Origin of the sequence: Dysgonomonas sp. Shenzhen-Wh21 (assembly GCF_043392705.1) — a bacterium.
Taxonomy (GTDB): domain Bacteria; phylum Bacteroidota; class Bacteroidia; order Bacteroidales; family Dysgonomonadaceae; genus Dysgonomonas.
Genome location: NZ_JAIXHZ010000157.1, coordinates 1 through 57671, shown reverse-complemented (window position 1 = coordinate 57671; position 57671 = coordinate 1). Strand labels below are relative to the sequence as shown.

The window sequence follows — 57671 nt, the reverse complement described above, 5'->3', positions numbered from 1 at the left end:
ATGCCGTATATATACGACAGCTGGATAATGGGTCCTACCCGTGCCGACTTTGTATTGTATAAATATCTATGTTATGTGACATCATCCGTGCCCTTTATGCCCGACTTCTGCGATGATACATTTCATATTAAGATTATAAACTATAATCTTACTTCGCAGTTTTTCAGGCACATGACCACTTCATTTTGGTTTGCTCTAATATTGACATTCCCATACCTTGCATTTGAAGTGTGGCGTTTTGTAAGCCCTGCTCTCTATTCTAATGAGAAGAAGAGTATCAGATGGGTATTTCTGTTCGGAACAGGTATGTTCTTTATCGGATGTGCTGTAGGATATTTTCTTGTATTCCCTATGACATTCCGATTCTTATCGACATACCAATTAAGTGAGATGATCGAGAATACAATTTCGCTCGATTCGTATATGGATAATTTCCTTACGTTAATATTCATCATGGGAATTGTATTCGAACTTCCTTTGGTATCGTGGCTTTTATCTCAATTGGGCTTTTTAAATAGATCTTTCTTTAAGAAATTTAGAAGACATGCCATTGTTGGACTATTGGTATTATCAGCCATAATCACTCCATCAGGAGATCCATTTACCCTTTCGGTTGTATTTGTGCCGCTTTATATGCTCTTTGAATTGAGCCGCTTTATGGTAAAACCTGCACCGAAAGAAACGGATGAGGAAGATGAGGATGAAGATACTGCCGATGTAGAAATAAAGACTTTGTAATAGTAAATATTACTTGGGAGAGAAATCATCAAGAGAATCTGCATTTCTATTAAAAGATAAAATATCGATAAATAAAAACCCCGATTGGTAACCAATCGGGGTTTTTATTATATATAAGATTTCTTATGCGCTTAAGCCTCTGCCGGAGCATCTCCGTTTGCCTTCTGTACAGGCTTTTCTGGTCTTGGAGGACGAGGAAGAAGAACCTTACGAGACAATTTAAACTTACCTGTCTTAGGGTCAATATCGATGAGTTTCACCTCAATCTTATCACCTTCTTTCAATCCTACTTTTTCCATGTCTTCTACACGATCCCACGAAATTTCAGAGATATGAAGCAATCCGTCTTTTCCTGGAAGGAATTCACAGAATGCACCGTAAGGCATTACCGAACGTACTTTTGCAGTATATACCTCTCCTACTTCTGGTACAGCAACAATTCCTCTAATCTTAGCCATTGCAGCTTCGATAGCAGTCTTGTTCGTAGCTGAAACTTCAACGCGTCCATAACCATCAATTTCTTCGATAGTAACAGTTGCTCCTGTTTCTTCCTGAATACCTTGAATAATTTTACCACCGGGTCCTATTACAGCTCCGATAAATTCTTTGCTGATAATTAGCACTTCGATACGTGGAGCATTTTCTTTGAAGTCGGCACGTGGTTCAGGTAATGTCTCAAGGATTTTACCCATAATATGCAAACGTCCTTCACGAGCTTGGTTCAATGCCTTCTCTAGAATTTCGTAAGAAAGTCCATCTACTTTTATATCCATCTGAGTAGCTGTGATACCATCTTTTGTTCCACAAACCTTAAAGTCCATGTCTCCCAGATGATCTTCGTCTCCCAAAATATCTGAAAGTACAGCAAAGTTAGTACCTTTCTTCTCTGAGATAAGTCCCATTGCTATACCTGTCACCGGCTTTTTAATCTTCACCCCTGCATCCATTAATGCCAATGTACCGGCACAAACTGTAGCCATAGATGAAGAGCCGTTCGACTCTAATATATCTGATACCACACGTATAACGTAAGGATAATCGGAAGGGATCATCGGTTTCAATGCACGGTGTGCAAGATTTCCATGACCGATTTCACGACGACCTACTCCACGTTGTGGTCTTGCTTCTCCTGTTGAAAACGGAGGGAAATTATAATGTAGAAGGAATCTCTCCTTACCATTGTTCAATACATCATCAATGATTTTCTCATCAAGCTTTGTACCTAATGTTACAGTTGTCAATGATTGTGTTTCACCACGTGTGAAAACAGCCGATCCGTGAGCTCCCGGAAGATAATCTACTTCGCTCCAGATAGGACGTATCTCTGTTGTTGTACGACCATCAAGACGTTTTCCTTCGTCTAAGATAGAACGACGCATCGCTTCTTTTTCTACATCATGGTAGTAACGAGAAATCAATGCACCTTTTTCGGCAAGCTCTTCTTCAGTGAGGTTCGCTTTATATTCTTCTTCTATAGCCTTGAAGTTATCTACACGCTCATGTTTGTTTGTATTTCCTGATGCTGCTACAGCAAAAGCTTTATCATAACATTTTTCCCAAACATCTTTGCGTAGGTCTTCGTCATTTGTTTCGTGGCTATATTCACGTTTTTTTGTAGTACCAACAAGCTCCATCAATTCAATCTGAGCCTGACATTGTACTTTAATCGCTTCGTGAGCAAACTTGATAGCTTCTAGCATTTCTGCTTCCGAAACTTCTTTCATTTCACCTTCCACCATCATAATGTTATCAATAGTAGCACCTACCATGATATCCATATCAGCTTTAGCTAATTGAGAAAATGTTGGATTTAAAATGAATTGTCCATCAACACGAGCTACTCTCACTTCTGAGATAGGACCATTGAACGGTATATCTGAAACAGCTAAAGCTGCCGAAGCTGCCAATCCGGCCAATGCATCAGGCATATCTTCACCGTCTGAAGAGAATAGAGTCACATTAACAAATACTTCCGCATGATAATCGTCCGGAAACAATGGACGAAGGGCACGGTCTACCAGGCGGCAAACCAATATTTCGTAATCTGAAGCACGTCCTTCTCGGCGTTGAAAACCTCCTGGGAAGCGGCCATATGCTGCAAATTTTTCTTTATACTCTACCTGTAAAGGCATAAAATCAACACCCGGATTTGCATCTTTTGCGGCACATACAGTGGCTAATAACATCGTATTACCCATCCGTACCATTACAGACCCATCAGCCTGTTTTGCCAATTTTCCGGTTTCAATGGTGATAGTCCTTCCATCACCTAAATCGATACTCTTTGTAATCGGATTAATCATAAATTTTTTTCTTAACGTCTTAAAATCAAACAAAGGTAAGTAAAGTTTTTGAAAATTAAGGGAATGGAGATCGAAAACTCCATCGGGAAAGACGAAATACAATAATAATATCAAGGTTTTCTTTTAGTTAATTTCATTCATCTAACCACCCGTTTACGTTCAATATTCATATTCTAGGCTTATGCTGATAATAAAAAATATCACTACATCTAGTGATTGACTACTACTTTAAGTTTTCATACATTTGCACATCAACTAAAAACTATAAATATCAACACATTAAGAAATAATGAGATCAAAGTCTTTTCTTTTTTTGACCCTCTTATTCTGTGCCATTATCAATAATACTTATGCTGATGATATTGTCATTGACAATGATACTATCAAAATGAAATATACAGCAAAAGAGGTTGTAATAGAATCATTTAAGCAAAACAGTGATTTATCGATACAACCTGTCTCAGCATCCGTTCTATCTGAAAGTATTATTAAAGAAAACAATATAACCAACATAAAAGAGGTGACGGCTTTTGTACCCAATCTATTCATGGTAGACTATGGCTCTAAAATGTATTGCCCTGTCTTTATACGAGGAATAGGAGCTGCAAAAAACACCCCTTCTGTAGGGCTATATGTAGATGGAGTACCGTATTTCGACCGCTCAACTTTTGATATGAACATTAGCGATGTAGACCGCATTGAAGTTCTGCGAGGACCACAAGGCACTATCTATGGCAGGAATACGATGGGGGGCATCATTAATGTTTTCACAAAATCCCCATTAAAGACAAAAGGGACTTACTTGAATCTCTCTGCCGGTAATTACAATGCCTATCAGACCGGAATTTCGCATTATGGAAATGTAGATAATAAAATAGGCTATTCCTTATCTGGTAATTATTCCCATTCGGGAGGCTACTTTATGAATAAAACCACAGGAAAACGAGCCGACCCGATCGATGGTGTTTCTACCCGTGCCCGACTAAGTTGGCGTATTATGCCACGGTTGACGATGAACCTTATTTTTGCTTATGAATATTCCGATCAGGATGGTTACCCTTACCGTATCTATGATAAGAAAACGGGTAAAATAGAAGATATAAATTATAATGAACGAAGTTTCTACCGTCGTAATATGTCTAACAATGGGTTGAATATAGAATATGTAACAGACAATTTCAAACTGAGTTCGCAATCCTCTTTTCAGTTTTATGACGGGAAACAAGGTATCGATCAGGACTTCTCGCCCAAAGACCTTTACTACGTAAACTTCTATCATCGTCAGCAAATGTACTCTCAGGAGTTTAATATCAAATCAATAAAAGAAGACAGCAAATACAAATGGCAGTTTGGAGTATTTGGATTCCACCAGAATTATTTCCAAACAAACGATACTGACTATCGCACATCGGGAAAACATGCAATCCAAAATGTAAACAATCCGACCGACGGAATTGCTCTATATCATCAGTCTACTTTGAATGATATTTTCATCCCGGGATTATCAGCGACACTTGGAATTCGCTACGACTGGGAGAAAACAAAATCTTCATTGATACGCATCACTGCAAATCCGAATGTAGAGCCTGTTGTCGATCCCGAAGTAAAGGCTAAGGACGATTTTTCTCAAATTACACCAAAAGCATCTATCCAATATGCGTACAGTCAGGATGGATTGACATATTTATCTGTAAGTAAAGGATATAAAACAGGAGGTTTTAACAATACGGCCGATGAAGATAAAGACCGTACGTTTGATCCTGAATATAGCTGGTCTTATGAATTAGGAACAAAATCAAGCTTTCTGGATAATCTGCTCTTCGTAGATTTCAGCCTCTTTTATATTAGATGGAGCAACCAACAGATTTCACAGGTAAAACCTACAGGACAAGGTTTTTTAACTCGCAATGCAGGTAAATCGGAAAGCAAAGGCTTTGAATTGACAACTCAGATAAACCCTTCGAGAAGTCTAAACTTCCAGATAGCCTATGGCTATACGCATGCTAAATACAAAGAGTATAAAGAAAGTGAGACGGTAAATTATAATAATAATTACTTGCTCATGGTGCCTAAGCATACATTGGCGATATCTGCAAATTACACCATAGACACAAACCTGAGATGGCTCGACAATGTTGTGCTTAACGCTCAATATACAGGAGTAGGCAAATTATATTGGAATGATGCCAACGATGTAGAACAACCATTTTATGGAATGTATAATGGGAAAGTTTCTTTCGTTAAAAAACAATTTTCACTAGATTTGTGGGCTAAAAATATAGGATCTAAAGATTATATCGCATATTACTTCGCAACATCTGGTAATAATTTTGTACAAAAAGGGAAGCCTTTCACATGTGGATTAAATCTGAACCTTAAATTCTAATATGGGAATAAACATTCAAAAAGGAGAAAAGCTATTTACATTCTTTTGCCTGTACATCGCACAATCGATACCAATGAGTTTCTTCTCTACGGTGATACCTGTAATTATGCGGCAACAGAACTTCTCGCTCGAGAGTATAGGGATGCTCCAATTGCTAAAACTCCCTTGGATACTAAAATTCCTATGGTCTCCTGCGGTCGACCGTTCGACTTTTAGAATAGGTGATTTTAAAAGATGGATTTTCTCCTCAGAATTAATATATGCATCCATCATATTTGCTGTCTCATTTCTCGATTTTCAAACCACACCTTATCTTATTATTGGGCTTGTAATATTATCTTTTATCGCTTCAGCCACACAAGATATTGCAACCGACTCACTTGCTGTTCTGTCTTTTAGTAAAAAGGACAAAAGCCTTGCAAACAGTATGCAGTCGATGGGAAACTTTGCAGGTGCTATGATTGGCGGCGGCATATTACTGTTACTCTATCATAAATTCGGGTGGGGAAATCTATTACCATTCCTCGCTGTATTTGTTATTATAGCTCTAATTCCTCTAATATTTTTCAAGAGAGGAAATAACCAAGTAATCATAAAAGCAAAACAAGAGAAAAAGCCAACCCCGGACGATCTTCTTGGCTTTTTCAAACAAAAAGGTATCTGGAAACAAGTTGTTTTCCTATTTGTCTATTATGCTGGTCTTATTGGTGTGTTAGCCATGCTGAAGCCTATGCTGGTAGACTATGGCTACAACATGAAAGAAATAGGCGTCATGTCGGGGATTGTAGGCACATCTATTGGCTGCCTTGCTTCTTTTGGAGGTGGTTTTATCGTTCGAAAAATAGGCAGACATTCCGCTCGAATATTGTTTGCCGTTTTCACATTGATAACTACTATCTACTTCTGCCTGTTAGTATCTGCTCTTCCAGTAAATATAGCAACTCTGCATTTGGGCATCTCTCTACTTTGGGCAAGTTATGGTATGGCGGTCATTGTTGTATATACCACAGCTATGGACTGTGTGCGTCCCGGGTTCGAAGGGACAGACTTCACAATACAAACTGTGATTACACACCTAAGCGGAATTATTATGGGTGTAAGCTCCGGTAAAATAGCAGCAATGATAACATACAAGGGACTCTTTGTTGTGGAAATGTGTATTGCAGCCATATCTCTGGCATTTATCTTATTTGCATTCAAACTTAAAGCACCGAAAGAACAAAATGAAACAAGAATTACTGAATAAATATAGCATCCCTGTTCCAAGATATACAAGCTACCCTCCGGCTAACTTTTTTAATGAATCATTTACTGCCGATTCATATAAGGAAGCTATTATCGAATCGAATGAACAAAATCCTCAGCATATATCCATCTATATACATATCCCTTTTTGCTATCACATGTGCTATTATTGCGGCTGCAATTCACAGCTACTCAAAGACAAAAATGTGGTAAAAGAGTATATAGAAGCCTTGAAAAAGGAGATACGGATGGTGCTTCCCCTACTCGACCATAGCCGTAAAATATCACAAATACACTATGGAGGAGGAACACCCACGTCACAACCTGTCTCTGTACTAAAAGAAATCAACCGGATAATCTTATCCGAGTTTGAATGCATCGAAAATCCGGAAATTGCAATAGAGTGTCATCCCGGATATCTGGATGAAAACTATTGGAATGATCTGATTGATGCAGGATTCAATCGAATAAGCATTGGCATTCAAGATTTTAACGAAGAGGTTTTAAAGGCTTCCGCCCGTAAACCATCACGAATGGTGATAGAGGATATAATACACATACTCAGGAGCAAAGGTATATCTGTAAATATGGATTTTATATACGGACTGCCTCTACAAACTACTGAATCTTTTGCTGAAACTATTAACAAGGCAATATCTTTGAAGCCGGACAGGATCGTCACTTTTTCTTACGCCCATGTTCCTTGGGTAAATGAGTTGCAAAAAAATCTCGAAAAGATTGGCTTGCCATCAGTTTCTACAAAAAACGAAATATACGAAACAGCTAAGAAATTGCTAATCGATGCTGGATATAAAACGATAGGGCTCGACCACTTTGTATTAGCAAATGACGAGCTCTACGAAGCTTTACAAACAAAATCACTGCATCGCAACTTTCAAGGATACTGTACCCGACACACCACAGGTCAGGTTTATGCATTCGGAAATACCGGGATCAGTCAATTATCTACAGCTTACAGCCAAAATGCAAAAGATCTGAACACATATATATCATCCGTAAATGAGGGTAAGTATCCCATAACTAAAGGGTATATACTGAATAAGGAAGAGCAAATTACCCGTGAAGTAATAGCTTCACTAATGTGCAACTATACAGTAAGTTGGTCGGATATAGCGAACCGAATGAATATGTCTGAAAAGGAAGTAAGAAATGCACTAAACTATAACAAAGAGCAGCTCTTTGATTTTCAAAAAGATGGAATTATCGAATTTTCGGAAGATTACATTACTGTATTGCCGGAGGCTGCACCCTTTGTCCGCAATGTTGCTGCTTCGTTGGATAAACTGATGGTAAATAACGAGAAACGTTATTCCAAATCGGTATAATCAATTTTTGGGTAATGGTTTATTAAAGAAAAAGATCTTTCAAGCATGGTTTAATTAATTAATAATGTATATCTTTAACAAATAGATTAAAAATTAACATTAATACTATGAAAGCTTACTCGCAAATATTACTTCTTTTCGTCTTTATGTCCTGTCTTTTTATATCCTGCAGTAATGATAAAGAATTACCAGAAGAAAATAAAACATACACATTTCATTCTATTATGTGGAAGTTAGAGGAGGGAGATAAACAAGAGGTAATAGAAGACCATAGAAGCATCTCTATCCATAACAACGTAGACGAACCAGCTATAATAACAAATAAATCAGAAGATTATATTAAGGACTATTCCCATTTTCATAACTCAGAGGATGCAGAACTATTAACCCAATTAATGGGTGAAGATTATACTGTCTCTATACCATCTGAGATCAGTCTCTTATCTTCTGATTATGTTTATTATTCAGGTAAAGAAGCTCCGCTACGCATTGGAGAAAAAGTAGAGCTAGAACCTTCCACGAAGGTTAAAGAATCTACAACATTACCACCACATAGCAAGTTAACTACTAATGTGACGATATATCAGAATAAAATAACAGCCACATATCGTATTCGTCTAGTGGCAGAGGATAATTCTTTTGATTACAAAGACATACATGGAAAATGGACCGGTGTATTTTTTAGAAATATGGAAAGTAGCTCTGTCGTTGAAGAAATAAAATAAAAACGAATCATTCGACAACATAATAATAAAAAACGGCTTCAATATAATTTGAAGCCGTTTCTATTTTGATACAATATGTTTTTACATACCTCCTGTAACAGGAATAACTTCTCCTGTAACATAAGCAGACAAATCCGATGCAAGGAATACAGCAACATTAGCTACATCCTCAGGTGTTCCTCCACGACGTAACGGAATTTGTTCTGCCCATTTTTTCTTTACATCTTCAGACAATACTCCGGTCATTTCTGTAATGATGAATCCGGGACAAATACAGTTCGCACGAACATTTCTCGAACCCAGTTCTTTTGCTACAGATTTAGCCAAACCAATCATCCCTGCTTTAGATGCAGAATAGTTAGCTTGTCCGGCATTACCGTTAAGACCAACTACGGAACTCATATTTATGACATTTCCGCTCTTTTGCTTCATAAAGATCGGAGTAAGTGCATGGATAAAGTTGAACGCAGACTTTAAATTTATATTGATTACCATGTCCCATTGCTGTTCAGTCATACGCATCATCAGTCCGTCACGGGTAATCCCTGCATTATTTACAAGAATATCTATCTGTCCGAAGTCTTTTGCAATTTCTTCTACCACTTTATGAGTGTCTTCAAAATTTGCAGCATTAGATGCATATCCTTTTGCTTTCACTCCAAACTTGGCAATTTCTGCTTCAGTCGCTTTTGCGTTGTCATCTATAGCTAAGTCAGTAAATGCAATATTTGCTCCCTGCTCTGCAAATTTAAGTGCGATGGCTTTACCTATACCACGAGCTGCACCTGTAATAATAGCGGTTTTACCTTCTAGTAATTTCATAATTTAAAGTATAAATTAAATTTATATAGTTTACAATCTACTTTTTCTTCTTTTTTATTCCCTCAAATATAAGGTAAGCAATATTTTCTCTTTGCGATTCGGTTTGCAGGCTCTCTGCTCTAATCTGCCCTCTGATGTAAGGCACTTCCAATCCTTTGAGCGCATGGTGAAGTATTTCCGCTGTAGCTTGAGTGTCGGGCATCTCGAAAGTACCCTCTTCTACTCCTTTGTTCAGAATATCTTTCAGTACCTGAATTTCTTTTCTATCAAACGATTTCCTGACATTTTGGACACGCCAGATATCACGGAAGAAATCAGCTTTCAATGTACCATTCCTTGCCACAACATTTTTCACTGCATCAAATCGCGTATAAAAAAACAAAAGAAGTTTCTCGTCTGCAGGAAGATTCTTATTTGCTACAGTCTGCAAAGCATGGAACATCTGATCGAGCTCCGTCTCCAGAACCGCCTGATACACCTCATTCTTATTATTGAAATATGTATATAGTGTCCTCCGCCCTTTGTGCGAAGCTACTGCAATATCATTCATGGTGGTATTTTCCACCCCCAACCTTGCAAATAGCTGACGAGCTACATCTATCAGGATATTTCGGGTTTTGTTTATGGCCATAAACTAAATTTGCACACAAATATTACAAGTGTGCAAATTTAGCATAAAAATATTGAATACATAAGATTTTCCTTTGGTTTTATCACTTTTAGGAATTTTATACATACAGAATAAATATAAGGCCACTCATGCTTTTTATCCTGTCAACTACGTATATATCAATAGCAAATGCTTAATATAATCAAAATAAACAAGTCATTATGGGAGGTTCCGGAGGGTTAAAAACCTCTCTGTCTCATCGCCTCGAACGTTAGGATGGCAGTAGAAACAGATACATTGAGCGAATCGATCTTGCCCCTCATCGGAATTTTTACACGATGGTCGGCATTATCGAGCCAAAAGTGAGTCAGACCATCGGCTTCTGTACCCATGACGACAGCGGAGGGTTTAGTAAAATCAGTATCCTGATACCATTGCGAAGCGTTTAGTTCAGCAGCATACGCTTTTATATTTCTGTTTTTCAAATAGCTCAATGCTTCCTGAGATGTACAAACGGCTGTCTGCACAGTAAAAACACATCCTACGCTAGAGCGTATTGCATTCGGATTATAGATATCAGTAGCTGGATCGCAAACAATTACTGCATCGGCTTGCGCTGCATCGGCCGTACGTAAAACAGCTCCTAAATTACCAGGTTTTTCTACAGATTCGAGTATAATAAGAAATGGGTTATCTGAAATTTTAAGGTCTGCCAACGTATGTCCTTTGGGTTTAGCCAAAGTTAACAGCCCGTCAGAACCTTCACGATAGGCAATTTTTTCGAAAACGGCTTCCGAAACTTCAAATTTTTTATTGTCAGATATAGATTCAAGAACATCGGGATAATCTGTTTTCACAAACAATTCGGGACATACAAACACCGAGTCTACCTCATAGCCCGCCATCAGAGCAAGATTTAATTCTCTAGCTCCTTCTATTATAAATAAATTTTGCTCTCTTCGTTCTTTTGCTTTCGAAAGTTTTACAATATTTTTTATCCTCGAATTTTGCAGGCTGACAATTTTTTCCATTATATCCTAATTGTTATCATAATGCAAAAATAAGAATTAATTACCGACAAAATCCTGTTATTTTATACCTTTGTAAGCTTTATTAGACAATCAATTTATATATACAACTCTAAACGATAATTATTTTATGAGATATATCTGGATGCTTTCCGTTGGTATTCTATTCTTAATAAGTTGCAGCACAAAAGGAAAAAATAAAGAAGAGGTTCCAACCGAGCCAAAGAAATATACTCGTTTCAACGGGAATTACAATCTCACATTCAACGATTTACCCGACTTACACATAGAGGCTGCCGAAGCAAACGGCGTTGGGCCTTTGGAGACAAGAGCAGATACGGCATTATATCAAGACAAGCTTGTACGTATCCCGATAGAACTGGATATCTACCGTGTTGATAAGCTTACACACTCAATGCCTTTTCTAGTTCCTAAAGCAGCAAATTTACTATCCGAAATCTGTATCAACTTCAGAGACTCATTAATTAGTAAAAAAATGCCGCTTTATAAGCCGATCATTACGAGCATAACACGCACCAATGATGATGTAAAAGGGCTAAGTAGAAGAAATAGAAATGCAAGTGATAATTCTGCACACCGTTATGGAACAACAATAGATATAGCGTGGACACGATTTGACAAAGTGAACCCAACAGACAGTCGGGTTTTGGACGACGGCAGACTAAAAGCCATATTGGGTCAGGTTTTGCACGATCTGCATGAACGCGACAGGTGTTATATCAAACATGAGAGAAAGCAATCTTGCTTTCATATCACGGTAAGATAATTTTTAAATAAGCAATTAGCCGACTGCTAAAAATATGAGACGCTACTTTATATACCTTGCATACAATGGAGAGAATTACTGTGGTTGGCAGATACAGCCGAATGGTGTATCGGTACAAGAAACCATAGAGAAGGCTCTCACAACGTTACTGCGTACTCCGACAACAATAGTGGGTGCAGGGCGTACCGATGCGGGTGTACATGCGCGAATGATGGCAGCACATTTTGACTATGAGACTGCAAATCTTGATTTGCCCCTTCTTGCAAAAAAACTAAATAGCATACTCCCTAAAGATATTTCGATATATAATATTGTAGAAGTAAAACCCGATGCTCACGCACGTTTTGATGCAACAAGCAGACTATACAGGTATTATATCACTACAGAAAAAGATCCTTTCTTGCATCATTTGAAATATAAAGTACATGGAAATCTTGATATAGATAAGATGAATGCATGTGCTGATATCTTATTCGAATATGAGGATTTTACGAGTTTTAGCAAGTTGCATACCGATGTAAAGACGAATAATTGTACCATTCTAGCTGCACAATGGGAGAAAAAAGGCAATGATTACATCTTCACCATCAAGGCAAATCGCTTCCTGCGCAATATGGTACGCTCCATAGTAGGCACATTGCTGGAAGCAGGAAAAGGGAAGATCGGTTCGGGAGAAATGCGAAGGATTATAGAAGCTAAAAACAGATGTGAAGCCGGAATATCCGTTCCGGGGCATGCTCTTTTTTTAGAAGAAATAGAATACAATAATGACATTTTTATACAATGAGAATAAATATTCTTAGCGGCAGGACATTAAGAGGGTTCATGGAAAGTGAAAAGTCAGGAGGACTTGTGCTTATCGTTTGCACAATCGTCTCCATACTTTTGGCAAACTCATCATGGATTGGAGAACAATACAGAGGCATCTGGGAATTTGGAGTAGGAAGCCATAGCGTTGCCGAATGGATAAACGATGGTTTGATGGCGGTATTCTTCCTATTGGTAGGACTTGAACTTATACAGGAAATATATGAAGGAGAACTGTCTAATATAAAACGTGCGATGCTTCCGATATCCGGCGCATTAGGCGGCATGTTAGTACCGGCAGGTATTTATATGTTTCTCAACCACGGGACACCTACCCTATCGGGTTTTGGTATTCCTATGGCTACGGACATTGCTTTTGCATTGGGTATTTTATCCCTGTTGGGTAATCGTGTGCCTACTTCCTTGAAAGTGTTCCTTACGGCTCTGGCTGTAATTGACGATCTGGGAGCAATTATCGTAATTGCCATATTTTATACATCCTCGCTGTCGTGGGTTAGCTTGCTGATGGCTTTAGGAATATTTGTTCTTTTATTATTGCTGAATAAAAAATTCCATGTCAATAATATGATCCCTTACATTGTCGGGGGGATCATCATGTGGTATTTTATGCTCAACTCGGGAGTACATGCCACTATCGCCGGTGTATTATTAGCGATCACGATCCCTTTCAAGAAAAGGGAAAAGAAATGCATGTCGAATCGTTGGCAACACTTTTTGCACTACCCTATAGCTTTCGGAGTATTACCTTTGTTTGCTTTGGCCAATACAGCAATGATAATAGAAGGAAACTGGGATCAGTCGATAGGTGAACCTTTCGCACAGGGTATCCTGCTAGGGCTCATTGTAGGAAAACCAATCGGAATCACTCTCTTTAGTTTTATCTTTGTGAAAACAGGTATTTGTGCCTTGCCAAGAGGAATCAATTGGAAGGGGCTATTGGGTGCCGGCATGCTTGGAGGAATCGGATTTACAATGTCCATTTTCATTACCCTGCTTGCCTTCGATGATATACATTATATCAACGAATCAAAATTGATGATACTGCTGGCGTCGTTGGCTTCAGGTATTATCGGCTATACATGGCTAAACTTCGTGATGAAAAAAGAAAGAGAACGAATTTCGTAGATAATAAGATTTAAATAAATGTGGCTAGCTCTCGCCTTTGTTTCAGCGTTCTTTCTTGGATGCTATGATATTTGTAAAAAAAAATCAGTAGATGGAAATGCTGTAATCCCCGTATTATTTCTTAATACTCTTTTTTGTTCCTTACTGTTACTTCCATTGGTGGTTATATCAAAGATATCACCCGATTCTCTGTACGGGACAATCGGATATGTGCCCTCTGTTTCGATAGAAACTCACGGATATATTTTTGTAAAATCAATTATTGTACTTACATCATGGATATTCGGCTATTTCGCTATAAAACACCTTCCACTGACAATTACAGGACCCATAAACGCTACACGCCCCGTTATGACTCTGGTGGGAGCATTGCTGATATTTGGTGAGAGGCTCAATTTATATCAATGGATAGGAGTGATTATCACTATTATTTCATTCTTCCTGTTATCCCTTTCGGGCAAAAAAGAGGGAATTAGCTTTCACAAAAACAAATGGATACTCTTTATGATTCTGGCTGCTATAGCCGGTGCAGCAAGCGGACTATACGATAAATTTCTGATGCAGAAATTCAGTTCTACCGCAGTTCAGTTCTGGTTCAACTCGTACCAATGTCTACTGATGCTGATCGTGATGGTTGTACTATGGTATCCTAAAAGGAAGAATAATACTCCCTTCAGATGGAAATGGAGTATTATTCTGGTTTCTGTTTTCCTTACAATAGCGGACTTTGTGTACTTCTATGCCCTTACAGACCCGGATGCAATGATCTCAATCGTATCTATGGTAAGGCGCAGCAGCGTGCTTGTTTCTTTTGCCGGAGGAGTACTCTTATTCCATGAAAAAAACTTAAAAGGAAAAGCGATAGACCTTGTTTTAATAATCATAGCAATGTTTTTCCTATATTTGGGGACAAAATAATTCGATACAAAATGAGAAAGTTTATACTTGCAATTATTATCATATTCAGTATTGTTTCCCGAGTTTCGGCTCAGGATCTGAAAACAATTTTTCTTGCTATGCCCGAAAACATGATTACAGGACTAGATGCAGCCGGAAAAGAAAAACTACTTTCCAATCCGAATGATACTACAGGCATTACAGCTCCAAGGGGTTCTTTTGGAGAAGTAGAAAGAATTAGTATTTCTTCTGATTACATATCTCTGCAAACTTCCGAGGCCGGAACAGTTCAGATAAAGCTTTTGCCTTTGATAAACGAGTCGAAAATAATTTGCGTTGTAAAGACTGTTTGTGGAAAAGCGTGCGATAGCCAAATACAATTTTATACTACACAATGGTTTCCAATACCTCAAAATGATCTGTTTCCGAAGATAAACAAGGATACTTTCATTATAGCAAATACAGACAAGAATAGCCAGGAGTTTCGCAACGCTTATGCTGCACTGGATATGAATCCGATAACAATTGATCTTTCGCCCGACAGCACATCGTTAGAAATAAGTTACGATATAGAGAATTATCTTACCGGCGAAGATTACAAAATGATAGAGCCTTTCCTCATCGAAAATCCTAAACGGTATACATGGGATAAGCTCTCTTTCAAGCCCGAATAAGAGCTACCAGTTTAGCACATGGATAGAATGACATGCTGCTAATGCGGCTGTCTCGGTACGCAAGCGGCTTTCCCCTAAAGTAATAGGTTGAAAGCCATTTTTTATTGCCTCTTCTACTTCCTGCTCCGAAAAATCGCCTTCAGGGCCAATCAAGATCAGAACATTTTCCCCTAATTTATAAGCATCCTTCAACGATTTCTTTTCAGAGGGGTAGCAATGAGCGATAAATTTTTGACCTTCAAAATCTTGTTTAACAAACTTCGAAAAAGATTGCATTTCATCCAATTGAGGAAGGATTGCTTTCTGCGATTGCTTCATTGCCGAAACGAGAATTTTCTCAATTCGCTGAAGCTTTATTTCTCTGCGCTCCGAATGGTAACATAGAAGCGGAGAAAATCGATCTACACCTATTTCTGTTGCCTTCTCGGCAAGCCATTCAATGCGATCTATATTTTTTGTAGGGGCAAAAGCAATATGAATATTACAGTCCCAGTTTTTGTGCTGTACTATTGTTTTCAGGATATTTACGTGACAATGTTTAGGGTTAGCCTGTATGATTTCAGCATCATAAAAGCTCCCTTTCCCGTCTGTTAAAAGAATCTCATCCCCCTCCTTTTTACGCAGTACCTTTATACAATGTTGCGCTTCCTCGAGAGGTAATTCGGGATTACTCAATATATCGGGTGTATAAAAAATTGTCTTATCCATTCTTCTTAAAAATCAGATCCTCTTTACAAAGATACATACTTCTTCATAAAGAGGACACTACCAAAATGTTTAAATCACTTACTTCTATTCTTCAAAAATAATTTTATTCGCTCCTAATTCTTTTATTTTAGCTAACGACTCTACATGAATCCCCAGCTCGCGCAAGCGTCGTCCACCGTCCTGAAAGCTTTTCTCGATGATAAAGCCCATACCGTATAGTTCAGCGCCCGACTGCTTAATAATATCATATACACCTACCGCAGCATTTCCGTTTGCAAGAAAGTCATCAATAAATACCACCTTATCGTCCTTTGTAAGAAAATCACCACTGACCGATACGGTATATTCCTTGTCTTTTGTAAAAGAATATACTGTAGTAGACAACATATTCACCATTGTTTTAGGTACGGCCTTCTTTACGAAAACAACAGGCAGCTCGAGTAAGTATCCCAACATAATAGCCGGAGCAATACCACTGGCTTCAATTGTAACAACTTTGTTGATAGGCATATTCCCAAAACGACGAACAAATTCAACGCCTATCGATTTCATCAGGATAGGATCCATCTGATGATTGATAAAACTATCTACTTTAAGGATTCCCCCTTCAAAACTTTTTCCGTCTTTTAGAATACGATCTTTAAGTAATTTCATTGTAATATTTTTTATTCCTTAATACGGATAACAACATTAGCGATTATAGCAACGACACCTCCTGTAGTAATACCGGACGAGAAAATACCGCTTATGGTAGCAGGCATCTGCGAAAGAATATTAGGGACTAGTTCAACTCCCAGCCCACATGCAAAGCTTACTGCAAGTACGAGTATTGCTTTTCTGTCGATATCCTGAGAAGCAATAATACGCACACCTGATGCAGCTACTGTACCGAACATCAAAAGCGTAGCCCCACCCAATACAGGCTCAGGCATAATAGAGAATATACCTCCAACAAAAGGGAAAGCACTCAGAATAACCAGAAATGCGGCAATATAATAACCTACACGACGACTGGCAACACCTGTCAACTGTATCAAACCATTATTTTGAGCAAATATTGAATTCGGGAAAGAGTTGAGCACCCCTGCCAAAGCAGAATTTATACCATCGGCCAATACGCCTCCTTGTACACGTTTCATAAATTTAGGACCTTCAATAGGTTCTCCACCAATCATCGAGTTGGCTGTAATATCACCATAAGCTTCTATCGAAGTTATAAAGTAGATAAGAGCAACGGCGATGAATGCCGACAGGTCAAAGCCCAAACCGTACTTAAACGGCTGAGGAATTGTTATTGCCCCTATCGCTCCCATCTTAGAGAAATCTACCCAGCCCATAAAATAAGCAGTCACATAGCCTATTATAATACCGATGATAATAGAGCTCATCCGGATATATTTATTTCTTATACTGTTCAATACAAGTATAGAAACAAGAACAAGAGCTGCCAAACCTAAGTTCTGCATACTGCCAAATGATCTTGCACCCTCAACACTCATAGCATTGAAACCTCCTCCACAAGAAATAATCGCTACTTTTATAAGAGAGAGTCCTATCATTGTAACCACTATACCTGAAACTAGGGGAGTGATAATCTTTTTTGTATATTTAAGTAATCGGCTAACTATCATTTCCACAGGTGACGCGGCGATACATACTCCGAATATAGCGGCAAGTATAGCAGCTTCGCCCATATCACCTTTGGCGGCAAAACTAGCGGTAAGCGCACCAATGAAGGAGAAACTTGTTCCTTGTATACAAAGCAGTCCACAACCTACAGGGCCAAACTTACGGCATTGCACAAATGTAGATATACCCGATGCCAATAAAGCCATAGAAACAAGAAATCCTGTTGTTTCGACAGTAAAATTTAAAGCTTGAGAAATAATCAGCGGAGGGGTTATGATAGCTATAAATATAGCCAAAAGGTGCTGTAGACCGGCAAAGACAGCCTCTTTAAATGGAGGATTATCTTCTATCTGATAAATAAGATCTGTTTTGCGAATCGGTTGGATAAATTTATCAACCTCATTTTCTGTCATTTCCATTTGAGCCTCCTTCTTTTTTGATTATTAACCTTTTATATTCATCGATTCCATATTGAAGCTATATACTTCTTCAATTGGAATAGCATTTTTTTCTATAGTATTGATATCTTTAGCTTCTTCAGTCCACAAAAAAGGGAAAAAACTATATGCATAGTCAGGGCGCAGATGCATTACATCCTGTTGCCAGCCATCCCACCTCATACCGGGATAAAATTCATCCATATCTGTCTCGAAGCAGAATAAAAGAAACTGGCTATATTCCATTTCCAAAGGAATCCATTGAAGCATATCGGGAGCAAAGTAGTACAGGTTTCCGGTGTCTTCTCCAAAAAAACCTCCGTTAATTGCATAAAACCCACCGATAGCATCGTCTGCAACCAATAAATATGGAGCAGGTTCTCCAAATTCAGAAAAAGATTTACCCATATTCCAGTCGGGAAGAGTTCTTTTCATACGATCACTACCTGATCCAAGAATACGAATCCATCCATTGTCGATTAATAGCCCGCCTGTTTCGTAGATAATTGCTCCCATCAGAGAGCGTGTGGTAACTTGTGTGTGTATCAGACTTTTTTCGGCTCGTTGACGCTCGCAAGGCAGAATTTCCACCTTGTTTTTGGCCTGATCAATCCATTTTTTTACAATCGGCCAACCCGGGTCTTCCGTGTTTACAAGCTCTTGTAGCGTACGCATTGGCACATATACTGATGGTAAAACGTCGTTTACCTCATTTTTAATTTAAGGTGCAAAAGTAGTATATTTATAGATATTCTCTAAATAATTAATGAAAGAATAATAGAATATATCCGGACACACTACCAAAGATACATTTAAACAATTGATTATAAGAACAAAGAGTCAACCTAATCAATTATAAAAGAATACAAAATAGCAGCTGTTTGCAGTATTAAAAATCCCATTCAACAAAAAAAGAATGTCCAAGTTCTGACAATTTTTATTAAATTTATACCCATAAAAGCGTGAAATACTGTATTTTTAACCATTTCCTAATTGCTAGGATTACTGAAGGGTTAAATTATATTCACAAATAATAGATTATATAGAGTATTCATTTGTAGATAAATAAACTATCCACATGAAATAGTTTTGTCTAAAAAGAAAGTTCTAGTTCACATATAAAATAAACATAATGACTCATTTACCATCTATAATTAGCGATTTAGCTTTTATATTGATAATTGCGGGAATAATAACCATCATATTCAAATGGTTAAACCAACCTTTAGTATTAGGATATATAGTTGCAGGATTCTTGACAGGGCCGCACTCCAGTTTTTTCCCTACAGTTACCGATTCAGAAAATATAAGTATCTGGGCAGAGATTGGCGTTATATTCCTCTTATTTGGTATGGGGCTTGAATTTAGCTTCAAGAAACTTATAAGCAACGGAAAGACAGGATTTATAACACTCATCATGATTGCCATAGGGCTCGGTGTATCCGGTTACTTTATAGGGTTATGGCTCGGATGGGGTACGTGGAACAGTCTTATATTGGGCTGTATGCTCTGTTTGTCGTCCACTACTATTATCGTAAAAGGATTCGAAGATCCGAAATATAGAGGCAAACGTTTTACAGAAGTAGTTTTCGGCATACTTATATTTGACGACCTTTTTGCCATCCTCGTCATGGTATTTATGGGAACGATTGCCGTAAGCCGCCACTTTGAAGGCACCGAAATGTTGCTCAGCTTAGGAAAATTGATCTTCTTTATGGTCGTATGGGTTGTATGTGGTATCTTCCTTATACCTACCTTTCTCAAAAAAGCAAAAAAATGGCTCAATGATGAAACACTGCTTATCATTTCCTTAGGCTTATGTTTGGGTATGGTAGTATTTGCTACAGAGGTTGAACTTTCTTCGGCATTGGGCGCATTTATCATGGGATCTATTTTAGCAGAAACAATAAAGCTTGAGAAAATAGAAACCCTCACCAAACCGATAAAAGACTTTTTCGGAGCCGTCTTTTTTGTTTCGGTGGGTATGATGATGAATCCTACCGTAATACAAGAGAACCTCGTGAGTGTAATCATTATTACATTGGCTGTTTTATTAGGAAAAATAATATTCACTGCTATAGGAGCACGCTTATCGGGCGAATCGATGTTAGTATCCATTCAGTCGGGGTTCAGTATGGCTCAGGTGGGTGAGTTTGCTTTTATCGTGGCAAGTTCGGCGATAGCCTATCAGTTGGCCGACAATTTTATTTATCCTATCATTATTGCCGTTTCTATACTTACTACCTTTACTACTCCATACCTTATGGCTGCAAGCATTCCTTTCTATAATTGGATGATGAAAACCATACCCGACTCATGGAGGCAGAAAATACTTGAAAAAGACGAAAGGCTTGAAAATCCTAAAAATCAAAGTGACTGGAGTGTATTTTTAACTAATTACATATCGAATGTCATTGTTTTCATATCATTATGTATTGGTGCTATTATCGTTACATCGAGCTTCATCGCTCCATTTATCAACGAACATATGGCAGAACCTTGGGGAAATATTATTTGCCTTGTAATCACTTTTCTAGCTATCTCTCCAATTCTCAAAGGGCTTGTCTATAGAGGAGGGCAACAGCCTTACCTGATATTGAAACTTTGGCAACGAAGTGTAAAAAACCGGATTATACTATCTTCGTTAATACTCCTTCGGTTTATCATTGCTTTTGCTTTTATCTATGTTCTTTTATGGCTGTTTCTAGCTATCCCTGTTTGGGTATCGGTACTGATTGCAGGCGTGCTTATCTTCCTTGTGATACAGTCGAAGCACCTGCTCAAGCTATATTGGAAAATAGAATACAGGTTTGTAGTAAACTTCAACCAGAGGATATTGGAAGAAAGACGAAGAAATTCCCTAAAGCAGAACGATGGAGTAGTCGTTTACGATCTCGACAATACAAACTGGATAGAAAGCAACCTGTATGTAGGGAAATTCAAACTGGAACCCGGTTCTGAATATGAACATAAAATGCTTAAAGATACCGACTTCAGACAACGATACGATCTGATCATTATTACAGTACGCAGAGGCGAAGAAGATCTATATTTTCCGAACGGAAACTTTGTGCTAGAGTCCGGCGACCTGCTCTTAGTGGCCGGAAACATTATGAATATCGACCGCCTGATGACTATGAAGAATTGCATAACAATGTTTAAGAGCACCTTGCGTACAATACACGAATTCTCTAAGCAGCAAGACAATGATCCGCATTCCAACATCAAATGTATATCGCTCATCGTGGAAGAAAATTCTGTTCTGAACAACAAAAGCCTATACGAATCGGAAATGGGCAAAGAAAAGAAATGCTTTGTCGTGGGATTTGAAAGTAAAGGAACAGTTAAAATCAACCCTCCGGCAAATACAACCTTCTCTACAGGGGATATTTTATGGATTATCGGGGATAAGCAAAGTATATATGGTTTTGTAAAAGAGAATCTTCATCTTTAAAAAGTTAGAAAGGTAAATCGGGGTATAATTTTTTTAGCAACAACAATAATGAATATTTACAAAGCAACTTTGGATGATATTGACGATCTGATCCAACTTCGGATTGATTTCTTGACAATGGATCAGGGACGTTTATCAGATCAAAACGAAAAGGATATCCAGTCTCAACTAAAAGTTTATTTGGCAAAACATATCCCGTTGGAAGATTTCATAGCTGTGATAGCTAAACACCCAACAGGCAAAATAGTATCTGCCGCATTCCTTATCATACAAGAAAGGCCTGCAAACCCTTCTTTTATAACGGGATTGACAGGTACATTGCTAAATGTCGTTACTTATCCTGAATTTAGGCGCAAGGGCATTGCTTCACAGGTTATTGGGGAGATAATAAGTGAAGCGAAGCAGAAAGGGGTTTCTTCTATCGATCTGAACGCAACAGATGACGGTAAGGAACTATATAAAAAATTAGGTTTTGTTGAGCCTTCATATACATCCATGCGCTTAAAATTATGACAGACAAAAACAATCATCTATTTTTGTCGTTATATTTTAAACATTTTGATCGCAATATATGCTGATTCAGTTTCTTTTTATACTTGCCGCAATTATTGTAGGCGCGCGTTTGCAAGGTATTGGACTTGGAGTGATGGGTGGTCTCGGATTAGCTATTCTGGTCTTCGGGTTTGGCCTGGCGCCAACCTCCCCTCCTATCGACGTGATGCTGATGATAGTCGCTGTAATAGCAGCAGCGGGCTGTATGCAGGCTGCAGGCGGGCTCGACCTTATGGTATCCCTTGCCGAAAAATTCCTGCGTAAACACCCGCAACGGATCACACTGTTCAGCCCAATCGTCACATATCTATTCACATTCGTCGCCGGAACGGGACATGTAGCCTACTCCGTATTACCGGTGATAGCCGAAGTAGCACGAGAAACGAAAATACGCCCCGAGCGACCTCTGTCAATTGCCGTAATTGCTTCACAACAAGCCATAACCGCCAGCCCAATCTCTGCGGCAACGGTTGCGCTATTGAGCATGCTTGCCGGATACAATATATCCTCACTAAACATCCTAATGATAAGCATACCTTCAACCCTGATAGGTGTATTGCTTGGTGCATTAGTGAGTATGCGTATGGGGAAGGAATTACACGAAGATACCGAATATCTTAAACGCCTCCGTGCAGGAATGTTCAGCCAAGATAAAGTCTCCGACAAAAAAAAATATAGTCTAAAAAGTAAAGCAGGGTTATCTGTCCTTATCTTTATATTGGCTACCGTTCTCATTATTCTTTTCGGATCTGTAGACGGCTTAAGACAGATAGGAGGTAAAACGCTGAATATGCCCATCATTATAGAAATACTGATGCTTTCGGCTGCTGCACTGATTCTGCTCTTAACACGTACCGATGGTATAAAAGCGGCTCAGGGGTCTGTATTTGTTGCAGGAATGCAAGCGGTAGTTGCCATCTTTGGTATTGCATGGATGGGAGATACTTTTATCAACGGCAACATGGAGCAACTTCGTACTTCTATAGAAGGGGTTGTTACCTCCATGCCCTGGATATTTGGTGTCGCCTTATTTGTTATGTCTATTCTATTATACAGTCAAGCTGCAACCGTACGGGCATTGATGCCATTAGGTATTGCTCTGAGTATATCGCCCTGGATGCTTATCGCATTGTTCCCTACAGTCAACGGGTACTTTTTCTTACCCAACTACCCAACAGTAGTGGCTGCTATCAACTTTGACCGTACAGGAACAACCCGCATCGGACGATGGGTACTCAATCACTCGTTTATGCTTCCGGGGCTAGTGGCTACGATCACCGCTGTGTGCGTAGGGTTATTAATCATTACTTTAACAGGTTTATAAAATATACAAAATGAAAACAGAGAAAGAAAAAATGCTGGCAGGCGAATATTATGATCCGGGAGATACCGAATTGATTACACGCTGGCATTTGGCAAAAAAACTAACACAGCAATACAACCAAACAGCGAGCGACGATAAGGAAACGCTAGATAAATTGCTCGGTCAGATCCTTGGATCGAAAGGAGAAAACGTTTGGATTACTGCACCTTTTTATGTCGATTATGGTGAAAATATCCATATTGGAGACAATTGCGAAATCAATATGAATTGTGTGTTTCTTGATTGCAACAAAATAACAATCGGGAATAATACAGGTATAGGTCCCAATGTACAGATATACGCTGTTTCGCATCCCGTAAACCCGAATGAACGCTTATCTTACAATACCGATGAGAATGCAGCACCTTCGTTCTGGAAAATAGATTCGGCACCGGTAACTATCGGTTCTAATGTATGGATATGCGGGGGATCTATTATACTTGCCGGTGTAACTATCGGCGACAATACTACTATCGGAGCAGGGAGTGTGGTCACAAAATCGATTCCAGCAAATTGTCTTGCAGCAGGCAATCCATGTAAAGTAATAAGAGAATTAAAGTAAATTGAGTTTGCTTTTCGTTTTTTTAATTACATTTACACCGATACTCTACAACAAAACATTATTACACCAGAAATAAACTGTAAAATATTGCTTAAACCACTCCTCAAATATTACATCACAATATTCAGCTTTATCTGCTTACACTTTACTTCGCTAAATGTATTGGCACAAGATAATGCGGATGATTCTATACCTGTGCGCATTGGGCAAAATATAGAAAAGCCTATCTATTCTAACGAAAAGAAAAAGCACAGTTCGTTTTATACCTGGGCGTGGGGAAAACATTACAGAGACGTATACTACAAACCCATCACAGCCAAAGCAGTATCTTTAGATTCATCCTATGGAGGGCTATCCATTATCAGCGAACGCCCGATGCTTCATGCGTTTATTCTGAAGAACAAACGAGACCAGCTATTTATGCTAAAGCCACTTGGCGGCTCATCAAGCTTTTTGGAGTCCAAATTTTTCAGGGATGTATATCATCATGAAGATTTTAAAGATACATATCTGGATGATTTTATTACTGAAGCGTATACAATCGTTCATCCATATATGTTTCTTGTGTCGGAAAAGTTGGCAAGGTCGGCAAATATTTGTTCGATGAATACCCGTATTTACTACATGCTTGACGACCAGACGGACACGATTATAGACGATAATCAACTAAAGAATAAGCTCGTGAGTATATCAGAGCTGCCTGCTTTGAAGAATAAAAAGATTCTCACCAATGTAGAGACATTAATAGATAGCCTCCACAGCACGAGTCCTACATCAGTAGATCAGGACTTATATATCAAGATGCGATTGTTTGATATGCTTATCGGCGATTGGAACAAAGTATCGGAAAACTGGTACTGGATATCAACTCAGAAAGGTGATTCCGTTATATATCAACCCCAGGTGATAGACAGAAGCCATGCTTTCTCCAAAGTAGACGGTTTTCTCTTCAAAGGACTATTAGGAATGCTGGGTGTCGGCTTTATTACCAACTATGAAGCTCCTATAAAAAATATCAAGAAAATAAACACACTGGCTCAGCCTCTCGATATTGCAATTACGCAAAGAAGCACAGCCGAAGACTGGCAAGAGCAAGCACGAATATTAAAATTAGACTTAACAGATAGGGATATAGACAATGCGTTTTCGGCACTACCGAAGGAAATGCAAAATGAGGATATCAACAAACTAAAAGAAAGACTTAAAGCCAGAAGAAAAAATCTGGAGGATATCGCTTTGAAATATTATACTACTTTACAAAAGAATCCGGTTATAACGGGTACAGATAGAAGCGAGAAGTTTGTAATAGATCAGAATGGAAAGGAATTGCACATACGCATCTTTGATAAAAACACCAATAAGCTAACTTTTTATAAGAAATATTCACCAAAACGGACAAAAGAAATATGGCTATACGGACTAGGAGGTGAAGACAGCTTCGAAGTAAATAAACGGAGAAGAAATATTGCGATCTTACTTATTGGAGGTAACGATAATAACGACTATGAGGTAAAACAAGGTAATAACGTATTTATTTACGAGTCGAAGTCGGAGAAAGAACAGCTAAAAGCCACCAAGAACGCAAAAGTAATTATCCCTAACGACGAAAGTGCATTGGAGTATGACTATCAGCGATTGAGACACACATCACTTTCTGTCACTCCGATAGGAATCTATGACTCCGATTTGGGTTTGAATCTCGGGACATCCTTTTCGTACACCGTATACGGTTTTAGGCGAGCTCCTTACACTCGAAGACATCAGATAAGCTACGATTTAAACAATGGGTTTATATATCAGGGAATTTTTCCAAGCTATGATGAGAAAAAGAGCCTGCACGTATTGGCTCTGGTAGGTAGCCCTTCTTATTTTAGCAACTTCTTCGGGTTCGGCAACAACACGGATGGTTATAAAAATGAGAACAAGAATTACAATCGTGTTAATATCAAAAAGTACATGTTAAAGCCGTCTTTGTATTACAATATAAACAAAGACCAGACATTCAACATCTACACTTCCATAGAATCGTATAAAGTGAAGAACCCTAAAAATCGTGATCGCTTCATCAATACATTCTACGATGATGATAACTCCATATTCTCTACCAAATACTTTGTTGATCTTGGGGCGGCGTATGAGTTCAATAAGAAAATGCAATCTTTTGTTTCGTCTGTCAAGTTCTCCGTTTCGTCGGGTTGGACTGTAAACGTAACCAAACCTCAGAACAATTTTGCTTATACAACAGGAGAATTCGGGTTCAATCTTAAACTAACAGACAGAATTACTTTTGCTACTCTACTTAAAGGAAAAAGCCTGTTCTCTGACAAATATGATTTCTTTCAGGCAGCAACAACCGAGCTGAGAGGATATCGGAGCAACCGCTTCATCGGTCGTCATTCATTCTATCAATATTCGGATATACGGCTCGATATGGGACGGCTCAACAATCCCCTCACTCCGCTTAACTATGGAATATTTGTTGGGGTAGATCATGGACGTGTATGGTATCCTGAAGATGTTTCACAAAAGTGGCATTCCTCTTATGGAGGAGGATTCTGGCTAACATTACTGCGCAAATTCACAGGTAAATTCTCTTATTTTGGTTCGAGCGATGCCAACAGGCTAATGTTTGAGCTTGGTATGGGATTTTGATTTACAACCCGAATAAGGAATAAGCTTATTTACAATTACCTTTCTGCTAACAAAGCTATCTGAAAGTCCAATAAATCTCGCTTGGATAAAAAGTAACTCCTCGATATAAAGTAATAATAATAATTTACTGCTTGAAACATTGTATCTAAATACTCCTGATCAGAGTCCGGATTTTTTGAATAAGACCAATTTCCTCCGAAGTAATTACTCAGGTTATCATTCATCGTTTTTGTAATTTCCTGTGCCAAAAGATTTTTTTTCAAAAATTGTTTTAGCTCTTGCTTCAATATTATTTCCAATTCGGAAAACTCTCTAAATATATCTTCCACCTGTTCATCTGATGTTGCCCGCCCCAAGGAATCGGCTTGTTCTGTAAACTTCGAGAAAAGCTGGAACTTTTTTTCGTAACCCATATCCTCATCAAAAAGAGTAATATATTTAGTCTTCAATTCACTTTCGATCCCTCTTATTTTCGCCTGATTATAGAAAAAGCGATAAATAGCTATATCGTTCTTTTTTATTTCTGCCTTAAGAGCTTGCATTTGGGCATCTAGTTTTACCTCCAACGCTCCGGCTTCCTTTCTCATATATTTCTTTCCATCATATTCAAACCTTTTGATAGGAACTTTCTTTGTGTAAATATTATTCAACGTGTTTCTATCTGCTTCTATCGAAATATAACTATAGACCATATCAACCTTTTCTTTCGCAAATAATCTATCCATTGCCTCTATTTGTGAAAAATCTGTTATCTCCGATAGGTCAAATGGAATAATATTCTTTTCATCATAATAACCATTATACTGTTTTGGAAAAGTATTTTTATTATAATCGTCTATAAACTCTTTCTTAAATTCGTCTATAGTCAACCGTCTGACATCTTTGTCGAACGTAGAATAATAAAAGACTTTTACAGTCATTTTTTTCTCGATTGTACCATCATTCGAAAACAAATCTATTGCCAGATTATTCTTTACACTATCCTTCGTGATATTAAGCTCTATCAAGGCATTTACTCTTTCCTCTGTAGTTGGATGCGAAGCCCATTGATCATCTACATTTAGCTTAGACTTATTGTATTTCCTGGGGTCTTCTAATGCAACCAGTGGTAAGTTATTTTTGAGTGGCGTATTATTTTCCTTTACAAGAATATCTAAAACAAACAATTGATCTTGATATAGATTCTCACTTATTATCTTATCATCGCTCTTCTTTTCATAAAAGTTGATCGCAAGATTATAAGCATGTTGCGCAAGATCGAGCCTCACCAATGATTCCTGAAGTGCTAGGCTACCTGCTACATTAGCAGCTACCTGATCGGCGTGAAATTCCATTTCTCTTGATAGTGCTAAATGTTTCAGGTTAACATAATCATATAATTTTCTCAATACCCACTGAATTCCCTGAATCACTTTGACGGCTATAATCACAAAAATAGAAAAATAGCCTGTGATACTCGCCCAGCCACTTATCATCTTGTCGAACGACTCATTTTCGTACAGCATGTTATAGATTACCTGATTCACGTTGTATACATAGCTGCCTACACTCATACTGCGTTGAGAAAAGTGCCCGAACTCATGGGCTAGTATTGCTTTCAGTTCTTGTTCTGTAACTGTATTTACAAGCCCCATGCCTATTTGCAGATTTTTAGAAATAGGGAAAAACATACTCCAGAAACTGGAATCATAAAATACGGCAGCATTTACATCACTCGACATATATACTTTCTTAGGAAACTTTGTTCCCACCTCTACTACTATTTCTTCTATCATACCAAACAACCGAGGATAGTCTTTAGAGGTAATTTCTTCTAAATGACTCCTATCTACGGAGTGTTCTTTAAATAAAAATTTAAATAAGAAAAACAGAATTATAATTCCAATACTGGCCAACCCTATTCCTAATAAAATAGTTATAAATTTAGGAAAGTTTACTATAAGCATAATACCCCCATAGGCACATAATGCAGTAAGCATTATAGCGAGGATAAGCAACATTATATAAACAATAATGAAAACGACTATAGAAAAAATAGCACCAAGTGTTTTCTTCCTGAAATTATCAGATAACTGTATGTTCATAGTATAATAGATATAGTTTTATTTCTACTTGAGAAAACAAAAATATTAAATAAAATGAGATACAAAACAGGCTGCGTTTTATAATCCATAATTTATCTTATATCAGTTACTGATCAGAACAAAAAGGTGACAGATAAAGACAGGCTAAAAAGTGTCACTTTTGTCACCTTTTATTCTCAAAACATCCAGTAATAAACTTACAATGTGACACTTAACAAGAATTTGGGATTATCGTATAAAAATCGCATTTTGTCACTTTTAAAACTTTATGATGTTGGAAATAAAAAAGATGTTGGAATAAGTTCTTTTTCATAACTGTAAAAAATAATGTAGATTTGTATCTGTAATACTTTCAGTAGAAATTTGTAACAAAAAAATAGTTAGCCCGTGAAAACAGAAAATGAAGACAAGATAAGCGGATTACCTGAAAACGCTTTTCATGAGCTCAAAGAGGGAGAAGAGTACAACCCCATAATGTCTCCCAATAAGCAATACAAAGAAGTTACGCCATGGTCGGTTATGTGGGGACTGCTGATGGCCGTTTTGTTTAGTGCTGCAGCAGCCTATCTGGGTCTGAAAGTAGGACAGGTATTCGAAGCCGCTATCCCTATCGCTATTATTGCCGTAGGGCTATCAAGCGCCACCAAGCGTAAAAACGCACTTGGAGAAAATGTTATAATACAATCCATTGGGGCAAGTAGCGGGGTTATTGTAGCCGGCGCTATATTCACCCTGCCTGCACTTTACATCCTGCAAGCTAAATATCCCGATATTTCGGTCGATTTCTTTCAGGTATTTCTTAGTTCACTGCTCGGAGGTATATTAGGAATCTTGTTTCTTATTCCTTTCCGCAAATATTTTGTTTCCGATATGCACGGAAAATATCCTTTCCCCGAAGCTACCGCCACTACACAAGTACTGGTATCGGGCGAAAAAGGAGGAGATCAGGCCAAGCCCCTTATTATGGCGGGGCTGATAGGTGGACTTTATGACTTTGTTATAGCTACATTCGGCGCATGGGGCGAAACCTTTACATCGCGTGTAATCCCCTACGGTGAAGCCTTAGCCAATAAAGCGAAGATGCTATTCAGTGTCAACGTTGGAGCAGCGGTTCTCGGCTTGGGATATATAGTAGGATTAAGATATGCCGCTATCATCTGTGCCGGTTCGGCATTAGTTTGGTTCGTGCTTGTTCCTCTTATGCCATTATTAGGAGATACGACATTGCAAATGTTAAATCCCGCAGCTTATTTGCCCGGAGGAGGGCTTATTGATGGAATATCATCAGCCAGCCCTGAAGTGATATTCTCATCTATGGCACGCCATATTGGTATCGGAGGTATCGCAATGGCGGGGATAATCGGTATCATTCGGTCATGGCCTATTATCAAAAGTGCTGTAGGACTTGCTTCTAAAGAATTTAAAGGAGGGAATAAAGATGCATCGAAGATAGATAAGCGTACCCAGCTTGATCTCCCAATGAAAATAATTTCTATCGGAGTAATAGTAGCGTTGCTTGCAACATTCATTTTCTTCTATCTGGGAGTAATGCATAATCTGTTCTATGCTGTTATTGCTATTCTTGTTGTAGCCATAATTGCTTTCTTATTCACCACTGTAGCTGCCAATGCGATTGCCATAGTGGGTACAAACCCTGTTTCGGGAATGACACTGATGACCCTTATCCTTGCCTCTGTTATCATGGTGGCAGTAGGACTAAAAGGTACTTCGGGTATGGTAGCAGCCCTGATTATGGGAGGGGTAGTATGTACGGCCCTGTCTATGGCAGGTGGATTTATAACCGACCTAAAGATCGGTTATTGGCTGGGAACAACTCCGGCTAAACAACAATCGTGGAAGTTTCTAGGAACACTCGTTTCTGCTGCAACAGTAGGAGGAGTAATGATCATATTGAACGATACGTACGGCTTTACCGGAGAGGGTGCTCTTGTAGCTCCACAGGCTAACGCAATGGCTGCCGTTATAGACCCTCTGATGTCGGGTACTGGTGCACCATGGATACTATATGGCATTGGAGCATTGATCGCCCTATTGCTTACATTTTTCAGAGTACCGGCTCTTGCATTTGCCTTAGGAATGTTTATCCCACTTCAACTGAATGTGCCGCTATTGGTTGGTGGTGCAGTAAACTGGTATGTAGGCAGTCGTAGCAAAGATAAAGCATTGAATTCGGCACGATTGGACAAAGGAACATTATTGGCATCAGGATTCATTGCCGGAGGTGCTTTGATGGGTGTTGTTAGCGCAACCTTACGTTTCGGAGGAGTTGATCTGGTAAATAAAGAATGGTTAGACTCTGCAGGCTCACAATGGCTCGCGTTGTTGATGTATGCCGTAATCATATTCTATCTGGGCTATTCATCAATGAAAGCTAAGAAAGGCGGACTGAAATAAGACGAGATATATGTTAGTTTGAAACAAAAGCAGATGATTGATGATTTTGTAAACTTAACAATAGAAAACCTTACCGATGAGCACTTATGCTGCATTATCCGTAGTAAAAAGACCCATCAAGGTATTGAAGCAAAAAGACAATGGCTCTCAGACAGACTGAATGAGGGCCATGTCTTTAGAAAACTAAATGCAAAGGCTACCGTTTTTATCGAATATGCCCCTTTGGAAAGGGCTTGGGTTCCCATAATCGGCGACAACTATTACTATGTATATTGCTTGTGGGTTTTGGGCAATTATAAAGGAAAAGGGTATGGAAGATCGCTAATGGAGTATTGCCTGGCTGATGCAAAGAAAAAGGGCAAATCGGGCATCTGCATGCTGGGAGCACAAAAACAAAAATCGTGGCTCTCTGATCAATCATTTGCAAAAAGGTTTGGATTCGAGGTTGTTGATACGACCGACAATGGATATGAATTACTAGCACTTTCTCTTGACGGAACAACACCTCAGTTTACACAAAATGCCAAGAGCCTGAAAATAGCAAACAAAGAGCTTACAATTTATTATGATATGCAATGTCCCTATGTCTATCAGAGTATTGAGATGACAAAAGAGTATTGCGAAACGAACAACGTCCCGGTGTCATTCATTCAAGTGGATACGCTGCAAAAGGCAAAAGAGCTGCCTTGCGTTTTCAACAACTGGGGAGTATTTTATAAAGGAACTTTTGAGACTGTGAACCTGTTAGATATATCCTATTTAAAGAGAATACTCAAAGGCTGAAAATATATTTTCTTATACAACCTTTTTCTTCAACCCAAATCTGAATCCTTTCTCGGCAACATATACACCGAATAGAATAAACACAGACCCTAGAAGAGCAACCAATGTAATATGTTCATCTATTACAATGGCAGAAGTAAGCAGTGTTACCAGCGGTACGAAGTAGATATAGTTGGATGTCTGCACAATACCAAGTTCTTTTACAGCTGTGTTCCATGCTATAAAACAAAGCAATGAAGCAATCAGGCCTAAGAACAACAGGTTAGCAATAATAACAGGCTGCACAAGCAATTCGGGATGAAGGGATGAAGGGCTAAAAGCAAGAAAAGGCAGCATGGTAATTATACCATAAATAAATACCTTACGGGTAATAAAAAGTGTTGAATAACGCCCGTTGACTTTGCGCAATACAATCCCATAAAAAGCCCACGACAGGGCAGACAATATTGTCAGAATATCACCTAGAGGATTGATCTGCAATATAAAGCTACCGTTGAAAACAACCAAGCCAACCCCAAGCAGAGCAGTGAGCGAGCCAAATATAAGGGATGCTTTCAATTTTTCCTTTCTGTACATTAAATAAGAAAGGAAGGCGGTAAATATGGGAGAAGTACATATAATAAGAGAGACATTGGACGCCAGAGTTATTTGCAGTGCGGTATTTTCGAATACAAAATAGAGGGAACCCCCGCATAGTCCGGCGGCAACAAACAGGAGCTCATCTTTAACAGATTTAGCAAAAAGCCTTTTCGGGCAGACAAACCAAATACCTATATATGCCAACAGGAAGCGATAGATCAGAATTTCGGAAGGAGATAATCCATACCCTATAAGAACCTTTGTAGAAACAAAGGTAGTACCCCAAACAATCACAGTGAGAATAGCAATAGTATGATACCAGTAGTGTTTAGATATAGCCATAGCGTTTTGTTGAGATAAACCAGAATGAGATTGCAAAAGTAATAGGTATTATCTCATATGGCAACGATCTGCTAAACAATCTTTTCAACAGAGTTCAAAAGAATTATATCTGTCTATATATTAAGATAGTATAAAGCATATCCAGAACGGAAACAAACAGCCTTTCTGATTTGTTTTAATTAAAATATATTCGGATATTAGAGGATAGTATTCATAAATATAATAACATATCATGAAATTCTTTATCGACACAGCGAATTTGGATCAAATCCGCGAAGCTAACAATTTAGGAGTATTAGACGGAGTAACCACCAATCCGTCCCTTATGGCAAAGGAAGGAATAAAAGGAGTAGAAAATCAACGGAATCATTATTTGGAAATCTGCAAAATTGTAGATGGAGATGTCAGCGCAGAAGTGATCTCTACAGATTATGAAGGGATGATACGCGAGGGTGAAGAGCTTGCGGCTTTACACAAAAACATTGTTGTGAAAGTCCCTTGTATAGAGGATGGAATCAAGGCGATTAAATATTTCACGAAGAAAGGAATCCGCACGAATTGCACATTGGTGTTTTCTGTTGGTCAGGCTTTATTAGCAGCAAAAGCAGGGGCTACCTATGTCTCTCCATTTGTTGGACGTCTTGATGATATTTCAAGTGATGGCATCGAGCTAGTAAGTAAGATCGTAGATATGTATACTACTTATGATATGTCTACTCAGGTGTTGGCTGCATCTATCCGCAGTACTCAACATATTATACAGTGTATCGAAGTAGGGGCTGATGTTGCTACTTGCCCATTGTCTGCAATCAAAGGATTACTTAAGCATCCTCTTACAGATAGTGGATTAGCCACATTCCTTGCCGATTATAAAAAAGTAAACGGATAAATCTGAAATATCTTTCGTTGTTCTGAGTGAAGTGAAGAATTTATTTTGAGTCTGGCTCTAAAGATGCTTCGTTTCCCTCAGGATGACAAAGAGATTGTAAGCGATGGTTTAATATAAAATCAGGATTCTACTTCTTTAGCTTGAATAAGAATTCCAAACCACCCTCTTTTCTATTTTTAGCAATAATAGAACCATTGTGAAATGCGATGGCATTCTTAACGATAGAGAGCCCTAAGCCCGAACCTCCTGTATCACGAGTGCGCCCTTCATTAACTCTATAGAAGCGTTCGAATAAGCGTTTCAAGTGCTTTTCATCAGAGATTCCTACTCCTGTATCGTAGAATGAGAAGTAATAATAGTCTTTGTCTTCGTTGTATACACTTACACATATTGTTACATCTTCTCCTGCATAGCGAATAGTATTATCCACCAAATTACGAAAGATAGAATATAACAAACTCCTATTCCCATTTATCGTCAGACTTTCGGGAATATTATTGGTTGTCATTACTATATTTTTGCTTTGTAAAGCTGTCGCAAGATCGTCATTCAATTCATTAAGCAACTGATAAATGTTTACTTCTTCTTTTCGGAAAGAAGTTGGTGCTTCCTCTATTTTAGTTATCAAACTCATATCTCCTATCAATTCCGAAAGGATGATTGTCTGATTGTAAGCCTTACTTATAAAGTGCTGCTTCTTACTTTCGTCTAAAGCCAATTGTACAAGTACTGTTTCGAGATATCCCCGTATACTTGTTACAGGTGTGCGCAGTTCGTGTGCTATATTGCTTGTCATTTCCTGTTTCAGCAGTCGGGTTTTCTCTTCCTCTGTCATGTCATTCAGTACGATCTCAAAACTACGGTCTTCGAATATATTCAACCGCAGAATAAAGAGTCTTCCATGCTTTCTTATATGTATCTCAAAATAATTTTCTTCCTTATCTTCGCGCGACAGAAAATCATTGAGTTCATCAAAAGCACTATCTGAGAATATTTCTTTGGGGTTGCTATTCGGTTCACTCGAAATTGTGTTGAGATATTGAATAAATAGCCCATTATAAAATTCAACATTTCTATCTGCCGAAAAGAAACAAATTCCTTCTTCGGATGAATGAACGTGTTGCAATAACTTCTCTCGTTCGAGAGCTATTCGCTTTTGGCTTCTTCTTAGCTGTTTGTAATTTTCTACAAGCTTGGTACTTATTTGCCCCAATTCATCATTCGGAAAATCAAGCTTCGGAAGCTTATCACTATCTGAAGTCATTACAAAATCTCGAAGCTGCCTGATCGATTTTCCAAAACGGTTTGTTATGGCATTCAGCAGAATGAGTATAATAAAGAAAAATGCTAATATAAAATACAAAAATAAATTATCAGGCTCTAAAAAACGCCGTGTTTGGATATCATATGGAAGGGCTACCCGAACATAACCGTTGCCTATCTTTTTTGCATAATATAGATATTCCTTGTTGAGAGAAGCAGACATTCTTATATTACTACCTCGTCCTTTTGCTATTGCTGCTTGTACTTCGGGGCGCATTGTATGATTTTCGAGAGTATGCACATCTTTTACAGAGTTGTCGTACAATACATTCCCGTCATTATCGATTAAGGTAAGGCGTATATTTGAAGGAAGAAGCTGTTCGAGGCTATCCAGAGACAAGAAGCCATGACTAGAGTTAATGATTTCGGCATAAGCATCCAATTTTTCCTCCAATGCTTCAGTTCTTAACCTCCGCTCTCTCGACTGCTCGAAAACAAAGATTCCGGCAGTAAATAGAGTGAAAATAATAGCAAAGTATAAAAACAATCGTTGCTTATAAGTCAGCTTCATTATTCTCCTATATTAAATCTATAACCATAACCCGAACGATTGGCGATAAGTGAAGAGTATTCTCCCATTTTTTTCCTCAGGCGGGCAATATGCACATCCACAGTCCGCTCTGTAATATAAGGGGTTTCACGCCATACAGTCTGGATAATATCTTCACGAGAAAACACCTTATCTACATTTGTTGCCAATAAAGCAAGTATCTCAAACTCGGTTTTTGTAAGTGCTACTTTTTCTCCATCAACAGTTAATTCTTTTTTGTCCATATTGATCACAATACCGGCAAAGGTTAACTCAGTAGTTGACTCCTTTGTATTTTTTTTGACTTCCAGTCTTTTTACCACTGCTTTGATACGGGCAATAACTTCCTTTATAGAGAATGGCTTCGAAATATAATCATCTCCTCCCACCGAGAAACCAGTAAGCATATCATTCTCGGTATCTTTGGCCGTTAAGAAAACAATAGGAATATTATTGCCTTCTTTCCTCAGCTTTTCCGCCATTTTGTAGCCGGACATTCCTCCCATCATTACATCTAGGAGGATAAGAGAAAAATCGGGGTTCAATTTCTTAAGAGCTTCTTCTGCCGAATAAGCTAATTCAACGTCAAAGCCTTCGTTGCTTAAATTGAATTCTAATATCTCGCAAATGTCTTTCTCGTCATCAACGATCAGGATCTTATTTCCCATACATTCTGTATTTACTCTTTACAAAGATAAGCTATTCAAGAAATTACTCATCTTTTTTTTCAATTTTTCCTATTTTACCCGAGTGTTTAAGAACTTTGGCATCAACATAAAAGACAATCTCTTCTACGATATTGCTACAATGGTCTCCAATGCGTTCCAACTTGCGAATAAGCAGTAAAAGCTTCAAACCGCAATATATAAAAGTAGGGTTATTTTCCAGATAGACCGTCAATACATCTATGGCATTGCGATAGATATTATCTACCTCTTCATCTTTGGCTAATATTTTACCGGCTATTTTTGTATTTTCCGACTCGAGAGCTACAAATACATCCGAAAGCATTCCTATCAGTACATCGAATACTCTTTCTAATTGCAACTCTTCCAACAATTGTGAGCCCGGCTTATTACAGTCATCATCGATCACATATCGAGCTATTCCATCACAGAAATCACTAATACGTTCCAACGTGCTACTAATCTTTATGAGTGATAAGATCAGCCTTAAGTCTACAGCCACAGGACTGTAGAGAGCAATATAGTTTTCGCAATCGCTATCTATTTTCAACTCGAATGCATTCACGCGCTTCTCACGGCTTACAATCTCACGGGCAAGCTCTACATCTCCATTAAGAAAAGATTGTTTTGCTTTTTCTAACTGAGATATAACCAACTTCCACATCTGATTTACCTCTTCTCTCAGAGCTAACATTTCCCGTTCTGTATGTTTCATCATATTCATCTCTTCCTTCTTTTAATTGTAATTTTAAGAAACTAATTTTAATTTAAACTCCTTCTTAACCGAATCTTCCGGTTATATAATTTTGAGTTTCTTGCTTTTGCGGATTTAAGAACATCTTTTTTGTCTCACTGAATTCAACCAATTCTCCTAACATAAAGAATCCGGTTTTATCACTTACCCGCGCCGCTTGTTGCATATTGTGAGTAACAATAACAATTGTATAGTCTTTCTTAAGATTATGGATCAGTTCCTCTATTTTTGAAGTAGAGATCGGGTCGAGAGCCGATGCCGGCTCGTCCATCAACAAGATAGAGGGAGACACGGCTAATGCCCTTGCAATACAAAGACGTTGCTGCTGTCCTCCCGATAATTCGAATGCCGATTTCTTTAGTTTATCTTTCACCTCATCCCATAAGGCTGCTGCCTTGAGAGACTCTTCAACTCGCTGCTCCAAATCTTTTTTACTAGCCATGTCATTTACGCGCAAGCCATAGGCTACATTTTCAAATATCGATTTGGGAAAAGGATTAGGTTTCTGAAAAACCATCCCTACTCTTTTTCTCAATTCATCTACCTGAACTGTCTTATCGTATATATTTTCATTTTCAATTAAACACTCTCCGGTAAGTCTTGTTCCGTCGATAAGGTCATTCATCCTATTAAAAAGGCGTAGGAATGTAGACTTTCCGCATCCTGAAGGTCCGATGAAAGCCGTAATAGTGTTGGCCTCCATTTTCATATTTATACCCTTCAATGCATGAAAGTCTCCGTAATAAAAATCTATATTTTTTGCTTCAATCATTTTCTTATTCTAATTAATTAGTCTTTACTTTTTTGCCGAAGTAACGTCTTAAAACAGTAGCTAAAATATTCATAAATAACACAATGACAATCAAAACCAATGCCGTTCCGTAAGCAATAGGACGAGAGGCTTCTATATCGGTACCACTAGTTGCTATTACATAAAGATGGTATGGTAATGCCATCACCTGATCATACATACTTTCGGGCAACTTAGGCAAGAAATAGGCTGCAACCGTAAATAGAATCGGAGCAGTTTCTCCTGATACACGCCCTATAGACAAAATTAAACCGGTAGTTATATTGGGAAGAGCAGCAGGCAAAACAACCCTACGAATGGTTTGCAATTTAGTTGCTCCCAGTGCCAGACTTCCTGTACGGTACGAATCGGGTACAGCTTTGAGTGCTTCTTCGGTAGTACGAATAATAAGAGGAAGAACAAGCAAGCCAAGTGTTAATGAACCGGCAATAATAGAATCGCCAAAACCGAGCGTATTTACAAATAAAGCCATACCAAAAAGTCCAAAAACAATGGAAGGAATACTCCCCAGATTATTGGTCATAATGCGTATGAATTTCACAATCCAGCTGTTTCCGGCATATTCATTTGTATAAATAGCAGACATTACTCCCAATGGGAAAGCAAATATCATACTGCCTATAATCAGATACATAGTTCCTACGATAGCCGGAAATATTCCGCCCGAAGTCATACCTTCTGTTGGAGCTGAAGTTAAAAACTCCCAATTGATAACCCCTACACCGTTGTATATGATAAATCCTAATATCCAGAAAAGGATACCTACTACTGCTATACCGAGTATACGAAATATAATAAATGCAATACGCTGACTTAATTTCTTATCCATAACTATAATCCTTTATTATATTGCTTTTTAGAAATCGCCTCAGCTGTAATGCTGATAATCATAGTTATCACAAACAGAATACATCCGAGCAAAAACAAAGCCTGATAATGAGCTCCTCCTGCCGGAGCTTCACCTAGTTCGGCTGCTATAGTTGCAGGAATTGTCCGCACCGATTGAAAGACAGAGTGTGGTATTATAGCTGCATTCCCCGTAACCATCAACACTGCCATAGTCTCACCTATAGCCCTGCCTATGCCTAATACAACGGCGGCTGATATACCCGATATCGAATATGGAATAACCACTTTGTAAACAGTTTGCCAATGGGTAGCACCCAATGCCAGACTTGCTTCGCGCATAGCCCGAGGCGTATTACGCATTGCATCTTCGGCAACAGTTATGATGGTAGGTAAAGCCATAATAGCAAGGATAAGGCTACCTGTAAATGCAGTTTCGCCGACAGGTAAGTGAAAAGTTTTCTGCACAATGGGAACCAAGACAACTAAGCCGAAGAAACCATATACTACAGACGGAATTCCCGCCAATAATTCAATTGTTGGTTTCATAAGCTTGCGTGTTCGTTCATTAGCTAATTCTGATATATATATAGCGACTCCAAGCCCTAAAGGAAGCGCTATCAGAATAGCAACTATACTCACAAGTAGAGTTCCCAAGATCAAAGGTAATACCCCGAATAAAGGAGCAGGCGTTGCTGTGGGCATCCATTGCTTTCCTCCAAAAAAATCTTCAACATTAATATTCCCTGTTGTAATCACTTTCACTCCGGGCATATTTGTTGGGGCATATTTTTCGGGTAAGAATGCTATGATATTCGGATTCTCGGCAATCACTTCGCCTAGCTTTTGCGGTAGTAGAGCATAATCTTCTCCAAATTCTTCTTCAGAATACATATTAAAAATATCATCTATTCTGAAAATCTTTATTTCTTCATCTGCTCCGCCCAGTTCTGCCCAATTCGTTATTTCTGAATCAAATATTTCTTTTATTTCAAGAACATTTAATTTGTCAACTGCATTCTTAGAGTTTACAACAAGTGTATAGCCATGTTCGACAGAAGGAGAATTAAACAATCCGAATCCTTCCTTGAATAAGAATATTACGATAAGGAGTATAGCGATACTTGTTACAGCACCGCTAACTGTTAGTATGCTTTCAACTATCCGCTCTAATATTCGTTTTAGTTGTTTCATGTTATTCCTTTTGTTTCTGAAATCGTTATTTCACAGGGATAAATCCAACGTCCGATACTATTTTCTGTCCTTTAGCTGACAATACATAGTCAACAAAAGGTTTTACTGCTTTCTCTGATTTTGCTTCGTAATAGAAGTATAGAGGACGTACAACCGGGTAAGTCTTATTCTTGGCATTGGCTACTGATGGCTCTATAAATTTCTTTCCTCCATCATACGATACATGCACTGCTTTTACAGATTTATTAAGATAAGCAAGCCCTACATAGCCTATAGCTCCCTTCGTTTGTCCTACTGACTGGATAATAGCCCCTGTTGCCGGCAAACTCATTATTCCGTTTACATAGTTTTTATTTGCCAGCACATGCTCTCTAAAAAACTCGTAAGTACCGGATGATGTTTCGCGTGAATAAGGAACGATTTTCAGGTCTGCTCCACCTACCTGTTTCCAATTAGTTATCTTTCCGGTAAAAATACCTTCTAGTTGTTCGCGAGTTAAGTTCGATACTTTATTCGAAGGATGTACTACTACCGCAAGTGCATCATAGGCGATAATTACCTCTTTCGCCTCTTTCCCTTTATCTTTTAGCTGTTGTCTCTCCGAGAATTTAATTTTTCTTGAGGCTTGTGCGATATCTGTTGTTCCTGCCAAAAGCGAAGATATACCAACTCCACTTCCTCCCCCTGTTACCGTAACGGTTTTGGATGGATTTGCCTTCATAAAACTTTCTGCTTCTTTTTGTGATAAAGGCAATACTGTGTCCGAACCTTTAATCTTTTGAGCACTAACACCAATACTTAACGATAGTAATGCTATAGAAACCAAAATTGTTTTTCTCATAATCTTTTTATTTTTAGTGATATTTTCATTCCCTAGTTTTTACAGCAACAAAATTATTACACTGTTGTTACAGCCTCTTTTCTATTTTGTTACGTTTACGTTAAGATTTGTTTAGGCGAAAGTCTATCACTCGCCTATCATTCGTCTGTAATATTGATATTTATGAAAAAATATTTGATGGAAGTATTTCTCTTTTCAAGTATACATCCACGGGAAGTTTCTCTAAGATTTAAGATGGTTTTTAGAGTTGTGGGTAATAAGGAGGGGTTGACAATAAGATAATATTATTGTAAGAGCCTATTTAAATAAAATCTAAACAGGCTCTTATATCTTTTATAAATAAAAAGGAGTACCCTTTGATCTGGTCTGAACAATAGTAGAAACAGGATAGGTGACGAATAAAATGTGTTCTCTTTATTCGTTTTTTGGGAGAAGGTGCTTAGCTTTCCCTTTTCTAAAAATCATCGCATCATTTTTAATGCCTTTGCGCAATATTTTCCTTTGCTCTTGTGGTAGTATGACTATATTTTTGCAAGCATCGGAACAGCAATTATGCATCTTTTGGGCACATTTCGAGCATTGTATAAACAAAAGATGGCAGCCTTCATTTGCACAATTGGTATGCGTATCACAAGGCTCTCCACATTGATGGCAATGAGCTATAATATCATCGGTGATTCGTTCTCCGAGACGATTGTCGAAAACAAAGTTTTTGCCTATGAATCTCGATTTCAATCCTTCCGACTTTATTTGACGGGTATATTCGATAATGCCTCCTTCTAACTGATAGACGTCTTTGAAGCCTTGGTGTTTGAAATATGCACTCGCCTTTTCGCAACGGATACCTCCGGTGCAGTACATCAGTAATTTTTTAGACTCTTTGTAGTCCTTCAATTGCTCATTTATAATCGGAAGCGATTCTCTGAATGTAGTAACATCGGGAGTGATAGCCCCGTCAAAATGCCCAATCTCACTTTCGTAATGGTTACGCATATCAATAACGATGGTATCAGGATCGTCCATCATATTATTAAAGTCTTGTGCTTTGAGATGAATACCTATGTTTGTAACGTCAAAGGTGTTGTCGTTAAGCCCATCGGCTACAATTTTGTCTCTTACCTTTATCTTCAATTTGAGGAAAGATTTATTGTCATGTTCTACTGCTATGTTCAACCTGATGTCTTTCAGAAAGGTATAAGTGTCCAAAAAGTCTTTAAAGGCACTCATATTATGAGCGGGTAATGATAACTGGGCATTAATCCCTTCTTTGGCTACATATATACGCCCCAGCACATCGAGCTCGCTCCATCTGACAAAGAGTTCGTCTCTGAACTGTTGCGGGTTGTCAATCTGGGCATAAGCGTAGAATGATAAAGTAAGCCTGTTAACACCGGCTTGGTCTATTAATTTTTCTCTTTCTTCGTTACTTAATGTATTATATAATTGCATTTTATATATTAATTAAAATAGTTGAACAGATTATAAGTTTCGATAAGAGTACAAATGTATAATATGATTTACTGATATAAACGAATATTTAATAGATATAATCTATAAGCCATAGGTGAGTGTTTCACTTTAAGTGCAGATAGGTATCGTTGTTGGCTATAAAGTTTTGTTGTACCATCAGCGAAATCTGTCTCTCGATCAGATAATCTACCGCTTCGGGTTACTTGTCAAAAATAATTTCATTGCACATCATAACTTATTGTTTAAATGAGTTAATGGCTCAACAATAAATACCTCATTTATGGTATTTATGATTAAACGAAAGTCTTATATTTTTGCAATTGTTATATAAGTTAAACAAAAAATATGAAAATGATTATGGAAAAACTATTAGAAGTTGATTCACCATCCCGGCGAATACACCATTCATCAATCAAATACAAAAAGCTGAATTTACTCTTTCGCTTTTGTAACATCAACTACCTTCTATCTCCTAGCCTACCTAATACAGCCCTTTCTTTTTCAGCACGAATGTGTTGCTATAGATAATACTTTCCCCTTACATTCTTTATTTTGACTTATTATAAGTTCATTAGTAAACAAAAGTTAACTGATTGAATTTGCATCAAGAATTTTTATAATATTCTTGAGTTATACAAATAAGCAAGATGTGCTACAATCGTATATAAAAAAGAGAAGTTTTAATTATAAAAATAAACACTTCCTCCTCCGACGGCAATTGGTATTGGAAGTGTTCAATCTAAAATAGAATATGACAAATATATTTATTTTTTGGAAAAAAAAACATCAACCCTCATGTGTTAAAAAGCATATTTATGTATTTTTAGTATTATTGATGCTATCTACGTTTGGACTTTATTCCCAAACCATTATAAGAGGGAACGTAATAGACGAGAAAACCAAAGAGCCTATTATCGGAGCTTCGGTCGCCTTAAAAGCAACGACAAATGGGACTCTTACTGATGCTCATGGTGGATTTTCGTTACAAGTAACAAAAGCTCTACCCGCTACTTTATCTATAAGTCTGGTAGGATATAAATCACAAGATATTGATGTTTACGATGCAGAAGAACCCATCATCCTATCATTAAAAGAAGACTTTAATTTTCTTGACGAAGTTGTTGTAACAGGTTATACATCACAACAACGAAGATCAGTCAGTGGAGCTATAACTTCCATTAATCTTTCAGATGGAATAAAAGAAACTGCGGCTTCCGGATTTGACCAGCTATTACAAGGAAAAGCTCCCGGCGTACAGATCTCATCAAATACCGGAGTTCCCGGAGGTGGTGTTATCTTTCGGGTAAGAGGTAGTAACTCTATTAATGCAGGAGTAGACCCATTATACATTATTGATGGTGTATTTATTAGTAACAGTAATCTCATTTCTACCGGTATGGGAGGACAAACCCAGTCAAATCCACTATCGGATATTAATCCATCAGACATCGAGAACATTACTGTACTTAAAGACGCTAATGCGACCGCAATATACGGATCATTAGGTGCAAATGGAGTAGTTATAATAACAACTAAGAGAGGTAAACAAGATACAAAAGCGAAAATATCGGTATCCCTGTCTCATGGATGGGCAAATGCTATTAAAAAATTCCGATCCATAACAGGCCCTGAAACGGCTATACTCGCTAACGAAGCAGCCTACAATACTGGTATCGATAGAGGATTGTCTCCATCTGACATAAAGTTACCTTTTGCTGATCCCTCCAGTATGCCCACATACGATCGCAATAGTGATTTATTTAGAACGGCTGCTTTATCAAATTATGAAATCTCAGCGCAGGGAGGAAACTCTAACAGTACCTATTATGTCGGCTTAGGATACACCAAGCAAGAATCTGTTGTTAAGCCTTCCGATTTCGAGCGCTATTCGGGACGACTCAACTATGACAATAATTTAACAAGCAAATTGAAAATAGGTACAAGCATTAACCTAAGTAAAATATATCGTAATGTGAGTAGCAATGACAACAATCCAAAAGGAGTAATCAATTCGGCAATATTCGTTCGTTCATATTTACCTATTTACAATGAAGATGGAAGTTATGCCAGATATGGAAGTTTTGATAACCATCTGGCGCTGATAGAGCATCTTGATAACAATGCTACTACATGGCGAACTATCGGAAACTTGTTCTTGGAATATAATATTCTCAAAGAACTTAAATTTCGTTCAAGCTGGAGCTTAGATAATACTGATCTGACTGAAAACAATTATGCTGACACATTTATCAGTGCCGGGATAGCAACGAATGGTTCTGCTACCTCATACAAAGCTAAAAACATTGTTTATACAGCAGAACAATTACTCACCTACAATAAGGTCTTTAAAGATAAACATGCACTTAATGTTTTACTTGGAAATACAGTCAATGCTGTACAAGAGGAGTATACCAGTGCTTCGGGACAAGGTTTTGCTACCAACGACTTGAAAGACATTTCAGTCGCGGCAACGAAATCGGGCTCAGCCTCCAAGTCTGAAAGCAGACTGCTATCATTCTTTGGAAAAGCCAGTTATACATTTAACAACAAATATACAATAGATGGAAGCATAAGGGCTGATGCCTCATCTAAGTTCGGGAAGAACAAGCGTTGGGGCTACTTTCCGTCTGTTGGGCTTACATGGGATGCAAGTCAGGAGAGTTTTATAAAAAACATAAATTTCTTTGATGCGCTCAAATTCAGGGGCAGTTTTGGATATTCAGGAAATCAAAATGGAATAGGGTCATACGCTGCTTTGGGTTTATGGTCAGCAGGATCGAATTATTTAGAGACTGCGGGCACTGCCCCTTCTCAATTGGCAAATCCAGATTTGACATGGGAAACCACACGTCAGTTAGACCTCGGCTTTGATTTTGCAATCCTGAAAAATGCAATAAGCTTTAGTTTCGACTATTATAATAAATACACATACGATTTATTATTGAATGTTCCTGTTCCTTATCGTTCAGGGTTTACATCTTTTCTTCAAAACTATGGTGCTGTAAGAAACAGTGGAGTGGAATTAGGAATACAATCGACTAATATCAATAAAAAAGACTTCAAATGGACTACTGATTTCAATATATCGTGGAACAAAAATAAAATAGAAAAACTAGCTTCAGATATTACATTGGGAGCATCAGGACGCAATGCATCTATATTACGTGAAGGTTATTCAGTAAACTCTTTTTATTTGTATAAACAATTGTATGTTGACCCCGAAACCGGAAATGCTGTTTATGAAGACGTAAATAAAGATGGATTTATTACCTCAGCGGATAGACAAATTGTAGGTAATGCATTGCCAAATTATACAGGAGGTCTCACAAATGAAATTACATATAAGGATTTTTCATTGAACCTATTCTTATATTTCCAACAAGGAAACAAAATCCTTAGTATGCACGATTTTTTCTTAGTGCATGGTGGAACTCAGAACAATATAGGTTTTATTCCGCGACAACTAGAAAGGTGGCAAAAAGCCGGAGATATTACCGATATTCCACGTCTGACCACATATAGTGGAGACCCTACTATTAACGGAGGCTCAGCTAACAATTATGGAGGAAATGTTGCAAATATGAGTAGCCGATATTTGAGTGATGGCTCGTTTATCAGGCTCAAGAATGTGGCTCTAAGCTACAATCTACCTAAATCTATAATAAAAAGCTTACAGCTAAGCAGACTCAGGGCGACTGTTTCGGTTACCAATCTGTTTACCATTACAAAGTATAAAGGGCTCGACCCGGAAGTAAATGCACAAAGTACTAGCCAGAATACTTATGGATATGATTGGGCAACAGTGCCACAACCTCGTACTATTCAGCTTACTCTGAACGCTACATTCTAAGAAAAGAATTAATATTTAATTTCCTCAAAAATGAAGACAATGAAAAAGTTATATAAAAACTTAATTATTATAGCAGCACTCTCACCTCTCTTACTGTTCACTGCTTGTGAAGATTTTCTAGATTTGTCGCCGACAAATTCTATACCTTCTACAATTGCAATAACAAATAAAGGAACGGCAAATGCGGCTATTATCGGAGCTTATAATTCGGTTCAGAATTACTACTCCAATTATTACATAACATTGGGAACAATAACTGCAGACAATGTTTCCTACAATGGGACATTGAGCCAATACTTACAACTCGATCAGAATTCGGTCTCTCCTGATAATGCAGGTACTGTTTATGCTTATCAAACCATTTATGCGGGAATAAACTCTGCCAATTCAATAATTGCAGCTATCGGGAATGTCAGCGATCCGTTATTTACTGAAGCTGAAAAGAATAAGATTCTAGGCGAAGCATACTTTATAAGAGCCCTAGGCTATTTCGACCTTGCTCGTGGATGGGGTGGAGTACAACTTCAATTGAACCCAACAACAGATTTGGGAGCATTATCAGGTATAAAAAGAAGTACTCTCGCTCAGACTTACGATCAGGTACTTGCCGATCTGATAAAAGCCGAAGAGCTACTCCCTGAGGACGATTCGACAACACGTAACAGAGCTCAAAAAAATGCGGCAAGAGCCTTAAGAGCCAGGCTCCACCTCTATCGGGAAGAATGGGGCGAAGCAGAAACATATGCCACATCGGTAATCAACAGTACTAAATACTCTCTAGTGAAACCTTTTAAAACCTTTTTTACTTCACCATTTCTGTCTCCGGAATCTGTATTTGAATTAACTTTTACATCAAACGACAAAAATAGTTACTGGAATCTTTGGTATCCAAGCACTGTAGGAGGGCAATATACCTTAAAGCCGTCGGATGCATTAGTTGCCAAACTAAACGATTCGGATGTAGGGGGAACAAGAAAAGAAATTATAAAAGGTAGCGGAAACTCAGTATACGGAGTATTGTATAATACCGTATCAACAAGTACCGACCCGGCTTATGTTATTCGCATTGCTGAGTTATACTTAATACGGGCTGAGGCAAGAATAAAAAAAGCAACTCCGGATATATTAGGTGCTTTATCAGACTTAAATAAGGTTCGTGGCAGGGCAGATATACCCGATTTTGACAGCTCTGATAAGGATGTAATAATTCAAGCTATTGAAGATGAAAACAGTATAGAATTTGCTTTCGAACCTCATCGTTGGTTTGATCTGGTTAGAACAAAAAGGACAGGTTCAGTCCTCGGTCTGACAAATACCGACTATTGGTTGTTTCCATTCCCCGCTTCCGATATATTATCAGATCCTGACATTGAACAAAATCCGGGCTATTGATAAATATTTTGCCTTTGGCTGATATTACAGGTTTGTGATATCAGCCAAAGTTATTATATCAACAAGTAAATATTATAACGATGAAAGAGTATAATGTTACAAATAGTGTATTAGATATGCTGGGCAACACGCCCATGATAGAAATTACAAAAATAAATACAGGCAAATGTAGATTGTTTGTCAAGCTCGAAAACCAAAATCCGGAGGGCTCAATAAAAGACCATATAGGATTATCGATGATAACCATTGCCGAATGAGAGAGAAAATTGAAACCCAGAGCTTATAAAATACCACAATTGTGGTATTTTATAAAGCCATTCATATTTTTATTTTTGTATCAGATAGTTTTATAAATATATCTTATAGAATATTGAAAAAAATGAAAATCATTCGAAACAGCATTGCTAAGTTAAAAAAGCCAAACCAACAAGCATCACAACACGAAAAAAGTGATGATTATGTTGCAGGAATTATCTCTGTTCCTGCTCGTTCTTTGCTATTACCTTCCTTCCTCTTTTTATCAATGCGAATGCATTGCTTTTGATTCCAACTCCCCCACTCAATATTTTATTATTTATTTTCATTTGATATTGTGCCTCTAGTAATATTGGCTCATTTTATATATAAAATTTCAAAATTATGAAAGCTATAAAGCAGGTTCTTACAACAATAATATTATCCATTTTAGCATTATCGCTTAATGCCCAAAATACAATATCCATCAAAAGCCAAAAACTGGTTTCTCCATTAGTGAGTAAGTGGGTATCTGAATATAAGAATGTTAATTCAGGTCTAAAAATAGAAGATGCTCATAAAAATGATTCAAACGCAGATATAGAATTAATTATAACTGATCAACCCGATAGTTTACTATATGGCAAAGATGTTTTTTATGTAGTGAAATATGCATTACTACCGATTGTCTCCAAAAATTATATCTATACAGAGAGTCTCGAAAAAGAAAAGTATAATAAGAAAAAATTAAGAGAAATATTTTTCGAAAAAGATCTTTTGGATGAAGACGATAGTAAACCATCAAAACTGGCTGAACGCTTTACAGTATATTCAGGCAATAAAAAAGAATCTGTAGCCAGTGTTTTTGCGGCACATTTTGGTTATCCGGCAAACACCTTAAGAGGCACAAAAATAGCAGGAGATGATATATTTTTACTAAACGCGATAAATAAAGATAATACAGGCGTAACATTCAATAGCTTATCTTATTTATATGATCTGTCTACCCGTCAACTAAAATCAGATATAAAGCTATTACCATTGGATATAAAAAAGGAATATCGAGAAGTATTGGAATCGTCAACAATAGACGATGTGTTAACCCTGGTTGAGAATGAAGATCTAGACTTGATCCCAATACAAAAAATAGGTTTTGTAATTAACAGCTCCGCAACACCCAAACCCGAAGTTAAAGATTTTATAAAATGGGTTTTAACTGAAGGACAGCAGTATAATCACGACTATGGATTTCTTCGTCTAAGCCGGGATATTCAATTAGCCCAAATCCGGCAAATAGAATCTAAGTATCTTACGCTCAATAAATAGTAAAAAAACAGCTAAAACATCTCAGACAAATAACTCACCTCTTTCTCCGACGGCAAATTGGTATTGGAGGTTTTTAATCAAAATAGAATATGAAAAAACTTGCTATTATTATCCTGCTATTTATAGCAGGGCTATATTCCTTTGCTCAAAACGACTATTATTTCGGGAGGGATAATCAGTTCGATCCGAAGATACCTACCCCCGAACAGTTTTTTGGATTTCCCATTGGTTCGTCATTAGCCAGATATGACAAAGTTGTTGAATATTACAAGTTGCTGGATAATTTATCCGATAGAGCACAACTCGAAGTTATCGGAAAAACTTACGAAAATAGAGAACAGGTTGTACTTATTGTCACAAGCCCTGACAACCAAAAGAATCTGGAATCTATACGTCAAAATCACTTGAAACTTATAGATCCTAAGAGCTCCTCTTCAAATAATGATCAAAAAGTCATAGTGCACTTAGGTTATAATGTTCATGGAGGAGAAATAGCAGGAACAGAAGCTGCAATACTTGCCGCATATTACTTTGTAGCTTCTACAAACAATGAAACAATCAAAAATCTGGAACAAACAGTTGTTTTGATAGATCCGGCATTAAATCCTGATGGAAGAGATAGAGCTGCCTCATATTTTAACACATTCAAATCCTTTCCTCCTGTATCCGATCCGAATGATATAGAGCATGCCGGAGGATTTACCCCACATAGAGGAAATCACTTTTGGACAGACCTTAATCGTGACTGGTTTCCACTGGTACACGTTGAAAGTAAAGCAAGAGTTGATTTTTATCACAAATGGTATCCTAATATATATGCCGACTATCACGAAATGGGAAGCAACAGTGCCTATTACTTCGAGCCGTCGCCACCACGCAGCACATGGAACCCAACAATCCCCGAAGAAACATACAACGTGTTGAATCCTATATTAGCGAAATACTATTCGGAATCTTTGGATAAAATAGGATCTCTTTACTATACAAAAGAAGATTTTGACAATATTTCACCAATTTATGGATCTACTTATCCCGATTTTCAAGGAGGTGTAGGTACTACCCTCGAAGTAGGAAGCTCAGCCGGAATAGAAATAGAAACGGAAGTGGGGGTAAGAAAATTCTCCCGAAACATCAAAGACAATGTTGTTACCAGCATAGCAGCAATAAAAGCCGCAGTAGCAGAGAAAGACGTATTATTCAAACATCAGAAAGATTTCTTCTCCAGTGCACTTTCTTTAGCGAATAAAAGAGCTGACAAGTATATTGTATTCGGAGACAAAAATGATAACAATCTGACAAAATTATTTCTCGATCATTTACTTAGCCATAAAATAGATGTTTATGAACTCCCTGACAAGTTTTCTCAAAATGGAAAAGATTTTGAACCGGGGAATGCTTATGTTGTGCCATTCTCTCAACCTCAATATCGTATTTTAAATGCTGTGTTCGAAGAAAATACAACATTTGTAGATAGTATATTTATGGACATTACAGCATGGAGCACTGTACATGGATATGGAATACCATTTGTGAAAGTAAAAGGAGCAGTAAGACAAGGACAAAAAGTAACAGATATCCCTCAGGTAAAGAAAGGAGGAGTTAGTCAAAAATCTGACTATGCCTACATATTTAATTATACTGACTATCTAGCATCTAAGTCTCTGTACTATCTACTAGACAAAGGTGTTGTTGTAAAAGCCGCATACAAAGACTTTTCTGCTTCTGTAGCAGGAATAGAGTATAAGTTTAACAAAGGAGCAATAGTCATCCCTGTTGAATATCAAAACATATCTTCCGACCAATTGTATAATATAGTAAAAGAGGCGGCCGAGCTGACAGATATAAAAATATTAGGAGTAACAACTGGTTTCAGCACCACTGGTATAGACTTAGGTAGCAATAATATCAGAAGAGTAGAAAAACCTGTTGTAGCGACATTAGTGGGAAGTGGAATAAATTGGACAGATGTCGGTGAAACCTGGTTTTTGTTAGGCAACAGATTAAACATACCTCTAACCAAAATCAATGTAGCTTCAGCTGATTGGGCAGACCTCAATCGTTATACATCAATAATCTTATCAGATGGCAATTACAACTCGTTGTCTCCTAACTTTATCGGAAAGCTGCAACAATGGGTCGCTAACGGAGGAACGCTTATCACATCAGAAGGTGCTTCTAAATGGGCTATTGAGAATAAAATAGTAACAGGTTTCGTTCCTGATAGCATTCCGCGAAGCAAAAATGAATATAAACGATTAGACTATATTTCACAACGAGAAAACGAAGGTCCACAGCGAATTGGCGGCGCTATATTCAATGCAGATTTGGATATAACCAATCCTCTAGCCTTCGGAATAGTATCGAGAGAAACATACGCAATCAAAACCAGTAATTACAAATTACCAAGACCTAAAAGTAATTACGCTACAGTTCTACAATTGACAGATAAACCTCAAATAAGCGGATTTTTGACAAAGAAAAATCAACAGGAACTAAAAAATGCACCGTTAGTAGTCTTCGAAAACAAAGGTAAAGGAACTGTTGTTCTATTTGCGGAATCGCCTACTTTTAGAGGGTATTGGTTAAGTAGCGGACGAATATTGACTAACGCTATCTTTTTTGGAAGCAATCTTTCTTCTCCGGGACGATACAGACCTTAAGTTTTTTAAATTATAGTTAGATTAGTTGCTTTTGTAAAGATAAAAAGTTGAGGCTATTAATTAATTATTGGGGACAACGATTATTAATGGCCTCTCCAATTATTTACTAATTAATATAACAGAAAATCAATATGAAAATTATAAACGGATTTATTATTGTATCTGCGCTTATAATGCTACTCACTTCTTGCGGAGGTAAAAAGAACAACGACCCTAACTATATTAAAGTCGGTGTAGCCTCGGGACCTGAATATGTAATAGCTGAAGCAGCAAAAAAAGTAGCAAAAGAGAAATACGGACTTGATGTAGAACTCGTTCAATTTAATGATTACATAATGCCAAATACAGCATTAGATCAGGGAGACATTGATGCTAATGTTTTTCAGACGAAGCCGTTCTTAGACGAACAGATCGCACGTCGCGGATATAAATTTGCTATTGTTGGAAATACATTTATATATCCTATGGCAGCATATTCAAAGAAAATAAAGAGTTTGGATGAATTAAAAGACGGAAGTACAGTAGTCATTCCCAACGATGCGGCTAATAATAGCAGAGCCTTATTGCTATTACAAAAAGTAGGATTGCTAAAACTTAAAGAAGGAGTAACAGCCCCAAGGCTGGTTGATATAGTAGAAAATCCTAAAAATCTGGAGATACTGGAACTCGAAGCCCCTCAATTACCTAGAGTCTTAGATGATGCAAAAGTAGCTTTGTCTATTATCAACAATAACTTTGCAGGGCAAGCTGGACTACTCCTCAAAGATGGTGTGTTTGCCGAAGGTAAAGACTCTCCTTATGTCAATCTTATTGTTACAAGAGAAGAAAATAAGGATGAGGAGAAAGTAAAAAAATTCGTTCAGGCATATCAGTCAGACGAAGTAGATAAAGTGGCTACCGAAGTATTTAAAGGAGGCGCTGTAAAAGGCTGGTAACCAAATGGCAGGAAATCGTGCAGGAGCAAATCTAAAGAAAGAACTCATTGTCAAAGCATCATCATATGGGATCGACCTCATTAGCCTTGTATGACGAAATACCTGAATGCTATTTTCCTTAGAGTGTATTTCCAAACATTAAAGGTTTTCGCGGAGTATTTTTCCCCCGAGAAGGATATGGAGACATACCTATTTTGGATCTAATCAGACAAATGATAATAAAGAAAAAATCCAGTGAAAATTCACTGGATTTTCTTATCTATATTAATCTGGATTATAATCTATAACGAAGGTATCACTCTCCTTATACTTCCATCTTTTTCAAATTCAAGTCGATCCATACACACTTCACGTGAAGTTCCCGGGTAAACTTTCTTAATGCCATCAGGACGAGATATACGGTGATAAACAATATACCACTCATCTTTGCCCGGAATCTGTAAAACAGAGTTATGCCCTGTTCCAAAAATTGCTTTGGAATCATCTTTCGTTATCACTATATTATCCGAAGGAATTGTCAATTGACCTAACGGTGATTTCGCTGTAGCATAGCGTACTTTATAGTTGGCACTACCGGTATCATCCTCTGACCACAAAAAATAATACAAACCCTTGCGATAGAATACATAAACAGCCTCTCTAAAAGTATTATCAGGAGTCATTACCTTAATAGTTTTCTTTTTTAGAGAGATCATATCAGCATTTAGCTCTGCTCCAGCCATATAGCCATTACCCCAATAGATATAGTTCTTTCCGGTCTTTGGGTCACAAAACACATCAGGATCAATCTCTTGCCCTCCATCTACACCTTTAGGCTTGAAATCAATAAGCGGATTTCCCGAATCTAAAAACGGCCCTGAAGGATCATCGGCTACTGCAACTCCAATTTTCTTAGAACCTCCATCTTTACCTCCACTAAAGTAATAATAATACTTATAGTCATTCCCAACTTTCTTTTCAATAATACAAGGAGCCCATGCATTTCCATTTGCCCACGAAACATTGTTTTTCAAGTTTAGAATAACACCCTCATCATTCCAATCTTTCAGGTTATCAGAAGAAAAAGTTTTAAAGTAATAGCCACCCCATCCGTCAAATCCATCGCTGGTAGGATAAATATAATATTTCTGAGTCTTATTGGAATAAAGAACATCGGGATCGGCATAATAACCTGCTAATACTGGATTATTTGGTATCAGAGGATAGCTCTCGGGGTTTCCCCATTTATCAATAAGTGACTCCAATTCTTTTTTTGTAATAGGAATAACAGAACCATGACGAGGATGAAAATCCATTGATATTTCATGATCTATAACTTTAAAACTCTCCAAATCGGCACTCTCACAAAACTGATATTTCCCTTTCATATATACATCGTACATCAAAATATACGTATCGGTATTTATCATTCTGAACACACTAGATCCCTCAACAGCATCAGATGTTTGCTGTTTATACCCTTCATGTTCTGTCCATCGTCCAGACGTAAGAGAAGTCGTTGTTGCCAGCTTGATACCATTTCCATGTCCTTCTGTTTTATAAAACATATAGAAGACGCCACCTTTCAAAACAATATCCGCATCTATACACGATTTACCATTGGATGGAAAAAACAATTGCTTTGGCTCACCTACCAAGTCAGAGAAATCATTATTTGCATATGCATAATATATAACATCCTCTCCTTCCCCATGTTTCATAGACCAGTATACCATATATTTACCGACCTCCGAATCATAAATTGTTTGTGGAGCCCATACTCTTTTCAGATCATCCTGACCAGAGTATTTTTTCTGAATATTAATTATACTTGATGTCCAATTTATTAAATCATCAGATTTCATCAAGATCATCGCCCTATTTGAATCCCATCCCTCAGACGAAGTCATATCGGTAACTACCATATAGAAGCATTTACCATCTTCTGATCTCAACAAATGAGGATCACGGACACCTCCGGTCGAACTTATAATCTTGGAATCAACAACAGGCTTATTGTTATTCAAAGAAAAATAGTTATAACCGTCTGAACTGATTGCATAATGAATAGCTTCTTCCTCTACCTGATTCCCGGTAAAATAGGTAAACAGATAAGCCACGTAGTCTTTTTCTTCAATACCCGTCCGATATTCCTGAGAAAAAATCACATGAGGTATAACAGACAAAAAAGTAACAAATAATATAAATCTCACAATTTTCATAATAAATTAGTTATCAGCACATCTATCAGAAAAAAGTAACAAAAGTGACAGTTTTCACAGAGTTTATTCATGTCACTTTTGTTTCTTATTTCATGTTTATAATTCTATAAATAGATAAATTTCCGGGATTTTATTTATTCTATAAAAGCACACTATATTTCTTATTTTAAATCATATACAACCGTCAATACAGAAGCCGGATTAACAAATATAGAGTTCCCTAAATTCTGAATAACCGCCTCTGCCAAATCTTGAGTCTGACTTGTTGTATATGTTTTTATTGAATTCACCTCCGCACTACCAATATCAGCCCTCACATCATAGCGGGTTGAAGATAAGTTGGTGTAAACAGCAACAAGTTTTTTACCATCGGGTGATAGATATGCGCTACCAAAGAGGTTTTTGGATGTGTTTTCCATTTTAAGTTCCACTCGTTTATAGTCAGGACGAACAAACAAACTATAATTACCTAAAACCCACAAAGTCTTAGTCGCTTCGTGTGTACCACTTTGTGTAATATCTCCGTAATCACCTCCTGCAGGAGTTACTTTTATCAGCAAGAATCTGTTTTTATGACTCCAACGCTCCAGATCAAGACTTGTCCAGTAAGACCATGATGAAACATTGGCATACACCAAATCGCAATGTATTACTTTCGACATATATAAAGCAATGTCCATATACGAGGCATTGTTGAAGCCAACAAATTCATTCCCATAGCCATCGCCAAGCATACTCCATTCGGTTTGATAAACCTTCAATCCTGCTGCTGATGCCTTCGATGCCACTTGTGACCTTACATCTACCATTGTTTGCCAGCTTCCGTCTGTCCAATAGCTATGACCGGCAATAACTGGAGCCACATGAGTCAGATCTCCCACATAGTTAGACGAAGCATTATCAAACAAGTTATAGATAACATTTTTCCTTCCGGCATCGCCATCCGTTTCATATAGATAATTCCATGCACCGGATTCACCTAACAATATCTTAGTATTTAATCCTTTTGCCTCTATCGCCTTATCTATTTCTACGGTAAGCCTTTTTATTTCACTATTCTGCCAACCCGAACCTTCCTGTCCGCTTTCCCAATTGTACTGAGGTTCGTTAACCGGGCTGATATAGGTAAAGTTTATTGCTTTATTCGATTTGAAGTAGTCTAAAACAGTTGCTATATATTCAGCAAAGTCATCGTAACTATCATCCTTCAGATTTGAATAAGCTCCCATATCCGAATATCCCTTACCATTACGGGTTAGATATACAGGAGGAGTGTTACTAAACATGACGAACTGTTCACATCCATATTGCTTAGCCTTTTCCAGGAAGTATTGTTGCCCGGCTTGCTTTGTCCAGTCTAATGTCCCATCAACAGGGCTCATAAATGATTCGGCACGTCTGGCTGGATCTTCTATTCCGCTGGCAGCGCCTTGCTGAGCTGTACCACCACCTAGATTAAAACGCCATCCCGATAAACCTATACCTTCGGGTTGTCCATCAGCAACCTTGGCTGAAAATAAAAGCTTATTGTTGGTTAATAAAAGGAATAGGAAATTCTTTAACATTATTATTTATCCACCTAGCGGTACCTGTACCGCTTGATTCAGCAATAGAATGTAAAACAAAATGAATTACTAGGGAATTGAGGATAGCGGTAATTACTTCCGAAGAATAGCCTTTTGGAGGAATTAAAAAATAAGCGCTATTAAGTAAATACACTTCTTCTCTACAAATAGCAAAACGCCCCATGTCAGAAAGTTCAATCCAAACAATTTTCTCTAATTTAAAATCGTCAAAAAATGCACATGCTCTTAAATTGGTCCAGTGTTGTCCCTTAGCACCTCTTTGCTTAAAACTATCTCCAAAAGAATCTAAGTGCTTATATACTGATGGATATTTACTTACATCAACACCGTTTTTTGTAAGAAGAATTTTTAGCGAGGGCAACTTGTATCCATATTTAAAAATATCTCTCCCTCTTAAAATGGGCTTGATTAAATCTATGCTTTTTGGATCAGATTTAATAATATTTTTTTCAGTCTCTGTATCTATTAAAAAAGCCTCGTTAGAACCCGTAGCCAATCCCAGCCTTATTTTTGTGTTTAATTCCTCTAAAGTGGGTCTATTACCGTATATTTTATTCAGCAGTGATAATTTTTCGGGAGTTAATAAAGTCCATGAGGAAACTTTTCCAAACTCTTCCTGCAAATATTCAAAGCTATTATTTGTAATAAATCGATTAAAATTAGATTTTAAATCAAAGGTTGCGTTTACAACTCTTGCTAATGCAGCATTTTCCCTAGTAGTTATGCATAATATTGCGGTATTAACAGTAGCATTTCCAAACAATTGAGAATCTTCTATATTTATCAATTCTAAAACATCAACCTTTTGAGAGACAAAAGATCTTAAAGGTTTTCCGTAATTAGTTCTTAAAAAAGAATTAGAGGTAATAAAATTCAATATCCCATTCTCCGTTAGAAGATTAACCCCTTTTTCTATAAAGTAGCAATATAGATCGGCAAATGGCTCATATTGGAAAATCCAGTGTTAATTGCCCCCTTTTGCCAGTCTAAATTGACCCTCTTTTCCAAAATACGTTTAACCCCTTACGCCAAAATAAAAATGTCCCCTGCTGGAATGTAACCCAACAGGG

45 protein-coding genes (1 of these 45 running past the window's edge) are annotated in these 57671 nt (G+C 37.7%); 24 read left to right on the top strand and 21 right to left on the bottom strand.

The features are described 5' to 3' along the window. Positions 1-738: the 3' portion of a twin-arginine translocase subunit TatC gene (tatC, locus tag LDB17_RS10960; protein WP_252637071.1), read on the top strand. The gene continues 114 nt to the left of window position 1, outside the view; 738 of the gene's 852 nt are visible here — the last part of the coding sequence; its start codon lies beyond the left edge, outside the window; its stop codon occupies positions 736-738. A gap of 131 nt (positions 739-869) precedes the next feature. Here the strand turns inward: tatC and pnp are convergent, their stop codons facing one another. Continuing rightward, positions 870-3041: a polyribonucleotide nucleotidyltransferase gene (gene pnp / locus LDB17_RS10955; RefSeq protein WP_252637069.1), complete on the bottom strand. Its 2172-nt coding sequence runs from the start codon at positions 3039-3041 to the stop codon at positions 870-872. Positions 3042-3330: 289 nt separating this feature from the next. On the opposite strand from pnp, the gene LDB17_RS10950 reads away from it, so the two are divergent. From LDB17_RS10950 to LDB17_RS10935, 4 genes are all read left to right on the top strand, one after another. Then, complete coding sequence (locus LDB17_RS10950) at positions 3331-5427, top strand: TonB-dependent receptor (protein ID WP_252637067.1); 2097 nt, start codon at positions 3331-3333, stop codon at positions 5425-5427. A 1-nt stretch (position 5428) separates the two neighbouring features. Then, complete coding sequence (locus LDB17_RS10945; RefSeq protein ID WP_252637065.1) at positions 5429-6673, top strand: MFS transporter; 1245 nt, start codon at positions 5429-5431, stop codon at positions 6671-6673. After that, positions 6651-8018 (top strand): oxygen-independent coproporphyrinogen III oxidase, encoded by a 1368-nt coding sequence (gene hemN / locus LDB17_RS10940; protein ID WP_252637062.1) that lies wholly within the window; start codon positions 6651-6653, stop codon positions 8016-8018. Before LDB17_RS10945 ends, hemN begins: the two co-directional genes overlap by 23 nt. Positions 8019-8242: 224 nt before the next feature. Beyond that, positions 8243-8743, top strand: a complete 501-nt coding sequence (locus LDB17_RS10935) for a hypothetical protein (protein ID WP_252637061.1) — start codon at positions 8243-8245, stop codon at positions 8741-8743. An 81-nt stretch (positions 8744-8824) separates the two neighbouring features. Here LDB17_RS10935 and fabG read toward each other — a convergent pair whose 3' ends face one another. The 3 genes from fabG to LDB17_RS10920 form a co-directional block, all read right to left on the bottom strand. Next, positions 8825-9565, bottom strand: coding sequence for a 3-oxoacyl-[acyl-carrier-protein] reductase (fabG, locus tag LDB17_RS10930; RefSeq protein WP_252637060.1), 741 nt, complete (start codon positions 9563-9565; stop codon positions 8825-8827). Between the two features lie 37 nt (positions 9566-9602). Then, on the bottom strand, positions 9603-10196 hold the full coding sequence (locus LDB17_RS10925) for a TetR/AcrR family transcriptional regulator (RefSeq protein WP_135106597.1): 594 nt from the start codon (positions 10194-10196) through the stop codon (positions 9603-9605). Between the two features lie 218 nt (positions 10197-10414). After that, a complete protein-coding gene (locus LDB17_RS10920; protein WP_252637058.1) occupies positions 10415-11206 on the bottom strand; it encodes an RNA methyltransferase in 792 nt (263 codons plus the stop codon). Between the two features lie 127 nt (positions 11207-11333). Between LDB17_RS10920 and LDB17_RS10915 the strand changes: the two genes are divergently transcribed. The 5 genes from LDB17_RS10915 to LDB17_RS10895 are packed head-to-tail and all read left to right on the top strand — an operon-like array spanning position 11334 to position 15514. After that, positions 11334-11990 (top strand): DUF5715 family protein, encoded by a 657-nt coding sequence (locus LDB17_RS10915; protein ID WP_006841542.1) that lies wholly within the window; start codon positions 11334-11336, stop codon positions 11988-11990. Positions 11991-12024: 34 nt separating this feature from the next. Next, positions 12025-12777 carry a tRNA pseudouridine(38-40) synthase TruA gene (gene truA, locus LDB17_RS10910; protein WP_252637056.1) on the top strand — a complete coding sequence of 251 codons (753 nt, stop codon included), beginning with the start codon at positions 12025-12027 and terminating at the stop codon, positions 12775-12777. Next, positions 12774-13943, top strand: a complete 1170-nt coding sequence (gene nhaA, locus LDB17_RS10905) for a Na+/H+ antiporter NhaA (protein ID WP_252637055.1) — start codon at positions 12774-12776, stop codon at positions 13941-13943. Before truA ends, nhaA begins: the two co-directional genes overlap by 4 nt. Positions 13944-13961: 18 nt before the next feature. Beyond that, entirely contained in the window at positions 13962-14861 is a 900-nt protein-coding gene (locus LDB17_RS10900; protein WP_252637054.1) for an EamA family transporter, read from the top strand. An 11-nt stretch (positions 14862-14872) separates the two neighbouring features. Then, positions 14873-15514, top strand: coding sequence for a DUF3256 family protein (locus tag LDB17_RS10895; protein ID WP_252637053.1), 642 nt, complete (start codon positions 14873-14875; stop codon positions 15512-15514). A gap of 3 nt (positions 15515-15517) precedes the next feature. On the opposite strand, the gene LDB17_RS10890 is transcribed toward LDB17_RS10895, so the two are convergent. The 4 genes from LDB17_RS10890 to LDB17_RS10875 form a co-directional block, all read right to left on the bottom strand. Next, positions 15518-16222, bottom strand: a complete 705-nt coding sequence (locus tag LDB17_RS10890; RefSeq protein ID WP_252637051.1) for a 16S rRNA (uracil(1498)-N(3))-methyltransferase — start codon at positions 16220-16222, stop codon at positions 15518-15520. An 84-nt stretch (positions 16223-16306) separates the two neighbouring features. Beyond that, positions 16307-16876 carry a xanthine phosphoribosyltransferase gene (gene xpt, locus LDB17_RS10885; RefSeq protein WP_135106583.1) on the bottom strand — a complete coding sequence of 190 codons (570 nt, stop codon included), beginning with the start codon at positions 16874-16876 and terminating at the stop codon, positions 16307-16309. Between the two features lie 11 nt (positions 16877-16887). Next, positions 16888-18270 carry a nucleobase:cation symporter-2 family protein gene (locus LDB17_RS10880; RefSeq protein ID WP_252637049.1) on the bottom strand — a complete coding sequence of 461 codons (1383 nt, stop codon included), beginning with the start codon at positions 18268-18270 and terminating at the stop codon, positions 16888-16890. Positions 18271-18294: 24 nt separating this feature from the next. Continuing rightward, positions 18295-18963, bottom strand: coding sequence for a DUF2625 domain-containing protein (locus LDB17_RS10875; protein WP_252637048.1), 669 nt, complete (start codon positions 18961-18963; stop codon positions 18295-18297). 457 nt (positions 18964-19420) lie between these two features. On the opposite strand from LDB17_RS10875, the gene LDB17_RS10870 reads away from it, so the two are divergent. The 5 genes from LDB17_RS10870 to LDB17_RS10850 all read left to right on the top strand — a co-directional run bounded on the left by LDB17_RS10870 (position 19421) and on the right by LDB17_RS10850 (position 26871). After that, positions 19421-21742, top strand: coding sequence for a cation:proton antiporter (locus LDB17_RS10870; protein WP_252637046.1), 2322 nt, complete (start codon positions 19421-19423; stop codon positions 21740-21742). A 48-nt stretch (positions 21743-21790) separates the two neighbouring features. Beyond that, complete coding sequence (locus LDB17_RS10865) at positions 21791-22255, top strand: GNAT family N-acetyltransferase (RefSeq protein WP_252637044.1); 465 nt, start codon at positions 21791-21793, stop codon at positions 22253-22255. Positions 22256-22313: 58 nt separating this feature from the next. Next, complete coding sequence (locus LDB17_RS10860; RefSeq protein WP_252637042.1) at positions 22314-23618, top strand: anaerobic C4-dicarboxylate transporter family protein; 1305 nt, start codon at positions 22314-22316, stop codon at positions 23616-23618. Positions 23619-23628: 10 nt separating this feature from the next. Next, a complete protein-coding gene (locus LDB17_RS10855) occupies positions 23629-24219 on the top strand; it encodes a sugar O-acetyltransferase (RefSeq protein WP_006841553.1) in 591 nt (196 codons plus the stop codon). Between the two features lie 87 nt (positions 24220-24306). Continuing rightward, positions 24307-26871: a hypothetical protein gene (locus LDB17_RS10850; protein WP_252637040.1), complete on the top strand. Its 2565-nt coding sequence runs from the start codon at positions 24307-24309 to the stop codon at positions 26869-26871. A 35-nt stretch (positions 26872-26906) separates the two neighbouring features. On the opposite strand, the gene LDB17_RS10845 is transcribed toward LDB17_RS10850, so the two are convergent. Continuing rightward, positions 26907-28955, bottom strand: coding sequence for a M48 family metalloprotease (locus tag LDB17_RS10845; RefSeq protein WP_252637039.1), 2049 nt, complete (start codon positions 28953-28955; stop codon positions 26907-26909). Positions 28956-29342: 387 nt separating this feature from the next. On the opposite strand from LDB17_RS10845, the gene LDB17_RS10840 reads away from it, so the two are divergent. Both LDB17_RS10840 and LDB17_RS10835 read left to right on the top strand, forming a co-directional pair. Then, positions 29343-31370, top strand: a complete 2028-nt coding sequence (locus tag LDB17_RS10840) for an OPT family oligopeptide transporter (RefSeq protein WP_252637037.1) — start codon at positions 29343-29345, stop codon at positions 31368-31370. A 33-nt stretch (positions 31371-31403) separates the two neighbouring features. Next, positions 31404-32153 (top strand): GNAT family N-acetyltransferase, encoded by a 750-nt coding sequence (locus LDB17_RS10835; RefSeq protein WP_252637036.1) that lies wholly within the window; start codon positions 31404-31406, stop codon positions 32151-32153. A 12-nt stretch (positions 32154-32165) separates the two neighbouring features. Here LDB17_RS10835 and LDB17_RS10830 read toward each other — a convergent pair whose 3' ends face one another. Beyond that, positions 32166-33074: a DMT family transporter gene (locus LDB17_RS10830; RefSeq protein ID WP_135106568.1), complete on the bottom strand. Its 909-nt coding sequence runs from the start codon at positions 33072-33074 to the stop codon at positions 32166-32168. Between the two features lie 232 nt (positions 33075-33306). Between LDB17_RS10830 and fsa the strand changes: the two genes are divergently transcribed. Continuing rightward, positions 33307-33963, top strand: coding sequence for a fructose-6-phosphate aldolase (fsa, locus tag LDB17_RS10825; RefSeq protein ID WP_135106566.1), 657 nt, complete (start codon positions 33307-33309; stop codon positions 33961-33963). 127 nt (positions 33964-34090) lie between these two features. On the opposite strand, the gene LDB17_RS10820 is transcribed toward fsa, so the two are convergent. The 8 genes from LDB17_RS10820 to LDB17_RS10785 all read right to left on the bottom strand — a co-directional run bounded on the left by LDB17_RS10820 (position 34091) and on the right by LDB17_RS10785 (position 42396). After that, entirely contained in the window at positions 34091-35797 is a 1707-nt protein-coding gene (locus LDB17_RS10820; RefSeq protein ID WP_252637035.1) for an ATP-binding protein, read from the bottom strand. After that, positions 35797-36483 (bottom strand): response regulator transcription factor, encoded by a 687-nt coding sequence (locus LDB17_RS10815; protein WP_006841561.1) that lies wholly within the window; start codon positions 36481-36483, stop codon positions 35797-35799. Before LDB17_RS10815 ends, LDB17_RS10820 begins: the two co-directional genes overlap by 1 nt. Before the next feature lie 43 nt (positions 36484-36526). Beyond that, entirely contained in the window at positions 36527-37219 is a 693-nt protein-coding gene (phoU, locus tag LDB17_RS10810; protein WP_393925032.1) for a phosphate signaling complex protein PhoU, read from the bottom strand. Between the two features lie 61 nt (positions 37220-37280). Then, the gene (gene pstB / locus LDB17_RS10805) at positions 37281-38027 is read right to left on the bottom strand and encodes a phosphate ABC transporter ATP-binding protein PstB (RefSeq protein ID WP_252637033.1); all 747 of its coding nucleotides are present in this window, start codon (positions 38025-38027) and stop codon (positions 37281-37283) included. A gap of 13 nt (positions 38028-38040) precedes the next feature. Further along, positions 38041-38895, bottom strand: coding sequence for a phosphate ABC transporter permease PstA (gene pstA, locus LDB17_RS10800; RefSeq protein WP_252637032.1), 855 nt, complete (start codon positions 38893-38895; stop codon positions 38041-38043). A gap of 2 nt (positions 38896-38897) precedes the next feature. Continuing rightward, a complete protein-coding gene (gene pstC, locus LDB17_RS10795; protein WP_252637030.1) occupies positions 38898-40106 on the bottom strand; it encodes a phosphate ABC transporter permease subunit PstC in 1209 nt (402 codons plus the stop codon). Between the two features lie 25 nt (positions 40107-40131). Then, positions 40132-40947, bottom strand: a complete 816-nt coding sequence (locus LDB17_RS10790; RefSeq protein ID WP_252637028.1) for a PstS family phosphate ABC transporter substrate-binding protein — start codon at positions 40945-40947, stop codon at positions 40132-40134. A 414-nt stretch (positions 40948-41361) separates the two neighbouring features. Beyond that, the gene (locus LDB17_RS10785; RefSeq protein ID WP_252637026.1) at positions 41362-42396 is read right to left on the bottom strand and encodes a rhodanese-related sulfurtransferase; all 1035 of its coding nucleotides are present in this window, start codon (positions 42394-42396) and stop codon (positions 41362-41364) included. 856 nt (positions 42397-43252) lie between these two features. Between LDB17_RS10785 and LDB17_RS10780 the strand changes: the two genes are divergently transcribed. The 6 genes from LDB17_RS10780 to metQ all read left to right on the top strand — a co-directional run bounded on the left by LDB17_RS10780 (position 43253) and on the right by metQ (position 52814). Then, on the top strand, positions 43253-46267 hold the full coding sequence (locus LDB17_RS10780) for a TonB-dependent receptor (RefSeq protein ID WP_252637024.1): 3015 nt from the start codon (positions 43253-43255) through the stop codon (positions 46265-46267). Between the two features lie 39 nt (positions 46268-46306). Beyond that, complete coding sequence (locus LDB17_RS10775; RefSeq protein WP_252637022.1) at positions 46307-47659, top strand: RagB/SusD family nutrient uptake outer membrane protein; 1353 nt, start codon at positions 46307-46309, stop codon at positions 47657-47659. Between the two features lie 80 nt (positions 47660-47739). After that, positions 47740-47916, top strand: coding sequence for a hypothetical protein (locus tag LDB17_RS10770; protein ID WP_252637020.1), 177 nt, complete (start codon positions 47740-47742; stop codon positions 47914-47916). Between the two features lie 382 nt (positions 47917-48298). Next, on the top strand, positions 48299-49219 hold the full coding sequence (locus tag LDB17_RS10765; protein ID WP_252637019.1) for a hypothetical protein: 921 nt from the start codon (positions 48299-48301) through the stop codon (positions 49217-49219). An 89-nt stretch (positions 49220-49308) separates the two neighbouring features. After that, positions 49309-51879 (top strand): M14 family zinc carboxypeptidase, encoded by a 2571-nt coding sequence (locus LDB17_RS10760; RefSeq protein ID WP_252637018.1) that lies wholly within the window; start codon positions 49309-49311, stop codon positions 51877-51879. A gap of 131 nt (positions 51880-52010) precedes the next feature. Further along, positions 52011-52814 carry a methionine ABC transporter substrate-binding lipoprotein MetQ gene (metQ, locus tag LDB17_RS10755; protein WP_289781676.1) on the top strand — a complete coding sequence of 268 codons (804 nt, stop codon included), beginning with the start codon at positions 52011-52013 and terminating at the stop codon, positions 52812-52814. Positions 52815-53095: 281 nt separating this feature from the next. Here the strand turns inward: metQ and LDB17_RS10750 are convergent, their stop codons facing one another. The 3 genes from LDB17_RS10750 to LDB17_RS10740 form a co-directional block, all read right to left on the bottom strand. Further along, positions 53096-55015, bottom strand: coding sequence for a family 43 glycosylhydrolase (locus tag LDB17_RS10750; RefSeq protein ID WP_252637017.1), 1920 nt, complete (start codon positions 55013-55015; stop codon positions 53096-53098). 161 nt (positions 55016-55176) lie between these two features. Next, positions 55177-56580 carry a glycoside hydrolase gene (locus LDB17_RS10745; RefSeq protein WP_252637016.1) on the bottom strand — a complete coding sequence of 468 codons (1404 nt, stop codon included), beginning with the start codon at positions 56578-56580 and terminating at the stop codon, positions 55177-55179. Continuing rightward, a complete protein-coding gene (locus LDB17_RS10740) occupies positions 56540-57559 on the bottom strand; it encodes an Eco57I restriction-modification methylase domain-containing protein (RefSeq protein ID WP_393925033.1) in 1020 nt (339 codons plus the stop codon). The genes LDB17_RS10745 and LDB17_RS10740 overlap by 41 nt, the downstream gene beginning before the upstream one ends. Positions 57560-57671 lie beyond the last annotated feature (112 nt).

Bases quoted from the DNA above. Each gene is read 5' to 3' on its own strand.
- xpt (WP_135106583.1), bottom strand. From the start codon at position 16,876: ATGAAATTACTTAAAGATCGTATTCTAAAAGACGGAAAAAGTTTTGAA.
- LDB17_RS10760 (WP_252637018.1), top strand. From the start codon at position 49,309: ATGAAAAAACTTGCTATTATTATCCTGCTATTTATAGCAGGGCTATAT.
- LDB17_RS10770 (WP_252637020.1), top strand. From the start codon at position 47,740: ATGAAAGAGTATAATGTTACAAATAGTGTATTAGATATGCTGGGCAAC.
- LDB17_RS10880 (WP_252637049.1), bottom strand. From the start codon at position 18,270: ATGGAAATGACAGAAAATGAGGTTGATAAATTTATCCAACCGATTCGC.
- pstB (WP_252637033.1), bottom strand. From the start codon at position 38,027: ATGATTGAAGCAAAAAATATAGATTTTTATTACGGAGACTTTCATGCA.
- LDB17_RS10750 (WP_252637017.1), bottom strand. From the start codon at position 55,015: ATGAAAATTGTGAGATTTATATTATTTGTTACTTTTTTGTCTGTTATA.
- fabG (WP_252637060.1), bottom strand. From the start codon at position 9,565: ATGAAATTACTAGAAGGTAAAACCGCTATTATTACAGGTGCAGCTCGT.
- LDB17_RS10920 (WP_252637058.1), bottom strand. From the start codon at position 11,206: ATGGAAAAAATTGTCAGCCTGCAAAATTCGAGGATAAAAAATATTGTA.
- pstC (WP_252637030.1), bottom strand. From the start codon at position 40,106: ATGAAACAACTAAAACGAATATTAGAGCGGATAGTTGAAAGCATACTA.
- LDB17_RS10815 (WP_006841561.1), bottom strand. From the start codon at position 36,483: ATGGGAAATAAGATCCTGATCGTTGATGACGAGAAAGACATTTGCGAG.
- LDB17_RS10830 (WP_135106568.1), bottom strand. From the start codon at position 33,074: ATGGCTATATCTAAACACTACTGGTATCATACTATTGCTATTCTCACT.
- hemN (WP_252637062.1), top strand. From the start codon at position 6,651: ATGAAACAAGAATTACTGAATAAATATAGCATCCCTGTTCCAAGATAT.
- LDB17_RS10855 (WP_006841553.1), top strand. From the start codon at position 23,629: ATGAAAACAGAGAAAGAAAAAATGCTGGCAGGCGAATATTATGATCCG.
- LDB17_RS10925 (WP_135106597.1), bottom strand. From the start codon at position 10,196: ATGGCCATAAACAAAACCCGAAATATCCTGATAGATGTAGCTCGTCAG.
- LDB17_RS10820 (WP_252637035.1), bottom strand. From the start codon at position 35,797: ATGAAGCTGACTTATAAGCAACGATTGTTTTTATACTTTGCTATTATT.
- LDB17_RS10780 (WP_252637024.1), top strand. From the start codon at position 43,253: ATGCTATCTACGTTTGGACTTTATTCCCAAACCATTATAAGAGGGAAC.
- LDB17_RS10845 (WP_252637039.1), bottom strand. From the start codon at position 28,955: ATGAACATACAGTTATCTGATAATTTCAGGAAGAAAACACTTGGTGCT.
- LDB17_RS10745 (WP_252637016.1), bottom strand. From the start codon at position 56,580: ATGTTAAAGAATTTCCTATTCCTTTTATTAACCAACAATAAGCTTTTA.
- truA (WP_252637056.1), top strand. From the start codon at position 12,025: ATGAGACGCTACTTTATATACCTTGCATACAATGGAGAGAATTACTGT.
- LDB17_RS10790 (WP_252637028.1), bottom strand. From the start codon at position 40,947: ATGAGAAAAACAATTTTGGTTTCTATAGCATTACTATCGTTAAGTATT.
- LDB17_RS10900 (WP_252637054.1), top strand. From the start codon at position 13,962: ATGTGGCTAGCTCTCGCCTTTGTTTCAGCGTTCTTTCTTGGATGCTAT.
- LDB17_RS10785 (WP_252637026.1), bottom strand. From the start codon at position 42,396: ATGCAATTATATAATACATTAAGTAACGAAGAAAGAGAAAAATTAATA.
- LDB17_RS10765 (WP_252637019.1), top strand. From the start codon at position 48,299: ATGAAAGCTATAAAGCAGGTTCTTACAACAATAATATTATCCATTTTA.
- LDB17_RS10775 (WP_252637022.1), top strand. From the start codon at position 46,307: ATGAAAAAGTTATATAAAAACTTAATTATTATAGCAGCACTCTCACCT.
- LDB17_RS10865 (WP_252637044.1), top strand. From the start codon at position 21,791: ATGAATATTTACAAAGCAACTTTGGATGATATTGACGATCTGATCCAA.
- LDB17_RS10935 (WP_252637061.1), top strand. From the start codon at position 8,243: ATGTGGAAGTTAGAGGAGGGAGATAAACAAGAGGTAATAGAAGACCAT.
- LDB17_RS10875 (WP_252637048.1), bottom strand. From the start codon at position 18,963: ATGCGTACGCTACAAGAGCTTGTAAACACGGAAGACCCGGGTTGGCCG.
- LDB17_RS10895 (WP_252637053.1), top strand. From the start codon at position 14,873: ATGAGAAAGTTTATACTTGCAATTATTATCATATTCAGTATTGTTTCC.
- metQ (WP_289781676.1), top strand. From the start codon at position 52,011: ATGAAAATTATAAACGGATTTATTATTGTATCTGCGCTTATAATGCTA.
- phoU (WP_393925032.1), bottom strand. From the start codon at position 37,219: ATGATGAAACATACAGAACGGGAAATGTTAGCTCTGAGAGAAGAGGTA.
- LDB17_RS10835 (WP_252637036.1), top strand. From the start codon at position 31,404: ATGATTGATGATTTTGTAAACTTAACAATAGAAAACCTTACCGATGAG.
- pstA (WP_252637032.1), bottom strand. From the start codon at position 38,895: ATGGATAAGAAATTAAGTCAGCGTATTGCATTTATTATATTTCGTATA.
- LDB17_RS10870 (WP_252637046.1), top strand. From the start codon at position 19,421: ATGACTCATTTACCATCTATAATTAGCGATTTAGCTTTTATATTGATA.
- nhaA (WP_252637055.1), top strand. From the start codon at position 12,774: ATGAGAATAAATATTCTTAGCGGCAGGACATTAAGAGGGTTCATGGAA.
- LDB17_RS10890 (WP_252637051.1), bottom strand. From the start codon at position 16,222: ATGGATAAGACAATTTTTTATACACCCGATATATTGAGTAATCCCGAA.
- LDB17_RS10915 (WP_006841542.1), top strand. From the start codon at position 11,334: ATGAGATATATCTGGATGCTTTCCGTTGGTATTCTATTCTTAATAAGT.
- LDB17_RS10860 (WP_252637042.1), top strand. From the start codon at position 22,314: ATGCTGATTCAGTTTCTTTTTATACTTGCCGCAATTATTGTAGGCGCG.
- LDB17_RS10950 (WP_252637067.1), top strand. From the start codon at position 3,331: ATGAGATCAAAGTCTTTTCTTTTTTTGACCCTCTTATTCTGTGCCATT.
- pnp (WP_252637069.1), bottom strand. From the start codon at position 3,041: ATGATTAATCCGATTACAAAGAGTATCGATTTAGGTGATGGAAGGACT.
- fsa (WP_135106566.1), top strand. From the start codon at position 33,307: ATGAAATTCTTTATCGACACAGCGAATTTGGATCAAATCCGCGAAGCT.
- LDB17_RS10945 (WP_252637065.1), top strand. From the start codon at position 5,429: ATGGGAATAAACATTCAAAAAGGAGAAAAGCTATTTACATTCTTTTGC.